General features: G+C 73.4%; 52 protein-coding genes and 1 riboswitch (1 of these 53 only partly in view). Of the genes, 28 read left to right on the forward strand and 24 right to left on the reverse strand.

Annotation, left to right across the window (positions count from 1 at the left end):
• The 3 genes from ACFVFH_RS00280 to ACFVFH_RS00290 form a co-directional block, all read right to left on the reverse strand.
• Window positions 1–1109, reverse strand: partial view of a hypothetical protein gene (locus ACFVFH_RS00280; RefSeq protein ID WP_383763463.1) — the 5' portion only. It extends 187 nt beyond the left edge of the window; only the first 1109 of its 1296 coding nucleotides appear in the window; the start codon lies at window positions 1107–1109; its stop codon lies beyond the left edge, outside the window.
• A gap of 184 nt (window positions 1110–1293) precedes the next feature.
• Window positions 1294–2421 carry an alpha/beta hydrolase gene (locus ACFVFH_RS00285; protein ID WP_383761248.1) on the reverse strand — a complete coding sequence of 376 codons (1128 nt, stop codon included), beginning with the start codon at window positions 2419–2421 and terminating at the stop codon, window positions 1294–1296.
• A gap of 4 nt (window positions 2422–2425) precedes the next feature.
• The gene (locus ACFVFH_RS00290; RefSeq protein ID WP_383761251.1) at window positions 2426–3127 is read right to left on the reverse strand and encodes a class II aldolase/adducin family protein; all 702 of its coding nucleotides are present in this window, start codon (window positions 3125–3127) and stop codon (window positions 2426–2428) included.
• A gap of 208 nt (window positions 3128–3335) precedes the next feature.
• Here ACFVFH_RS00290 and ACFVFH_RS00295 point away from each other — a divergent pair, with 208 nt between their 5' ends.
• The 7 genes from ACFVFH_RS00295 (at window position 3336) to ACFVFH_RS00325 (ending at window position 11914) form a co-directional block, all read left to right on the forward strand.
• Window positions 3336–4601, forward strand: a complete 1266-nt coding sequence (locus tag ACFVFH_RS00295) for an anion permease (RefSeq protein WP_383761253.1) — start codon at window positions 3336–3338, stop codon at window positions 4599–4601.
• A gap of 22 nt (window positions 4602–4623) precedes the next feature.
• Complete coding sequence (locus ACFVFH_RS00300) at window positions 4624–4854, forward strand: hypothetical protein (RefSeq protein ID WP_383761256.1); 231 nt, start codon at window positions 4624–4626, stop codon at window positions 4852–4854.
• A gap of 151 nt (window positions 4855–5005) precedes the next feature.
• Window positions 5006–5137, forward strand: a riboswitch (cobalamin riboswitch).
• Window positions 5138–5281: 144 nt separating this feature from the next.
• Window positions 5282–6280 (forward strand): cobalamin biosynthesis protein, encoded by a 999-nt coding sequence (locus ACFVFH_RS00305; protein ID WP_383761259.1) that lies wholly within the window; start codon window positions 5282–5284, stop codon window positions 6278–6280.
• On the forward strand, window positions 6277–7845 hold the full coding sequence (locus ACFVFH_RS00310) for a cobyric acid synthase (protein WP_383761261.1): 1569 nt from the start codon (window positions 6277–6279) through the stop codon (window positions 7843–7845). The genes ACFVFH_RS00305 and ACFVFH_RS00310 overlap by 4 nt, the downstream gene beginning before the upstream one ends.
• 61 nt (window positions 7846–7906) lie before the next feature.
• Window positions 7907–9925, forward strand: a complete 2019-nt coding sequence (locus ACFVFH_RS00315) for a putative cobaltochelatase (protein ID WP_383761263.1) — start codon at window positions 7907–7909, stop codon at window positions 9923–9925.
• Window positions 9925–10524, forward strand: coding sequence for a cob(I)yrinic acid a,c-diamide adenosyltransferase (cobO, locus tag ACFVFH_RS00320; RefSeq protein WP_383761266.1), 600 nt, complete (start codon window positions 9925–9927; stop codon window positions 10522–10524). The genes ACFVFH_RS00315 and cobO overlap by 1 nt, the downstream gene beginning before the upstream one ends.
• A 10-nt stretch (window positions 10525–10534) precedes the next feature.
• A complete protein-coding gene (locus ACFVFH_RS00325) occupies window positions 10535–11914 on the forward strand; it encodes a cobyrinate a,c-diamide synthase (protein WP_383761270.1) in 1380 nt (459 codons plus the stop codon).
• Window positions 11915–11958: 44 nt separating this feature from the next.
• Here ACFVFH_RS00325 and ACFVFH_RS00330 read toward each other — a convergent pair whose 3' ends face one another.
• A complete protein-coding gene (locus ACFVFH_RS00330) occupies window positions 11959–12681 on the reverse strand; it encodes a ZIP family metal transporter (RefSeq protein WP_383761272.1) in 723 nt (240 codons plus the stop codon).
• Between the two features lie 133 nt (window positions 12682–12814).
• Between ACFVFH_RS00330 and cobC the strand changes: the two genes are divergently transcribed.
• On the forward strand, window positions 12815–14512 hold the full coding sequence (gene cobC / locus ACFVFH_RS00335) for an Rv2231c family pyridoxal phosphate-dependent protein CobC (protein ID WP_383761275.1): 1698 nt from the start codon (window positions 12815–12817) through the stop codon (window positions 14510–14512).
• A gap of 49 nt (window positions 14513–14561) precedes the next feature.
• Here the strand turns inward: cobC and ACFVFH_RS00340 are convergent, their stop codons facing one another.
• On the reverse strand, window positions 14562–15695 hold the full coding sequence (locus ACFVFH_RS00340) for an SCO1860 family LAETG-anchored protein (RefSeq protein ID WP_383761278.1): 1134 nt from the start codon (window positions 15693–15695) through the stop codon (window positions 14562–14564).
• 324 nt (window positions 15696–16019) lie between these two features.
• On the reverse strand, window positions 16020–17096 hold the full coding sequence (locus ACFVFH_RS00345) for an amidohydrolase family protein (protein WP_383763465.1): 1077 nt from the start codon (window positions 17094–17096) through the stop codon (window positions 16020–16022).
• Between the two features lie 149 nt (window positions 17097–17245).
• Here ACFVFH_RS00345 and ACFVFH_RS00350 point away from each other — a divergent pair, with 149 nt between their 5' ends.
• The 6 genes from ACFVFH_RS00350 (at window position 17246) to ACFVFH_RS00375 (ending at window position 23040) form a co-directional block, all read left to right on the forward strand.
• Window positions 17246–18352 (forward strand): pyridoxal-phosphate-dependent aminotransferase family protein, encoded by a 1107-nt coding sequence (locus tag ACFVFH_RS00350; protein WP_383761280.1) that lies wholly within the window; start codon window positions 17246–17248, stop codon window positions 18350–18352.
• Between the two features lie 328 nt (window positions 18353–18680).
• A complete protein-coding gene (gene ectA, locus ACFVFH_RS00355) occupies window positions 18681–19211 on the forward strand; it encodes a diaminobutyrate acetyltransferase (RefSeq protein WP_383761283.1) in 531 nt (176 codons plus the stop codon).
• A 63-nt stretch (window positions 19212–19274) separates the two neighbouring features.
• Window positions 19275–20543: a diaminobutyrate--2-oxoglutarate transaminase gene (gene ectB / locus ACFVFH_RS00360; RefSeq protein WP_383761286.1), complete on the forward strand. Its 1269-nt coding sequence runs from the start codon at window positions 19275–19277 to the stop codon at window positions 20541–20543.
• A gap of 67 nt (window positions 20544–20610) precedes the next feature.
• Window positions 20611–21009 (forward strand): ectoine synthase, encoded by a 399-nt coding sequence (locus tag ACFVFH_RS00365; protein ID WP_093539722.1) that lies wholly within the window; start codon window positions 20611–20613, stop codon window positions 21007–21009.
• Window positions 21010–21012: 3 nt separating this feature from the next.
• Entirely contained in the window at window positions 21013–21906 is an 894-nt protein-coding gene (thpD, locus tag ACFVFH_RS00370) for an ectoine hydroxylase (protein ID WP_383761289.1), read from the forward strand.
• 108 nt (window positions 21907–22014) lie between these two features.
• Window positions 22015–23040, forward strand: coding sequence for a VOC family protein (locus ACFVFH_RS00375; protein ID WP_383761292.1), 1026 nt, complete (start codon window positions 22015–22017; stop codon window positions 23038–23040).
• 13 nt (window positions 23041–23053) lie between these two features.
• On the opposite strand, the gene ACFVFH_RS00380 is transcribed toward ACFVFH_RS00375, so the two are convergent.
• Window positions 23054–24124 carry an alkene reductase gene (locus ACFVFH_RS00380; protein ID WP_383761295.1) on the reverse strand — a complete coding sequence of 357 codons (1071 nt, stop codon included), beginning with the start codon at window positions 24122–24124 and terminating at the stop codon, window positions 23054–23056.
• Between the two features lie 145 nt (window positions 24125–24269).
• Between ACFVFH_RS00380 and ACFVFH_RS00385 the strand changes: the two genes are divergently transcribed.
• A complete protein-coding gene (locus tag ACFVFH_RS00385; protein ID WP_383761298.1) occupies window positions 24270–24779 on the forward strand; it encodes a MarR family winged helix-turn-helix transcriptional regulator in 510 nt (169 codons plus the stop codon).
• Between the two features lie 17 nt (window positions 24780–24796).
• Here ACFVFH_RS00385 and ACFVFH_RS00390 read toward each other — a convergent pair whose 3' ends face one another.
• The 6 genes from ACFVFH_RS00390 to ACFVFH_RS00415 all read right to left on the reverse strand — a co-directional run bounded on the left by ACFVFH_RS00390 (window position 24797) and on the right by ACFVFH_RS00415 (window position 30040).
• A complete protein-coding gene (locus tag ACFVFH_RS00390; protein ID WP_383761301.1) occupies window positions 24797–25858 on the reverse strand; it encodes an aminotransferase class V-fold PLP-dependent enzyme in 1062 nt (353 codons plus the stop codon).
• Window positions 25859–25992: 134 nt separating this feature from the next.
• A complete protein-coding gene (locus tag ACFVFH_RS00395) occupies window positions 25993–26700 on the reverse strand; it encodes a DsbA family oxidoreductase (protein WP_383761304.1) in 708 nt (235 codons plus the stop codon).
• A gap of 91 nt (window positions 26701–26791) precedes the next feature.
• Window positions 26792–27307 (reverse strand): hypothetical protein, encoded by a 516-nt coding sequence (locus tag ACFVFH_RS00400; RefSeq protein ID WP_383761307.1) that lies wholly within the window; start codon window positions 27305–27307, stop codon window positions 26792–26794.
• 159 nt (window positions 27308–27466) lie between these two features.
• Window positions 27467–27802 carry a hypothetical protein gene (locus ACFVFH_RS00405; RefSeq protein ID WP_383761310.1) on the reverse strand — a complete coding sequence of 112 codons (336 nt, stop codon included), beginning with the start codon at window positions 27800–27802 and terminating at the stop codon, window positions 27467–27469.
• 109 nt (window positions 27803–27911) lie between these two features.
• On the reverse strand, window positions 27912–28523 hold the full coding sequence (locus ACFVFH_RS00410; protein ID WP_383761313.1) for a DUF1349 domain-containing protein: 612 nt from the start codon (window positions 28521–28523) through the stop codon (window positions 27912–27914).
• Window positions 28520–30040, reverse strand: a complete 1521-nt coding sequence (locus tag ACFVFH_RS00415; RefSeq protein WP_383761316.1) for an aldehyde dehydrogenase (NADP(+)) — start codon at window positions 30038–30040, stop codon at window positions 28520–28522. Before ACFVFH_RS00415 ends, ACFVFH_RS00410 begins: the two co-directional genes overlap by 4 nt.
• Window positions 30041–30210: 170 nt before the next feature.
• Between ACFVFH_RS00415 and ACFVFH_RS00420 the strand changes: the two genes are divergently transcribed.
• The 4 genes from ACFVFH_RS00420 to ACFVFH_RS00435 all read left to right on the forward strand — a co-directional run bounded on the left by ACFVFH_RS00420 (window position 30211) and on the right by ACFVFH_RS00435 (window position 34463).
• The gene (locus ACFVFH_RS00420; protein ID WP_093539710.1) at window positions 30211–30981 is read left to right on the forward strand and encodes an IclR family transcriptional regulator; all 771 of its coding nucleotides are present in this window, start codon (window positions 30211–30213) and stop codon (window positions 30979–30981) included.
• 3 nt (window positions 30982–30984) lie between these two features.
• Window positions 30985–31458, forward strand: coding sequence for a GNAT family N-acetyltransferase (locus ACFVFH_RS00425; protein WP_383761319.1), 474 nt, complete (start codon window positions 30985–30987; stop codon window positions 31456–31458).
• Between the two features lie 94 nt (window positions 31459–31552).
• Entirely contained in the window at window positions 31553–33004 is a 1452-nt protein-coding gene (locus tag ACFVFH_RS00430; RefSeq protein ID WP_383761322.1) for a peptidoglycan D,D-transpeptidase FtsI family protein, read from the forward strand.
• A gap of 178 nt (window positions 33005–33182) precedes the next feature.
• Window positions 33183–34463, forward strand: a complete 1281-nt coding sequence (locus tag ACFVFH_RS00435; protein ID WP_383761324.1) for an MFS transporter — start codon at window positions 33183–33185, stop codon at window positions 34461–34463.
• On the opposite strand, the gene ACFVFH_RS00440 is transcribed toward ACFVFH_RS00435, so the two are convergent.
• Entirely contained in the window at window positions 34446–35624 is a 1179-nt protein-coding gene (locus ACFVFH_RS00440) for a hypothetical protein (RefSeq protein ID WP_383761327.1), read from the reverse strand. The genes ACFVFH_RS00435 and ACFVFH_RS00440 overlap by 18 nt on opposite strands.
• On the reverse strand, window positions 35621–36628 hold the full coding sequence (locus tag ACFVFH_RS00445; RefSeq protein ID WP_383761329.1) for a 5-dehydro-4-deoxyglucarate dehydratase: 1008 nt from the start codon (window positions 36626–36628) through the stop codon (window positions 35621–35623). The genes ACFVFH_RS00440 and ACFVFH_RS00445 overlap by 4 nt, the downstream gene beginning before the upstream one ends.
• A 350-nt stretch (window positions 36629–36978) precedes the next feature.
• On the opposite strand from ACFVFH_RS00445, the gene ACFVFH_RS00450 reads away from it, so the two are divergent.
• The 3 genes from ACFVFH_RS00450 (at window position 36979) to ACFVFH_RS00460 (ending at window position 39437) form a co-directional block, all read left to right on the forward strand.
• Window positions 36979–37788, forward strand: coding sequence for an NAD-dependent epimerase/dehydratase family protein (locus ACFVFH_RS00450; protein ID WP_383761332.1), 810 nt, complete (start codon window positions 36979–36981; stop codon window positions 37786–37788).
• 65 nt (window positions 37789–37853) lie between these two features.
• Window positions 37854–38072 (forward strand): hypothetical protein, encoded by a 219-nt coding sequence (locus ACFVFH_RS00455; RefSeq protein WP_383761335.1) that lies wholly within the window; start codon window positions 37854–37856, stop codon window positions 38070–38072.
• 153 nt (window positions 38073–38225) lie between these two features.
• Window positions 38226–39437, forward strand: coding sequence for a TerD family protein (locus tag ACFVFH_RS00460; protein ID WP_383761338.1), 1212 nt, complete (start codon window positions 38226–38228; stop codon window positions 39435–39437).
• 106 nt (window positions 39438–39543) lie between these two features.
• Here the strand turns inward: ACFVFH_RS00460 and ACFVFH_RS00465 are convergent, their stop codons facing one another.
• The 3 genes from ACFVFH_RS00465 to ACFVFH_RS00475 form a co-directional block, all read right to left on the reverse strand.
• Window positions 39544–39774, reverse strand: coding sequence for a hypothetical protein (locus ACFVFH_RS00465; RefSeq protein ID WP_037711258.1), 231 nt, complete (start codon window positions 39772–39774; stop codon window positions 39544–39546).
• Window positions 39775–40030: 256 nt separating this feature from the next.
• Window positions 40031–41530 (reverse strand): alkaline phosphatase PhoX, encoded by a 1500-nt coding sequence (locus ACFVFH_RS00470; protein WP_383761341.1) that lies wholly within the window; start codon window positions 41528–41530, stop codon window positions 40031–40033.
• Window positions 41531–41764: 234 nt separating this feature from the next.
• Window positions 41765–43228 (reverse strand): hypothetical protein, encoded by a 1464-nt coding sequence (locus tag ACFVFH_RS00475; protein ID WP_383761343.1) that lies wholly within the window; start codon window positions 43226–43228, stop codon window positions 41765–41767.
• Window positions 43229–43465: 237 nt separating this feature from the next.
• Here ACFVFH_RS00475 and ACFVFH_RS00480 point away from each other — a divergent pair, with 237 nt between their 5' ends.
• Window positions 43466–45322, forward strand: a complete 1857-nt coding sequence (locus ACFVFH_RS00480; protein WP_383761345.1) for an endonuclease/exonuclease/phosphatase family protein — start codon at window positions 43466–43468, stop codon at window positions 45320–45322.
• 5 nt (window positions 45323–45327) lie between these two features.
• Here ACFVFH_RS00480 and ACFVFH_RS00485 read toward each other — a convergent pair whose 3' ends face one another.
• Window positions 45328–46041, reverse strand: a complete 714-nt coding sequence (locus tag ACFVFH_RS00485) for an antibiotic biosynthesis monooxygenase (RefSeq protein ID WP_383761348.1) — start codon at window positions 46039–46041, stop codon at window positions 45328–45330.
• 126 nt (window positions 46042–46167) lie between these two features.
• On the opposite strand from ACFVFH_RS00485, the gene ACFVFH_RS00490 reads away from it, so the two are divergent.
• Together ACFVFH_RS00490 and ACFVFH_RS00495 are read left to right on the forward strand one after the other, a co-directional pair.
• Window positions 46168–47301 carry a lipid II:glycine glycyltransferase FemX gene (locus ACFVFH_RS00490; protein WP_383761351.1) on the forward strand — a complete coding sequence of 378 codons (1134 nt, stop codon included), beginning with the start codon at window positions 46168–46170 and terminating at the stop codon, window positions 47299–47301.
• 31 nt (window positions 47302–47332) lie between these two features.
• The gene (locus ACFVFH_RS00495; RefSeq protein WP_383761353.1) at window positions 47333–47776 is read left to right on the forward strand and encodes a GNAT family N-acetyltransferase; all 444 of its coding nucleotides are present in this window, start codon (window positions 47333–47335) and stop codon (window positions 47774–47776) included.
• Between the two features lie 170 nt (window positions 47777–47946).
• Here ACFVFH_RS00495 and ACFVFH_RS00500 read toward each other — a convergent pair whose 3' ends face one another.
• The gene (locus ACFVFH_RS00500; RefSeq protein WP_383761356.1) at window positions 47947–48642 is read right to left on the reverse strand and encodes a DUF4232 domain-containing protein; all 696 of its coding nucleotides are present in this window, start codon (window positions 48640–48642) and stop codon (window positions 47947–47949) included.
• 148 nt (window positions 48643–48790) lie between these two features.
• On the opposite strand from ACFVFH_RS00500, the gene dapA reads away from it, so the two are divergent.
• Entirely contained in the window at window positions 48791–49675 is an 885-nt protein-coding gene (gene dapA / locus ACFVFH_RS00505) for a 4-hydroxy-tetrahydrodipicolinate synthase (RefSeq protein ID WP_383761357.1), read from the forward strand.
• Window positions 49676–49706: 31 nt separating this feature from the next.
• On the opposite strand, the gene dapD is transcribed toward dapA, so the two are convergent.
• Window positions 49707–50696, reverse strand: a complete 990-nt coding sequence (gene dapD / locus ACFVFH_RS00510) for a 2,3,4,5-tetrahydropyridine-2,6-dicarboxylate N-succinyltransferase (protein WP_383761359.1) — start codon at window positions 50694–50696, stop codon at window positions 49707–49709.
• Window positions 50697–50894: 198 nt separating this feature from the next.
• The gene (locus tag ACFVFH_RS00515; protein WP_383761362.1) at window positions 50895–52151 is read right to left on the reverse strand and encodes an MFS transporter; all 1257 of its coding nucleotides are present in this window, start codon (window positions 52149–52151) and stop codon (window positions 50895–50897) included.
• 106 nt (window positions 52152–52257) lie between these two features.
• Here ACFVFH_RS00515 and ACFVFH_RS00520 point away from each other — a divergent pair, with 106 nt between their 5' ends.
• The gene (locus ACFVFH_RS00520) at window positions 52258–53145 is read left to right on the forward strand and encodes a winged helix-turn-helix transcriptional regulator (protein ID WP_383761365.1); all 888 of its coding nucleotides are present in this window, start codon (window positions 52258–52260) and stop codon (window positions 53143–53145) included.
• Between the two features lie 414 nt (window positions 53146–53559).
• Here the strand turns inward: ACFVFH_RS00520 and ACFVFH_RS00525 are convergent, their stop codons facing one another.
• Both ACFVFH_RS00525 and ACFVFH_RS00530 read right to left on the reverse strand, forming a co-directional pair.
• Window positions 53560–54096 carry a TetR/AcrR family transcriptional regulator gene (locus ACFVFH_RS00525; RefSeq protein WP_383761367.1) on the reverse strand — a complete coding sequence of 179 codons (537 nt, stop codon included), beginning with the start codon at window positions 54094–54096 and terminating at the stop codon, window positions 53560–53562.
• Window positions 54096–54416: a multidrug efflux SMR transporter gene (locus ACFVFH_RS00530; RefSeq protein ID WP_342282776.1), complete on the reverse strand. Its 321-nt coding sequence runs from the start codon at window positions 54414–54416 to the stop codon at window positions 54096–54098. Before ACFVFH_RS00530 ends, ACFVFH_RS00525 begins: the two co-directional genes overlap by 1 nt.
• Before the next feature lie 200 nt (window positions 54417–54616).
• On the opposite strand from ACFVFH_RS00530, the gene ACFVFH_RS00535 reads away from it, so the two are divergent.
• Window positions 54617–55630: a hypothetical protein gene (locus ACFVFH_RS00535; RefSeq protein WP_383761372.1), complete on the forward strand. Its 1014-nt coding sequence runs from the start codon at window positions 54617–54619 to the stop codon at window positions 55628–55630.
• The last annotated feature ends 214 nt before the right edge of the window (window positions 55631–55844 follow it).

Here is a 55844-nt window from a genome sequence, read left to right on the forward strand (position 1 = left end):
CCGGTCTCGCCGTGGTCGGCGACGGCCGCGGCGGTGTCGACCCAGAGCCAGGTGGCCTCTTCCCGGCTGAGGACGTCCTGGGCGTCCTCGGGGTCGGTCCCGTCGTACTCGGCGAGCCAGAGCAGCGCGTAGGGGCGCAGCGAGGGGTCGGTGACGACGGCGCGGACCTCGGGTTCGGCGGGGGCGCCGACGACCCGGAGCGCCTCGAAGGCGAGCCCCCGCAGGAGCGCGTCCTCGCCGCGGGCGACGGCGAGGAGTTCGGCGACGGCGCTGCCGACCGGGCGGGCGGCCAGCCAGGCCCGGTATTCGTCGCGGGCCGGGCCGGGGGTGAGCCGGGCGCAGCCGAGCAGCATGTCGGCGGCGGACTGCTCGATGTTCCCGGCCGGGCTCTGGGCGGCCACGCAGATCTGTTCCAGCTTGACCCAGACCGCCCAGTTGCCGAGCGGGGTGAGGGTGGCGTGTCCGGCGCCGAGGGTGAGCGCGCCGACCGCGGCCAGGCCCTCCAGGGCCCAGTCCAGCAGGAGCGCCACCAGGGCGGCGGAGTGCGCGGCGGGCGCGGGCACCGGCTCGGGTCCGTAGGGGACTTCGCAGCGCTCCTCGCGGAGTTCCGCGACGCGCTGGCCGAGCAGGTCCAGCAGGGCGGGCACGGTGACCGGGCCCGCCGAGAGCTGGAGGAGGGAGAGGACCTGCGGCACGGCCTCGACGGCCTCGGCGACCGCGGTGGACTCGATGTCCGCGGGCGCCGGGTGGACGAGCGACCAGGCGTCGAAGAGCGCCACCCAGCCGCGGAGCACGGCGGAGTCGTCCCGGTCCCAGGCGCGCAGCCGCCAGCCAGGGCGCGCGGTGTCGCCGTGCAGTTCGACGAGGCCGGCGAGCCTGGCCCGGTCCCAGCCGGAGCGCACCTGGGCCGGGGACAGTTCCAGAACGGTCGCGGCCCGTTGGAGCGCCTGGGCGGCGAGCGGTGGTGCGCCGGGGATCGCGCCGTCGGCCGCCCAGCGGGCGATCCGTACGGCATCGGCGAGGGCCGACCTGGCCTGCCGGGCCAGTTCCGACCGGGGCGGGGTGCCCTCCGGGGGGCGGGGGGCCGGCCTGGTGCGCCGGGTGGTCACGGCCTTGCGAGCGGTGGCAAGGGGTCGCGGGCGGACAATTCGCAGCCTGGAGTCGCGCGGGTTACGGGACGTCACGGGGAGCAGTCTTGCTCCTGACGGCCCGAAAGCCCAAACGGAACCCGAATTCCCGGTGGAGGGGCCGGTGGGAGGGGCCCGTACCAATCGGCCGAACCCTCGCATCAGGTCACATCAGAGGCGTCAGGAAGCGGCGCAGGGTCTCTTCGTAGTGGGCCGGGTCGGCATTCCACATCGCCGCATGCGGAGCCTGGGGAACGGGGTGCAGGGCGATCAGGTCCGGACGGCGGGCGGCGAGGTCGCGGCTCGGCTGCCAGGGGGCGAGCCGGTCGTCGGGGCCGTGGAAGATCAGGGTCGGGACGTGCAGGGCCGACGCGAGGGAGCCGTCCAGCAGCCGGGCGCCGTGCAGTCCGGTCTGGCCCTCGGCGGCGCGGACGGCGAGCGGCAGCAGGGCGGCCGGGACACCCCGGGCCAGGGCCAGGGCGCGCAGCGTGGCGGCCCAGTCCAGCACCGGGGAGTCGAGGACGAGGCCGCTGATCCGGTCGCGGAGCGCGGAGTTGACGGCGGCGTGCAGCGCCATCGAGGCGCCGGTGGACCAGCCGTGCAGGACGACGTCCGTGGCGCCGTGGCGCACGGCGAAGCGGATCGCGGCGTCCAGGTCGCGCCATTCGGATTCGCCGAGATGGGCGAGGCCGTCGGGGGAGCGCGGGGCTCCGGCGTCGCCGCGGTAGGCCAGGTCGAGCACGGGCAGGCGCAGGTCGTGCAGGAACCTCATGACGTTCATGGGGTGTTCCCGGGTGGTGCCGAGGCCGTGCACGGTGATGACCCAGGTGTCGCGGGGGCCGGGCAGGAACCAGGCGGGCAGGGCGCCGAGCTCGCCGGGGATCTCGACGTCCCGGTAGTCGAGGCCCAGGGCGGTGGAGGGGTCGCCGCTGTGCAGCTGCGGGGTGACGCGGACCTTGGTGCCGGTCCCCAGGGTGCCCCGGTCGACGCGGACCAGTCTGCGGACGACGGTGTCGGGGGCGTGGTGGGCGTTCTCGATCACCGGGCCGACGACGGCGTGGACGTCCTTGCCCACCAGTCCGTACATCCCGGGCCGCAGGGCGGTGAAGGAGCGGGTCAGGGTGACCTGCCCGGCCGCCGTGGCGTGCACGGTGAGTCTGCGGTCGGCGGGGAGCGGTCGTCCGGACGGCGCCCGGAGGGCGGCGTCGCTGGCGTACCGGCCGGCCGCGACCGCTGCCGCTCCGACGCCGAGGATCGTGGTGACGGCTGCTGCCGTGACTGTTGCCGGGCGCACCGCTTCAGTGTCGTGGCGGATGCGTGACGCTGCCAGCGGACGGGGGCCGGCCGGGCTGTCCGTACCCCTTGAGCGCCTCCCCCGCCTCGTGCAGCTGCCGCGGCGAGAGCAGGTTCGGGGTACGGCCGGGTACGGAGCCGGCGGTGAGCCAGAGGTGGCAGAGCCATTCCAGCTGGGCGGTCCGGTCGTACGCCTGGTCGAGGGTGGCTCCGTGGGTGACGGTTCCGTGGTTCTGGAGCAGGCAGCCCGTGCGGTCCCGCAGGGCGGTGAGCATGTTCTCGGCCAGTTCGACGGTGCCGTAGCGCGCGTAGGGCGCGACGCGTACGGGCCCGCCGAGCATGGCGGCGGCGTAGTGGATCGGCGGGACCTCGTCGACCAGGGTGGAGACGGCCGTGGCGTGGACCGCGTGGGTGTGGACGACGGCGGCCGCGTCGGTGTTCCGGTAGACGGCGAGGTGGAGCGGGAGTTCGCTGGTGGGGGCCAGTTCGCCGAGGACGCGGTTGCCCTCCGGATCGACGCCGACGGCGTCCTCGGGGCCCAGCCGGTCGTACGGCACTCCGCTCGGTGTGACCAGGATCGTGTCGCCGACCCGTGCCGACACGTTTCCCGAGGTCCCGACGACGAGGCCCTCGGCCGCCGTGCGCCGGGCGGTGGCGACGACGCCGTCCCAGGCGCGTCCGATCGCGTCCCGCTGCTGCTCGCTCATGCGCCGATCCTGTCAGCCGCGGAGGCGGACGGGTATGGGGTCGGCCACAGCCGCTCACCCGGGAAAGCCGGGCCACGACCGCCCCGAGGACAAGCGGAATGCCCGGACCCCGCTTGGCAACACCCCAGCGCCCCGCTCAGTTCATCTTCCGTTCACCCAGGTTGCCTACGGTCCACATGCCAATGACGTCGAACGATTGCCTGGGTAAATGGAACACATCACGCTGCTCCTCGCGATTGTGATCGTGACAGCTCTAGTGTTCGATTTCACGAACGGTTTCCATGACACCGCGAACGCGATGGCGACGACCATCTCGACCGGTGCGCTCAGACCGAAGACAGCGGTGGCCATGTCCGCCGTTCTCAATCTCGTCGGCGCGTTCCTGTCGGTGGAGGTCGCCAGGACGATCTCCGGCGGGATCATCAACGAGGACGGGCTGCGGACGGAAGTCATCTTCGCGGCGCTCGTCGGCGCCATTCTGTGGAATCTGCTGACCTGGCTGGTCGGGCTGCCGTCCAGTTCCTCCCACGCCCTGTTCGGCGGACTGATCGGCGCGGCCGTGATGTCGGCGGGCTGGTCGTCCGTCAACGGCGGCACCGTCATCACCAAGGTGCTGCTCCCCGCGGTCGCCGCCCCGATCGTCGCCGGTCTGGCCGCGCTGCTGGCCACCAGGCTGACGTACCGGATCGGCGGGAAGATCCGCAACGACGCCCAGGAGAAGGCCACCGCCAAGGGGTACCGGGCGGGCCAGATCGCCTCGGCCGGGCTCGTCTCCCTCGCCCACGGCACCAACGACGCGCAGAAGACCATGGGCATCATCACCCTGGCCCTGGTCACCGGCGGCGTCCTGCACCCGGGCGCCAACCCGCCGGTCTGGGTCATCGTCGCCGCCGGTACGGCCATCGCGCTCGGCACCTACCTGGGCGGCTGGCGCATCATCCGCACCATGGGCAGCGGCCTCACCGACCTCCGGCCGCCGCAGGGCTTCGCCGCCCAGACCAGCGCGGCCACCGTCATCCTGGCCTCCTCGCACCTCGGCTTCTCCCTCTCCACCACCCAGTCCTGCTCCGGCGCCGTGATGGGCGCGGGCCTCGGCCGCCGGGGCGGTGTGGTCCGCTGGTCCACCGCCACCCGGATGTTCGTCGCCTGGGGCCTGACCCTGCCGGCCGCCGGTCTGGTCGGCGCGGGGGCGGAGCTCCTCACCCAGCAGGGCACCTGGGGGGTCGTCGTCGTCGCGGTGCTGCTGGTCGCGGGCTCCGGCGCGATCTGGCTGGTGTCGCGGCGCAAGCCGGTCGGCCACGACGACGTCGCCCCGGCGGCTGCCGACGCCGAGCCCGCGGGCGTCGTCACCACGGCCATCGCCGCCGTCAGCCCGCCGCCCACCGCGGCCCAGGCACCGGCCCAGAACCTCATGACCACCATTCCGGCCCCGGCCGGAACCACCCAGGACCCGGCGCGACCCGCCACCGTCTGAACCGGCCGTCTAAGGATTCAGCATGAACATCGACTGGGCAGCCCTCGGCTCCGTATTCGGCGTCTCCCTCGTCGTCACCGTCGCACTGGTGGGCCTCTTCACCCTGGGCATCGTCGGCCTCTCCAAGCAGCCGGAACCGGCGGCGCAGGGCGGCTCCGGCTCCTCGCTGCTGCTGGCCCGCGCCGGCGCGTACGTCTGCTTCGCGCTGTGCGCGGCGGCCGTCACGTACGGCATCTACCTGATCGTCGCCTGAACCGCTTCCGCACGCCTTTCCCGTCGGGCCGGACACCCCCGTGTGTCCGGCCCGATGTGGGTATCAGCACACTGCGCCGTCGCAGGTCAACGGCAGGTTGACGGGCGTTCGCGGGGCGTGGTGGACTGCCGGAGCCAATTACGGCGACAGCAGAGGAAGCCGGTGCGAATCCGGCGCGGTCCCGCCACTGTCACCGGGGAGCGGTCCCCCACACCGGACGTCACGGCGCGCGCGAGCGGGCTGGAAGGCCGGGGGAGCCGCGGATCCGGGAGCCAGGAGACTCTCGTCGCCGGTCACGTCGAACCAGGGCGCGGACCCTGAGTGAGGACATATCGCCATGCCTGGCCGCCCTGCGTCCGCTCTTTCGGCGCTCTCGACGAGAGCCGCCCGCACGAAGGTCCGCCGAGGCGCGACGGCCGGCTGAACCGTGCGAGCCGACCGCATCTTCGCGTACGGCGCCACGGCCGGACTGATCGGCGATCTGCTGCTCGGTGACCCCCGCAGGGGGCACCCGGTCGCGGCCTTCGGACAGGCCGCGGCGGAGGTCGAGCGCCGTCTGTGGCGTGACCACCGCGGCTGGGGCGCACTGCACACCCTCGTCTGCGCCGGAGGCGCCGCGGGTGGCGCCGCCCTGCTCACCCATGCCGTACGCCGCAGCCCCGCCGCCTCCGTGGCACTGACCGCGGCCGCCACCTGGTCCGTCGTCGGCGGCACCTCCCTGGGCCGCGAGGCACGGGCCGTCGGCGCCGCCCTGGCCGCCGGTGACCTCGGCCTGGCCCGCGAGCGGCTGCCGCACCTGTGCGGGCGCGACCCGCAGTCCCTGGACGGGCCGCAGATCGCCCGCGCCGTGGTGGAGTCCGTGGCGGAGAACACCTCGGACGCCGTGGTCGGCGCGCTGGTGTGGGGCGCGCTGGCCGGGGTCCCCGGGCTGGCCGGCTTCCGGGCCGCCAACACCCTCGACGCCATGGTCGGCCACAAGTCCCCCCGCCACCTGCGCTACGGCTGGGCCTCGGCCCGCCTGGACGACCTCGCGGGCTGGCCGGGCGCCCGGCTCACGGCCCTGCTCGCGGTGGCCGCGGGGGGACGGCCGGCCGACGCGGTCCGCGCCTGGCGGGCCGACGCCGCCAAGCACCCGAGCCCCAACGCGGGCCCGGTGGAGGCCTCGTTCGCGGGTGCGCTCGGCGTGCGCCTCGGCGGCACCCTCGCGTACGGCGGCCGGATCGAGCACCGTCCGGTGCTCAACGGGGAGACGGGCCGGGCGGTGGAGACCGCCGACATCGAACGCGCGGTACGGCTGTCGCGCCGGGTGGGCGCGCTGGCCCTCGGTGTCTGCGTGGCGGGACGGCTCGGCGCGGCCCTCGCCGCACGACGGATCGCGGGGCGCCGCACGGCGGCGCCCCGTGTCGCAGGACGGAGAAGCACATGAGCGGCGGACTGCTGGTCGCCGGAACCACTTCCGACGCGGGCAAGAGCGTCGTCACCGCGGGCATCTGCCGCTGGCTCGTACGCCGGGGCGTGAAGGTGGCGCCCTTCAAGGCGCAGAACATGTCGCTGAACTCGTTCGTCACCCGCGAGGGCGCCGAGATCGGGCGCGCCCAGGCCATGCAGGCCCAGGCCGCCCGCGTCGAGCCGACCGCGCTGATGAACCCGGTGCTGCTCAAGCCCGGCGGCGACCGCTCCAGCCAGGTCGTCCTGATGGGGAAGCCGGTCGGCGAGATGAGCGCGCGCGGCTACCACGGAGGCAGGCAGGAGGCGCTGTTCTCCACGGTCGTGGACTGCCTGGAGCAGCTGCGGAGCACGTACGACGCGGTGATCTGCGAAGGGGCGGGCAGCCCGGCGGAGATCAATCTGCGGCGCACGGACATCGTGAACATGGGTGTCGCCCGCGCGGCGCGCTTCCCGGTGGTGGTGGTCGGCGACATCGACCGCGGTGGCGTCTTCGCCTCGTTCTTCGGTACGACGGCCCTGCTCGCGGCGGAGGACCAGTCGCTGATCGCCGGCTACCTGGTCAACAAGTTCCGCGGTGACGTCTCGCTGCTGGAGCCGGGGCTGGACATGCTGCGGGACCTCACCGGGCGGCCGACGTACGGAGTGCTGCCCTTCGCGCACGGCCTCGGCATCGACGAGGAGGACGGTCTGCGGGTCTCGCTGCGCGGAACCGTGCGCGAATCGACGGTGGCGCCGCCGCACGGCGAGGACGTGCTGCGGGTCGCGGTGTGCGCGGTGCCGCTGATGTCGAACTTCACCGATGTGGACGCGCTGGCCGCCGAGCCCGGCGTCGTGGTCAGGTTCGTGGACCGCGCCGAGGAGCTGGCCGACGCCGACCTCGTCGTCGTGCCCGGCACCCGGGGCACCGTCAAGGCGCTGGCCTGGCTGCGCGAACGGGGCCTCGCCGACGCGCTGGTCCGGCGAGCGGCCGAGGGCCGGCCGGTCCTCGGCATCTGCGGCGGCTACCAGGTCCTCGGCGAGCACATCGAGGACGAGGTCGAGTCGCGGGCCGGGCGGGTCGAGGGCCTCGGGCTGCTCCCCGTACGCATCCGCTTCGACCGCGAGAAGACCCTGGCCCGCCCCGTCGGGCAGGCGCTCGGCGCGCCGGTCGAGGGGTACGAGATCCACCACGGCGTGGCGGACGTGCTCGGCGGGGAGACCTTCTTCCGCGACGACCGGGGACACGGACTCGACGGCTGCCGGGTCGGCTCCGTCTGGGGCACCCACTGGCACGGTTCGCTGGAGAGCGACACGTTCCGCCGCCGTTTCCTGGCCGAGGTCGCACGGGCCGCCGGCCGGCGCTTCGTCCCCGCCCCCGACACCGCGTTCGCGGCGCTGCGCGAGGAACAGCTCGACCGCCTCGGCGATCTCGTCGAAGAGCACGCGGACACCGACGCGTTGCTGCGGCTCATCGAGTCGGGCGCGCCGCCGGGGCTGCCGTTCATCGCACCCGGAGCACCCGGCGCGCCCGGAGCCCGCGCGGTCCCGGGAGGCCGCCGATGACCCCGGGGACCGGCCCGGCCCGCCTCGTTCACGCCCATTCACCCGCAGGAAGGATCGCCCAGTGAGCACGCATTTCCCGTTCACCGCCGTCGTCGGGCAGCAGGACCTGCAACTCGCCCTGTTGCTCAACTCCGTCGCACCGAACATCGGTGGTGTGCTCGTACGGGGGGAGAAGGGCACCGCCAAGAGCACCGCCGTGCGCGCGCTCTCGGCGCTGCTGCCGGAGGTGGCCGTCGTCCCCGGGTGCCGTTTCTCCTGCGACCCCGCGTCGCCGGACCCGGCGTGTCCGGACGGCCCCCACGAGACCGGGGCCGGTGTGTCGCGGGACGCCCGGATGGTGGAGCTGCCCGTGGGCGCGTCCGAGGACCGGCTCGTCGGGGCGCTGGACATCGAGCGGGCGCTCGCGGACGGCGTGAAGGCGTTCGAACCGGGCCTGCTGGCCGACGCGCACCGCGGGATCCTCTACGTCGACGAGGTCAACCTGCTCCACGACCACCTCGTGGACCTGCTGCTGGACGCGGCCGCGATGGGCGCCTCGTACGTCGAGCGCGAGGGGGTCTCGGTGCGGCACGCGGCGCGCTTCCTGCTCGTCGGGACGATGAACCCCGAAGAGGGCGAACTGCGGCCCCAGTTGCTCGACCGGTTCGGGCTGACCGTCGAGGTCGCCGCGTCCCGGGAGACCGATCAGCGGGTCGAGGTCGTGCGCCGGCGTCTCGCGTTCGACGACGACCCCGCGGCCTTCGCCGCCGGGTGGGCCGGCGAGGAGGACGCGCTGCGGGCGAGGATCGTCGCCGCGCGGGCGCTGCTGCCCGAAGTGCGGCTCGGGGACGCGGCGTTGCGGCAGATCGCGGCGACCTGCGCGGCCTTCGAGGTCGACGGCATGCGCGCGGACATCGTGATGGCGCGGACCGCCACCGCGCTGGCCGCCTGGGCGGGGCGTACGGACGTGCTCGCCGAGGACGTGCGGCAGGCGGCCCTGCTCGCGCTCCCCCACCGGCGCCGGCGCAATCCGTTCGACGCGCCGGGTCTCGACGAGGACAAGCTCGACGACACGCTGGAGCAGAACGGCGGCGAGGACGAGGATCCGGACCCGGACGGCCCCGGTGGCGGCGGCCGCCCCCCGCGCGGCGACGGCCCCGACACGCCGCAGGGGCCCGAGGGCGAGTCCGGCGACGCGCCCGCGCCGTCCGTGCCCGAACAGGGCCGGGAGCAGGGCCAGGGGCAGCCCTCCGGCGGCGGCGAGCAGCAGCCGGTACGCGCCACCGAGCCCTTTCGCACGAAGATGCTGAGCGTTCCCGGCCTGGGCGAGGGCGCGGCGGGGCGGCGGTCCCGGGCACGTACCGAGCACGGGCGCACGACCGGCGCGCGGCGTCCGCAGGGCGCCCTGACCAAGCTGCACCTCGCGGCGACGGTGCAGGCCGCCGCGCCGCACCAGCGGGCGCGTGGCCGTTCGGGGCGCGGGCTGGTGGTCCGGCGGGACGATCTGCGCCAGGCGACGCGGGAGGGGCGCGAGGGGAATCTGGTGCTCTTCGTGGTGGACGCCTCCGGGTCGATGGCGGCCCGGCAGCGGATGGCCGCCGTGAAGGGCGCGGTCCTGTCGCTGCTGCTGGACGCGTACCAGCGGCGCGACAAGGTCGGGCTGGTCACCTTCCGGGGCAGGGACGCCGAGGTGGCGCTGCCGCCGACGTCGTCGGTGGACGCCGCGGCGGCGCGGATGGAGCAGTTGCCGACCGGTGGGCGCACCCCCGTCGCGGCCGGGCTGCTGAAGGCCCATGAGGTGCTGCGGGTGGAGCGGCTGCGTGATCCGTCGCGGCGGCCGCTGCTGGTCGTGGTGACCGACGGGCGGGCGACCGGGGGCCCCGACCCGGTGGCGCTGGCGGCCCGAGCGGCGCGGCTGCACGAGGCGGAGGGCGTCGCGTCCGTCGTCGTGGACTGCGAGTCGGGGCCGGTACGGCTCGGTCTCGCGGGCAGCCTCGCACGCGATCTCGGGGGCAGCGCCGTCACGCTCGACGAACTGCGGGCCGACTCGATCGCCGGGCTCGTCAAGGACGTTCAGGGAACCAACAGGAGGGCCGCGTAATGCCGCAGGGACAGCCGACCACCGTGCCCGACGACGGGCTCACCACCCGCCAGCGCCGCAACCGCCCGCTGCTGATGGTGCACACCGGCACCGGCAAGGGGAAGTCGACGGCGGCCTTCGGGCTGGCGCTGCGTGCCTGGAATCAGGGGTGGCCCATCGGCGTCTTCCAGTTCGTCAAGTCGGCGAAGTGGAAGGTCGGCGAGGAGAACGCGCTGAAGGTGCTCGGTGCGAGCGGCGAGGGCGGGTCCGTCGTCTGGAACAAGATGGGCGAGGGCTGGTCGTGGGTGCAGCGCGACGGCCAGATGGACAACGAGGAGGCGGCCCGCGAGGGCTGGGAGCAGGTGAAGCGCGACCTGGCCGCCGAGACGTACCGGCTGTACGTCCTCGACGAGTTCGCGTACCCGATGCACTGGGGGTGGGTCGACACCGACGAGGTGATCGAGGTGCTGCGCGACCGCCCCGGTACGCAGCATGTGGTGGTCACCGGCCGCAACGCGCCGCAGAAGCTGCTGGACGCCGCCGACCTGGTCACCGAGATGTCGAAGGTCAAGCACCCGATGGACGCCGGTCAGAAGGGCCAGCGGGGCATCGAATGGTGAGGGAATCCCGGTGAACGTCCCACGTCTGGTGATCGCCGCCCCCTCCTCGGGGAGCGGCAAGACCACCGTCGCCACGGGGCTGATGGCGGCCTTCGCGGGGCGCGGTCTCGCGGTGTCCCCGCACAAGGTCGGCCCCGACTACATCGATCCCGGCTACCACACGCTGGCCACGGGCCGGCCGGGGCGCAACCTCGACGCGTACATGTGCGGCCCCGGTCTGGTCGCCCCGCTGTTCGCGCACGGGGCGCGGGGGTGCGACCTGGCGGTGGTCGAGGGCGTGATGGGGCTGTTCGACGGGGCGTCCGGGCAGGGCGAGCTGGCGTCGACCGCGCAGGTCGCGAAGGTGCTGCGGGCGCCCGTGGTGCTGGTCGTCGACGCGTCGTCGCAGTCGCGCTCCGTGGCCGCGCTGGTGCACGGCTTCGCCTCCTGGGACCCGGGGGTGCGGATCGGCGGGGTGATCCTCAACAAGGTCGGCTCGGACCGCCACGAGGCGCTGCTGCGGGACGCGCTGGAGGAGTCCGGTCTGCCGGTGCTGGGGGTGCTGCGGCGGGCCGAGCAGGTGGCGGTGCCGTCGCGGCACCTGGGGCTGGTGCCGGTGGCCGAGCGGCGCGGCGACGCGGTGGGCGCGGTCGGGGCGATGCGGGAGCAGGTGGTGGCGGGGTGCGATCTGGACGCGCTGATGGCGCTGGCCCGGTCCGCGCCCGCGCTGCCGGACGAGGTGTGGGACGCCCGGACGGCGATCGCGGAGTGCGGCGGGCCGGTGCCGCTGCCCTCCTCCGCCGGTGGCCGGGGCCCGGTCGTGGCCGTGGCGTCCGGTCCCGCGTTCACCTTCTCCTACGCCGAGCACACCGAGCTGCTCACCGCCGCCGGGGCCGAGGTCGTGCCGTTCGATCCGCTGCGGGACGAGACGTTGCCGCGGGGCACCCGGGGGCTCGTCATCGGCGGGGGTTTCCCGGAGGTGTACGCCGCCGAGCTCTCCGCCAACGCGGCGCTGCGCGGGGCCGTCGCCGAGCTGGCCGGGTCCGGGGCACCGGTCTCCGCCGAGTGCGCGGGGCTGCTGTATCTGGCGCGTTCGCTCGACGGGCTGCCGATGTGCGGGGTCCTGGACGCGGAAGCGCGGATGTCGAAGCGGCTCACGCTCGGCTACCGGGAGGCCGTGGCGGTCTCCGACAGCGTGCTGGCGGCGCCCGGCACCCGGGTGCGCGGACACGAGTTCCACCGGACCGTGCTGGAGCCGGGTGCCGGGGCCGAACCGGCGTGGGGCATGCACCAGCCGGAGCGGCGGGTCGAGGGATTCGTACGCGATGGCGTGCACGCCAGCTATCTGCACACGCACTGGGCCTCGGCGCCCGGCATGGCCCGCCGGTTCGTCGAGCGGTGCGCGGGATGAACGGCGTACGGGCCGCGAGCGGGGCCGGTGGCCGGGCGCGGTGCTCAGTCCGCGATGCCCACCACCAGCCAGATGAAGCCCACCCCGGCCACGGTGCACAGCAGTGTGGAGCGGGCCGGGTGCGTGTGGTGCGCCTCGGGGAGGATCTCGGCGGCGGCGAGGTAGAGCAGCGCGCCGCCGAAGAAGCCGAGATAGCAGCCGAGGAGTTCCGCCGGAAGGGTGAACAGAAGGGTGGTCGCGGCGCCCACGACCGGCGCCAGGGCGTCCGCGAACAGCATGAACAGGGCCTTGCGGCGGGCGTTCCCGTACAGGCTGGTGATCGTGTAGGTGTTGAAGCCGTCGGCGAAGTCGTGCGTGATGACGGCGAGGGCGACGGTGGCGCCCATGCCCGCGCCCACCTGGAAGGCCGCGCCGAGCGCCACGCCGTCCATCAGGCTGTGGCCGACCATCGCCGCCGCTGCCGTGAGCCCCACCTGGGGCACCCGCTCCTCGCCCGCGCCGTGTGCCGCCTGTCGTACGGCGAGCAGCCGCTCCACGAGGTGGGCGAGGAGGAAGCCGCCCACGAAGAGCAGCAGCGCGGCCGGGACGCCGAGGACGGGTTCGCCCGCGGCCTCGATCGCCTCCGGCAGCAGGTCCAGGCCGACCACTCCGAGCATGAGTCCGCCGGCGAAGCCGAGCACCAGGTGGCGGCGGTCGGTGACGCGCTGGGCGACCCAGCCGCCGGCCAGGGTCATCAGGAACGCGCCGAGCGCGACGAACACCGCCATGCGCTCTTGCTAGCCGATCGACCCCGGTACGCGCATCTCAGCGCGGCCCCGTAGTCCGGCCCCGCGGCACCCCCGGCGCCCCCTCTTCCCTCTTCCTCCGTCTTCTTCCGCGTTCCGAAAGGACCCCTCCCCCATGTCCGAAGCCGTCGACTCCGCCGCGGTGTTGCCGCCCGCGTCGCTCGCCGTGGGGGTCGGCGCGTCCAGGGGCGCACCCGTCGAGGAGGTGCTCGGGCTGGTCCGGGAGACCCTGCGCGCGGCCGGGCTCTCACCGCTGGGCGTCGCGGAGCTGGTGACCGTGGACACCAAGGCGGACGAGCCGGGCCTGGTCGCCGCCGCGGCGGCGCTCGGTGTACCGCTGCGCACGTACCCGGCCGGGGTGCTGGCCCGTATCGAGGTGCCCGGTCCGTCCGGCGCGCCGCTCGCCGCGGTCGGAACGCCGTCGGTCGCGGAGGCCGCCGCGCTCGCGGCGGGGGGCGAGCTCCTCGTGACGAAGCGGAAGTCGGCCCCGCGGGGGCGGGCTCCGATGGTGACCTGCGCGGTGGCGCGCCGCGATCCGCGCGGGCGGGCGGGCGTCGCGCCCGTGGCACCGGACGGACCGGCCGGACCCGACCGTTGCGTGGAAGCGGGTGCCGGGCGCATAGTCGTTCTGCCGGACTTCGGGGACGGGGCGGAGCCGCCGCGGCGGCCGGCCTCCCGCCCCGACGACGACGGCGCCCACCCCCACACCACGGCGGCCATGCACACTCCCACGGAAAGCCCCGACGCGACCGGCGCGGGCACGCACGATCTGCGCCACCACGGTGACGCGGAGGTACGGGGACGGGACCGGGATCTGACCGATCTCGCCGTCAACGTACGGGCCGGCACTCCCCCGGCCTGGCTGAGGGAGCGGATCACGGCGTCGCTGGGCGCGCTGGCGGCCTATCCGGACGGCCGTGCGGCGCGGGCGGCGGTCGCGGCCCGGCACGGCGTCCCGGTGGAACGGGTGCTGCTGACGGCGGGCGCGGCGGAGGCGTTCGTGCTGATCGCGCGGGCGCTGCCGGCCTCCCGTCCGGTCGTGGTCCATCCGCAGTTCACCGAGCCGGAGGCGGCGCTGCGCGCGGCCGGGCACCCGGTGGGGCGGGTGCTGCTGCGGGCCGGGGACGGGTTCCGGCTGGACCCCTCGGCGGTGCCCGAGGACGCGGATCTGGTGGTGGTCGGCAACCCGACCAACCCCACGTCGGTGCTGCATCCGGCGGCGGTGCTGGAGCGGCTGGCCCGTCCCGGCCGGACGCTGGTGGTCGACGAGGCGTTCATGGACGCGGTGCCGGGCGAGCGCGAGACGCTGTGCGGGCGTACGGACGTCCCGGGGCTCGTCGTGCTGCGGAGCCTCACCAAGACCTGGGGGCTCGCGGGGCTGCGGATCGGTTATGTGCTGGCCGCGCCGGAGACCGTCCGGGCGCTGGAGGAGGCGCAGCCGCTGTGGCCGGTGTCGTCCCCGGCGCTGACGGCCGCCGAGGCGTGCATGGAGCCGCGGGCCCTGGCCGAGGCGGCCGACGCCGCGGAGCGGATCGCGGTGGACCGGGCCCATCTGGTGGCGGGGCTCATGGAGTTCACCGAGGTGCGGGTGATGGAGCCGGCCGAGGCGCCGTTCGTCCTGGTGCGTCTGGACCGGGCCGCCGAGGTGCGGGAGCGGCTGCGGCTGCTGGGGTTCGCGGCGCGGCGCGGGGACACGTTTCCCGGGCTCGGCCCCGACTGGCTGCGGCTGGCCGTGCGCGACCGTGCGACGACCAACCGCTTCCTCCAGGCGTTCGACCAGGCGCTCCAGACGCTGGGCGCTGCGGTGCGCTGACGGGGCAGCCGGTGAGGAACCCGCACCGGCTGCCCCGCCCTCGGGAGGGTCAGCTCCGGGCGCGGCGCCTGGCCACGACCACCGCCCCGGCGCCCGCCGCCAGCAGGACGGCCGCACCGCCCGCGAGGTACGGCGTGGTGGAGCTGCTGCCCGTCTCGGCGAGGTTGGAGCCGGCGGCCGGTTCGTGGCCGGTGCCGGTCTGCGGCTTCACCCCGCCGCTGTCACCGCCGCCGCTGTGGCCGCCGCCCGTGGAACCGGTGGTGCTGCCGCCGTTGCCGGAGGCACCTCCGTCGCCGGAACCTCCGCTGGTGGAGCCGCCGTTGCCGGAGCCGCCGTCGCTCGACCCCCCGCTGTGCGAACCGCCGCTGTCCGACCCCCCGCTGCCCGAACCTCCGTTGCTCGTACCGCCGTTGCTCGTACCGCCGTTGCTCGTACCGCCGTTGCTCGTACCGCCGTTGTCCCCGCCGCCCGGCTTCGGCGTCTCGCAGGTCGCCTCGACGAGCGTGACCTCACCCTGCACGTCGGCGACGTTCAGCTTGAGCGGGTTGACGGAGACCTTCAGCCGCAGCGCGGTCGCCGCGGCGGTACGCGAGGTGGTGTGCGTCTTCGAGAGGTCGAGGGTCACGTCGCCGACCGCCGGGACGCTGATCCGCGTGGTGCCGCCCGCGCTGAGGTCGATCCGCTTGCCGAGGACCGACACGTGCCCCAGGACGTTCGACTCGGCGACCGGCTTGTGACCCGCCTCGCAGACGGCCCTGGAGGTGACCTTCTCCACCTCGATCAGTGAGAGCAGCGGCAGTCCGGGGACGTGGACCCGGGCCTTGACCACGTTGCTGTAGCCCTCGGCCCGGTGCTTGTCGACGGTCGCCTTCGAGGTGGCCACGTCGGCGGCGAGCACGCTCACCGGCCGGCCGCCGTCCACTCCGTCGAGCCGCACGCTGAGCGCGGTCTCCTTGGCGTCGGCGGGCGCCTTCACCTCATTGAGCGCGGCCCTGAGCGGTACGTCGATCGTCTTGTTCAGGAGCGAGACGTCGAGTGCGGTACGGAGCACGACCGCGCCGGCCTTCCCGCCGCCGGTGGTCGTGGTGCTCGCGTCGGCGGCCTGCGCCGGGGCGGCGACCAGCAGGGCGACGGGTGCGGCGGCGACCGCCAGGGCGGCCAGGCGGAAGGTGTTGCTGTTCAAGGTGGTGGAACCCCCACAAGAGACATGGAGCCACCGGCGCTGTCCAATGGGGGACATCGAGAGCTCCGGTGGCCTCGACCCCGAAAGCTTTACGCACGGAGGGTGAACTGGCGGACACCTGACGTGAGTTCACCCCAAAGGGGGGTTTCCGCGCCTGTATTCGAATATCTCGGTACGTGCGTTCCTCGGGGTCACCCGATCCGCCGAGCGCGGAGGGCTCCGGGGCCGACTGCGCCGGAGTGCACGGAAAGTGTCTCAACGACGGGGCAGGGCTCCGGTCACTGCCCGTCAACACCGCGCACCCCGGCCACGCGGCCGCCGGGCTCAGCCGATCACCCGCCCGTTCAGCACCACCCGCCGCGGCGCCGCGAGCACCCGTACGTCCGCCCGCGGGTCCTCGTCGTACACCACCAGGTCCGCCGGGGCCCCCTCCTCCAGCACCGGCCGCCCCAGCCACTGCCGGGCGCCCCAGGTGGTCGCGGAGAGCGCGTCCAGGGCCGGGATGCCCGCCTTCACCAGCTCGGCGACCTCGTCCGCCACCAGCCCGTGGGCGAGCACTCCGCCCGCGTCGGTGCCGACGAAGACCGGCACCCCGGCGTCGTACGCGGCGCGCACGGTGTCGTAGCGCCGCTCGTGCAGCCGGCGCATATGGGCCGACCAGCGCGGGAACTTGGCCTCGCCGCCGTCCGCGAGCGAGGGGAAGGTGGCGATGTTGACCAGGGTGGGGACGATCGCGACCCCGCGCTCGGCGAAGAGCGGGATGGTGTCCTCGGTGAGCCCGGTGGCGTGCTCGATGCAGTCGATGCCCGCCTCGACGAGATCGCGCAGCGAGTCCTCGGCGAAGCAGTGCGCGGTGACCCGGGCGCCGAGCCGGTGCGCCTCGGCGATGGCCGCCGCGACCTCCTCGCGCGGCCAGCAGGCGGTCAGATCGCCCACCTCCCGGTCGATCCAGTCGCCGACCAGCTTCACCCAGCCGTCGCCGCGGCGCGCCTCCTGGGCGACGTAGTCCACCAGCTGGTCCGGCTCGATCTCATGGGCGTAGTTCCGGGTGTACCTGCGGGGCCTGGCGATGTGCCGCCCGGCCCTGATGATCTTCGGCAGGTCCTCGCGGTCGTCGATCCACCGGGTGTCGGCCGGTGAACCCGCGTCCCGCAGCAGCAGGGCTCCCGCCTCCCGGTCGGCGAGGGCCTGCCGCTCGCTGGTGGCCGCGTCGACGGCTCCGTGGTGGTCGAGCCCGACATGGCAGTGGGCGTCCACCAGGCCCGGCAGCGCCCAGCCGGTGACGGTCACCGCCCCGTCGGCGCCGGGCGGTCTCCCGTACGAGATCCGCCCGTCGACCACCCAGAGGTCGTCCCGGACGTCCTCGGGACCGACGAGCACCCGCCCCTTCACGTGCAGCACCTGCGATGCCTTGTGATCACTCATGGGCAGCACTGTACGAGGCGGCGCGCGGGGCCCTGGGTACGCTTTCGACGGAAGCACCGTCCGTACGCGCCACCGCGCAGCGAACCGGCCGACCACACCCGACCCGACCCGAAGAGAGCACCACCGTGACGCATCCGTTCCTCGACCTCGCCCCGCTCACCGCCGCGCACTTCGCGGCCATCGAGCAGCGGGTGGCCGGCCTCCTCGCCACCGAGCAGGACGTCGTCATCATGCAGGGCGAGGCGCTGCTCCCCCTCGAAGGCTGCATCCGGGGCGCCGCCCGGCCCGGTTCGACCGCGCTGAACGTCGTCACCGGGCCGTACGGGCAGACCTTCGGGAACTGGCTGCGGGACTGCGGTGCCCGGGTGATCGATCTGGCGGTGCCCTTCCACACGGCGGTCACCGCCGACCAGGTCGCGCGGGCGCTGGACGAGCACCCGGAGATCGACTTCGTCTCCCTGGTCCACGCGGAGGCGGCGACCGGCAACACCAATCCGGTCGCCGCGATCGGCGAGGTGGTCCGCGCGCACGGAGCGCTGTTCATGCTGGACGCCGTCGCCTCGGTGGGCGCCGAACCGCTGCTGCCGGACGCGTGGGGCGTCGATCTCTGCGTGATCGGCGCGCAGAAGGCGATGGGCGGCCCGGCCGGGGTGTCGGCGGTGTCGGTGAGCGGCCGCGCCTGGGAGCGGATCGCCGCCAACCCCGAGGCCCCGCGCCACTCCTACCTCTCGCTGCTGGACTGGAAGGAGCGCTGGATCGACGGCGGCCGCAAGGCCCTGCTGCACGCCCCCGCCCAGCTGGAGATGCTGGCGCTGGAGGCCTGTGTGGAGCGGATCGAGGCCGAGGGGCTGGACGCGCTGATGGCCCGTCACCGCGCGGCCGCCGCGGCGACGCGGGCGGGCGCGGTGGCGCTCGGCGGCGGCCTTTCGCCGTATGTGCACGAGGCCGGGGAGGCGGCGCCGGTCGCGACGACGCTGCGCGCGCCCGAGGGGGTCGACGCCGCCGGGCTGGTCGCGCGGGCGCTCGCGGCCGACCCGTCGCTGCCGCTGATCGCGGGCGGGGGCGCGCTGTCCAAGGAGATGATCCGGGTCAATCACTACGGGGTGGACGCGACGCGGGGCGCGGTGCTGTCCTCGCTCGCGGCTCTGGGGGCGGCGCTGGCCGACACGGGCCGGCAGGTCGACTTCGAAGCTGCCCGCAAGGCCGTCCCGGAAACCTGGCCGAGCGAATAAATACGCGCCGGATCGCGCTTATTCCATAAATGCGGGGAGCTGCCTCATTCAGAGCAGCTCCCCGCATTCTTCTGCCCGCTTTCCTGGACCCTAAACACCCCGGTTCCCCGAGGTCCCTGCCACACAATTCCGTTGCGTCACCCGAGAGTTACACCTATGTGACCGACTCCACACCGGAGCCGTTATGCCGGATAAATGGCCCCCAAAACAGGGTAAATCGCCACCGGGTCGCGCTGGCGCACGCGCCCGCCTGATAACACAGCGGGCCGCCTCGCCCAACCCCTCGCATCGATGCAATTTCGGAATTTGCTGGGTAAATTCAATTCGCATGACCGCCGCACCAGCAGATTTTGCCCGTGCCCGCACCGAATTCATCGGCATCGACGCCCCACGAGTGGAGGACGGAGCCGCGATCTGGCGCATAGCCCGCGACTCCGAGGTCCTGGACCTCAACTCCTCGTACAGCTACCTGCTGTGGTGCCGTGACTTCTCGGCGACCTCCGTGGTCGCCCGCGACGAGGCCGGCGAGCCCGTCGCCTTCGTGACGGGATACCTCCGGCCGGACCGCCCCGGGACGCTCGTCGTCTGGCAGGTGGCCGTCGACCACGGCCACCGCGGGACCGGCCTGGCGGGCAGGCTGCTGGACGCGCTGACCTCGCGGGTCGCCGCCGAACACGGCCTGGCCTCGGTCGAGACGACCATCACCCCGGACAACACCGCTTCGGACCGGCTGTTCACCTCCTACGCGCAGCGCCACGACGTGGCCCTGGAGCGCACGGTCCTCTTCGACGGCGAGCTGTTCCCCGAGGGCACGCACCTGCCCGAAGTCCTGTACCGCATCGGCCCGTTCCACGCCTGAGCGCCACCGAGCCCGCCCGCGTCCGAGCCCGACGCACACCCCCCTTCGAGCAGGAGAATCCCTGTGACCATCACCCCGCCCGCCCTGAGCGTCTTCGAGACCCTGGAGTCGGAGGTACGGAGCTACTGCCGCGGCTGGCCCGCGGTGTTCGACCGCGCGCAGGGCGCCCGGCTGACCGACGAGGACGGCCACACCTATCTGGACTTCTTCGCCGGCGCGGGTTCCCTCAACTACGGCCACAACAACCCGGTCATGAAGCGCGCGCTGATCGACTACATCGAACGGGACGGCATCACCCACGGCCTCGACATGGCCACCACCGCGAAACGCGCCTTCCTGGAGTCCTTCCAGAACAACGTGCTGCGCCCGCGCGACCTCCCGTACAAGGTGATGTTCCCCGGCCCGACCGGGACCAACGCGGTCGAGGCCGCCCTGAAGCTGGCCCGCAAGGTGAAGGGGCGCGAGTCGATCGTCTCGTTCACCAACGCCTTCCACGGCATGTCGCTGGGGTCGCTCGCCGTCACCGGCAACGCCTTCAAGCGCGCCGGGGCCGGAATCCCGCTGGTGCACGGCACCCCGATGCCGTTCGACAACTACCTGGACGGCCGGGTGCCCGACTTCCTCTGGTTCGAGCGGCTGCTGGAGGACCAGGGTTCCGGGCTCAACAAGCCCGCCGCGGTGATCGTCGAGACGGTGCAGGGCGAGGGCGGCATCAATGTGGCGCGCCCCGAGTGGCTGCGCGCGCTGTCCGAGCTGTGCCGACGCCGCGACATGCTCCTGATCGTCGACGACATCCAGATGGGCTGCGGACGCACCGGGGCGTTCTTCTCCTTCGAGGAGTCCGGCATCACCCCCGACATCGTCACCCTGTCGAAGTCGATCAGCGGCTACGGCCTGCCGATGTCGCTCTGCCTGTTCAACCCGGAGCTGGACATCTGGGGACCGGGCGAGCACAACGGCACCTTCCGCGGCAACAACCCGGCCTTCGTCACGGCCACCGCCGCGCTGGACGCCTACTGGGCCGACGGCCAGATGGAGAAGCAGACCCTGGCCCGGGGCGAGCAGATCGAGCAGACGCTCCTCGCGATCTGCGACGAACACGCCCGGCTCGGTGCGCGGTTCCGCGGCCGCGGCCTGGTGTGGGGCGTGGAGTTCACCGACGCCTCGCGCGCCGCCGCGATCTGCGCCCGCGCCTTCGAACTGGGGCTCCTGGTCGAGACCTCCGGCCCGCAGAGCGAGGTCGTGAAGCTGCTGCCGCCGCTGACCATCACCCCCGACGAGCTGGACGAGGGGCTGCGCACACTGGCCCGCGCGGTCCGCGAGACCGCCTGATCCCGGACCCGCCACGGCGCGGGTCCGACGAGAAGCACCACCGCAGAGAGAAAGGCACCGAACCACCGTGATCGTCCGATCGTTCAGTGACATCGAGAACACCGACCGGCATGTGAAGGCCGCTTCCGGCACCTGGGAGAGCAAGCGCATCGTGCTCGCCCAGGAGAAGGTGGGCTTCTCCCTCCACGAGACCACGATGTACGCGGGCACCGAGACGTCGATGTGGTACGCGAACCACATCGAGGCCGTGCTGTGCGTCGAGGGCGAGGCCGAGCTCACCAACGACGAGACCGGCGAGAAGCACTGGATCACCCCCGGCACGATGTATCTGCTGAACGGCCATGAACACCACACCATGCGGCCGAAGACCGACTTCCGCTGCGTCTGCGTCTTCAACCCACCGGTCACCGGGCGGGAGGAGCACGACGAGAACGGTGTCTACCCGCTGCTCACCGAGGAGGGCTGAGCCATGACCACCGATGCGCGCACCGATCTGTATCCGAGCCGCGGCGCCGCCGAGATCATCACCCCCCGCCAGGACCCGGTGATCTGGTCCGCGCCGGGCGCCCCGGGCCCGGTGGCCGCGAAGGACCTCCAGTCCTTCGAGCGCGACGGCTTCCTCACCGTGGACCAGCTGGTCACGCCCGACGAGGTGGCCGTCCTCCACACCGAGCTGGACCGGCTGATCGCCGATCCGGCGGTGCGGGCCGACGAGCGTTCGATCATCGAGCCGAAGTCGCAGAAGGTACGGTCGGTCTTCGAGGTCCACCGGATCAGCGAGGTCTTCGCCCGGCTGGTGAGCGACGAGCGGGTGGTGGGCCGGGCGCGTCAGATCCTCGGCTCGGACGTGTACGTCCACCAGTCCCGGATCAACGTCAAGCCGGGCTTCGGCGCCTCGGGGTTCTACTGGCACTCGGACTTCGAGACCTGGCACGCCGAGGACGGTCTGCCGAACATGCGGGCGGTGTCCGTGTCGATCGCGCTGACCGAGAACCACGACACCAACGGCGGGCTGATGATCATGCCCGGTTCGCACAAGTCGTTCCTCGGCTGCGCGGGCGAGACGCCGAAGGACAACTACAAGCAGTCGCTGAAGATGCAGGACGCGGGCACCCCGTCCGACGAGGCGCTGACGAAGATGGCCGACCGGCACGGCATCAAGCTCTTCACGGGCAAGGCCGGTTCGGCGACCTGGTTCGACTGCAACTGCATGCACGGTTCGGGCGACAACATCACGCCGTACCCCCGCAGCAATGTCTTCATCGTCTTCAACAGCGTGGAGAACGCCGCCGGGGAGCCGTTCGCGGCACCGGCGCGGCGGCCGGAGTTCATCGGGGCGCGGGACTTCACACCGGTGCGGTGAGACCCCGCCGGTCCGGGACGGGGAGGGCGGTGCGGCGGTCGTCGCACCGCCCTCCCCGCGCCGTAAGTCGGTGGACCGCCGCGATCCCGCCCGGAGAGAGTGAGTCCCATGACCTCACTCGTGCGTCACATCACGATCGACTGCGCCGACGCCTACGGGCTCGCCGGCTTCTGGGCCGAGGTGCTCGGCACGCGGCTCTCGGACCAGGACGCCCCCGGCGATCCCGAGGCGCTCGTCGAAGCGCCCGGTGCCGCGCTGCTGTTCATCCAGGTGCCGGAGCCCAAGAGCACCAAGAACCGCGTCCACCTGGACATCCAGCCACAGGACCGGACCAGGGACGAGGAGGTCGAGCGGCTGCTCGGCCTCGGCGCCACCCTCGTCGCCGACCACCGCAGGCCCGACGGGCGGGGCTGGGCGACGCTCGCCGATCCCGAGGGCAACGAGCTGTGCGTCGAGTGCGGTGCGGCGGAACGGGCGGCCCTGACCGGGGCCCGGCCGCCGGTCACGGCGGACGACGTGACCACCGCGGTGCGCCTCGCGGTCGACGCGCTCCTGGAGTCCCCGGTGACCGACTGGGACATTCCGGCCGGATCGCTGGAGTGGACCTGCTGGGAGACCGCGGAGCACCTGAGCGACGACCTCTTCTCGTACGCGGCCCAACTGGGCCCGCGACGGCCGTCGCTGGACGCGTACGTCCCCTACCGCTGGGGCCCCGACCGCGAGGGCGGTCCGTGGAACGCGGTCTTCGCGGACCGGACGGCCGGGCCCGCCGGGCTGCTCCGGACACTGGAGGCGAGCGGCGCGCTGCTCGCCTCCATGGTGCGGACGGCCTCGCCCGAGCTCCGCTCGTACCACTCCTACGGGGTGTCCGACCCGGAGGGCTTCGCCGCGATGGGCATCGTGGAGACCCTGGTGCACATGCACGACCTCGCCGCGGGCCTGGGGATCGGCTGGAACCCTCCCGCCGCCCTCTGCGACCGGGTGCTGGCCCGGCTCTTCCCGGACGCGCCGAAGGACGACGACCGGTGGGCGGTGCTGCGCTGGGCGACCGGCCGCGGCGAGCTGCCCGGCCACCCGCGCCTCACCTCGTGGAAGTGGCACGGCGCACCGCTGGACGGGACCGGCCCCGCGTAACACGGGACGGGCCTCAGGACGCGTCGAGCGCCGGGTAGTCGACGTACCCCTTCGCGTCGCCGCCGAAGAAGGTCGAGGTGTCCGGGGTGTTGAACGGGCCGCCGGCCTTCAGCCGGGCCGGCAGGTCCGGGTTGGCGATGAACAGCGCGCCGTACGAGACGAGGTCGGCGATCCCGTCGTCGACGACCGTGTGGTCGTCCGGGCCCGTCGGCCCGTCCGTCAGGGCGTTGAGGATGAAGGCGCCGGAGAACTGCTTGCGCAGCGCGAGGGTCAGCTCACGGATCTCCACCGCCTCCATCACATGCAGATAGGCGAGGCCGAGCGGCTCGATCTCCCGCACCAGCGCGGTGTAGATGGCCTCCGGGGCGGGCTCGTCGATGTCGTTGTACGGGTTCCTGGGCGAGATCCGCAGCCCGGTGCGCGCCGCGCCGATCTCGGCGGCGACGGCCTTGACCACCTCGACGGCGAACCGGATGCGGGCCTCGTCCGAGCCGCCCCACTCGTCCTCGCGCAGGTTGGTGTTGGGGGCGAGGAACTGGTGGATGAGGTAGCCGTTGGCGCCGTGCAGCTCGACCCCGTCGAAACCGGCGTCGACCGCGTTGCGGGCGGCCGTCGCGAAGTCGGCTATGGTCTGCCGGACCTCGTCGCCGGTCAGTTCGCGCGGGGTGGTGAAGTCCTCCAGGCCCGTGCCGGTGAAGAGCTGGCCGGCGGGCCGGACCGGGGAGGCGCTGACCGGGGTCAGTCCGTCCGGCAGCAGGTCCGGGTGGCCGATCCGGCCCGCGTGCATGAGCTGGGCGAAGATCCGGCCGCCCGCGGCGTGCACTGCGTCGGTGACCCGGCGCCAGGACGCGACCTGCTCCGCGCTGTGCAGCCCCGGGGTGGCGGGGTAGCCCTGGCCCACGACGGACGGCTGGACGCCCTCCGTGATGATGAGGCCGGCCGAGGCGCGCTGGGCGTAGTACTCGGCGACGAGATCCGTGGCGGTGCCGCCCTCACCGGCCCGGCTGCGGGTCATCGGGGCCATCGCGATGCGGTTGGCGAGCTGGATTCCGGCGAGGTCGATGGGATCGAACGCGGTGGTCATGGGGGCTCCTCAAATATTTACATGGTCGGCCAACTATCTCCGCTCGCGTCACTGTAGCCCATTGATTGGCCGACCAATGTAAAGTTCGCAGAAAGCCGCCGGACCCGGCAACGGCCCGGCCGGAGCACCGCCCCGAGGAGTCCCCATGCAGGCCGAGCCCACCGGATCCGCCGACCCCGCCTGTACCCGCCTGCCGAGCGCGGCCCTGGGCGGGCCGGTCGGTCACGCGCTCTCCCGGGTCGCCCGGCTGCACCGGATCGCCGCGGGCAGGCTGCTCAGGGGACTTGGGCTCTACCCGGGTCAGGAGTTCGTGATGATGTGCCTGTGGGACGCCGGTCCGGTGCGCCAGGCCGAGCTGATCAAGGCCGTCGACCTCGACCCCTCCACCGTCACCAAGATGCTCCAGCGCCTCGAACAGGCCGGGCACGTACGCCGCCGCCCCGACCCGGACGACCGCCGGGCCGTCCTGGTCGAGGCGACCGACGAGAGCTGCGCGCTCCACTCCGACGTACGGCGGGCCTGGACGGACCTGGAGGGCCGCACCCTCGCAGGTCTCGAACCCGCCGAACGCGAGGAGCTGGCCCGGCTGCTCGCCAAGGTCGAGGCGAACCTCTGCCGGGAGGCCGGGGACGGGGACTGCCCCGGCCCCCGCTGACCCCCCGGCGGCCGGGCTCAGCGGGAGAGCACGTCCAGGGCCCGGTCCACATCCGCCTCCGTGTTGTACAGGTGGAAGGACGCGCGCAGGCTTCCCGCCCGGTTCGAGACCACCACTCCGGCCCGTGCGAGCTCCGGCTCCCGCTCGCCCAGTCCGGGCACGGCCACGATCGCCGACTCCTCCGGCACCGCCTCGTGCCCCAGCCCGGCCAGCCCCGCCCGCATACGGGCCGCGAGCCCGGTGACATGGGAGTGGATGGTGTCCACCCCGACCTCGCCCAGCAGCGCGAGGGACCGTTCGGCGCCGTGGTACGAGAGGTAGGCGGGCGGTTCGTCGTAGCGCCGGGCGGTCCGGGAGAGCTGCTCGACCGGGCCGTAGGTGTTGCCCCAGGGGTCGTCGGTGGCGGACATCCCGGCGAAGACCGGCGGCAGGGTCCGCTGCGCCTCCTCGGTGACGGTGAGGAAGGATGCGCCGCGCGGGCAGAGCAGGTACTTGAAGCCGCCGGTGACGGTGTAGTCGTACTCCCCGGCGTCCAGCGGCAGCCAGCCGGCCGACTGGGTCGCGTCGAGCAGGGTCCGGGCGCCGTGGGCGGCGGCCGCCGCGCGCACCGCCTTCCGGTCGGCGATCCGGCCGTTGGACGACTGCACGGCGGAGAACGCCACCAGCGCGGTGTCCGGCCCCACCGCGTCGGCCAGCCGGTCCAGCGGCACATAGCGCACCCTGAGGTCGCCACGGACCGCGAAGGGACTGACGACCGAGCTGAACTCGCCCTCGGGCGCCACGACTTCGGCCCCCGGCGGCAGCGAGGCGGCGATCAGCCCGACATGGACGGAGACCGAGCTGCCGACGGCGACCCGGGCGGCGTCGACCCCGGCGAGGCGGGCGAAGCCGCCCCGGGCCGCCTCCACCACTCCGGAGTCGCCGGAACCGTCCGTGATGCCCGAGGCGATCCCCTCGGCGAGCGCCCGCACGGCCGCCACGGTCCGCCGGGGCAGCAGCCCGCAGGTGGAGGTGTTGAGATAGGTCGTCCTCGGTGCGAACTCGCCGTCCACCGCACTGCTGAGCGAAGTAGTCTCCATGCGCCCAGCCTGGGGCCCCCTCAACCTCTGGTCAATTGCGAAAAGTTGAAGGGAACACCCAAGCACTGCTCATCCGTGCCGCTGTCCGTGCCGCTCGTCCGTACCGGCGGAAACGGCCCCGGGGGCGCCGCGCCTCAGGTCTGCGGGACCTCGCAGGCGCCGTCGGCGTCGCAGGCCGCGGCGTCCCCGCCGATGGCGGTGAGCGGGCGGTCCTTCCACGCCTGCTCCAGCGCCTGGGCGAAGACCTCGGCGGGCTGGCCGCCCGAGATGCCGTAGCGCCGGTCGAGCACGAAGAACGGCACCGCGTTGGCCCCCAGCTCGGACGCCTCCCGCTCGTCGGCCCGCACCTCGGCGGCGTACGCCTCCGGGTCGGCGAGCACGGCGCGCGCCTCGTCGGCGTCCAGACCGGCCTCGACGGCCAGCTCGACCAGGACGTCGCCGTCGTAGACGGACCGCTCCTCGGCGAAGTTCGCCCGGTAGGCGAGGCTCAGCAGCTCGTCCTGGCGGCCGCGGGCCTTGGCCAGGTGGAGCAGCCGGTGGATGTCGAAGGTGTTGCCGTGGTCCCGGCCCTCGGTGAGGTAGCCGAGCCCCTCGGCCTGCGCGTTGGCCGCGACGTTCGCCTCCATGGCCCGCGCCTCGTCACGGGTGCGCCCGTACTTCTGCGCCAGCATGTCGATCACCTGCGCGGTCTCCCCCTTGGCGTGCCCGGGGTCGAGCTCGAAGGACCGGTGCACGACCTCGACCTCGTCGCGGTGGGCGAACCCCGCCAGGCCCTTCTCGAAGCGGGCCTTCCCTATGTAGCACCAGGGGCAGGCGATGTCGCTCCAGATCTCGACGCGCATGTCTCTTCTTCTCTCCGTGTCCTCGTACGTACCGCTCGCGTGGGGCGGAGCCGCCCTCCGCTCCCCGTGCACAACGCGGGAGCGGGGGCTCTCATTCCCCGTCGTCGAGCTCGGCGATCGGCCGGTCGCTGACGACGGCCACCAGGATCATCGGCGCGTCGCCGTCGCACTGGTTCAGGGAGACGGCGAGCCACCGGCCGTCCACCGGACCCCACACCGCCAGGTCCCCGAGGCAGTCCGTGTCGCACAGCGCCCGGTACAGCGGCGGCAGGGGCTCGCCCGCCCGGTCGCGGAAGACCGGCACCCGCATGCCCACGGTCCGGTGGGCGCCCCAGCGCCGGTCCGACTCGGCCACCAGCGCGGCGAGATGACCCGAGGCGGCCTCCTCGGCCTCCTCCCACTCCCGCGCGTACACGCCCACCAGGTCGTCGCTCTCCCAGAGCGGCACGATCCGGAAGCCCTCGCCCGCCGTCGCGCTCCACTCCCCGGTGTCCGGATCGCCCTCCCCCACCGTCGGCCCCTCGGCCGGTACGGGCCCGGCGAGCAGCGCCTCGATGTCGCGGACCGCGCGGCCGGTCCCGAACGTCTCCCCGGCCCTGACGGTCACCGCGCCACCGCCCGCCGGCCGAACCCTGACATCCTGGGCATCGCTCGCCCCTCCCCCGGTCGCACGGCGCGGCAGAAGCCCTGCCGCGTGCCGGAGCAGCGAATCACGCCCACCACAGCGCCATCAACCGCATGCGCCCGCGTCTCCGGTTCCCGGGCGTCAGTCGAGGCCGAGAATCAGTGCCGCCGTCGTGAGCTGCGCCGCACCGTGCAGGCCCAGCAGCCAGCCGCGCGCGGAGGCGAACGGCAGCAGCTTCCTCGGCCAGGCCACCGCCAGGACGCCGAGCAGGAGTGCGGCCAGGAAGGAGGCGGGGATCGAGCCGTCGGGCACATCGGCGCACTCCACGCCATGGGTCGCACAGCCGCTCCCCCGGGCCGTGCCCAGCGCGAGGAGGCCGGCGCCGACGACCACCGGCACCAGCAGGGTGAGGGCGGTCCAGGAGGCTCTGCGGATGGTTTCGTCCCGGTGCTCCGCGGGGGCGTCGGTGATGTCCATGCGGATCATCCAACCCTCCGGCACAGGCCGGAGGGCTGGGTACCGCTACTCGGTTCCCCTGTGCACGCGTGCTCATTCGTTCGATGGCACGAGGGAGGTACGAGAGGCCTCAGCTGCCGTCCCGCAGCTCCCCCACCCCCGTCGCGCGGAACGCGATCCGGTCGAAGGACGCCTCGCATCCCTCGCCCGTCGGGGACTGGACGAGGAAGCCGATCGACGCGTCGGCCGTGCGCTCCGGGTCGCCGAGGGCGAAGACGCGGACGAAGGTCCACCGCTCGCCGTCGGCCGAGGCGTGGAAGGCGAAGGCGTTGCCGGTGCGGCTGAGGCGCAGCCAGCAGCTGTCGCCGTCCACGACGAAGGAGTTGGCGTCGTCGGAGTGGCCGCGGGTGACGACCGTGCAGACGGTGGGGCGGTCCGGGGAGAGTTCCAGGCAGATCTTGGCCCACTCCCGTTCCCCGACGTGGAGGTAGAGCACCCCGGCGTCGAAGGCCGCCGCGAAGCCCACCTTCACCCGGGCGAGCAGCTGGAAGTCGCCCCGAGGCGCGGGGCCGAGCAGACGGGGGGCGTCGCTCGTGGAGTCGAGGGACGCGCCACCGGGCGGTACGAACCGGTCCTGGCGGGCGCCCGCCCGGCCGGTCAGCACACCGTCCTCGTACGTCCAGTCGGCGTCGGGGCCGAACGGGCTGAGCGCGAAGGGGAGTTCGGGCAGGCAAGGGGTCATGCCGGGCGTCCGTCCACCCGGCGGGGAAGGCCCAGGGGGTTGTCCTCGCGGAGCTCCGGCGGGAGCAGGGCCTCGGGGGTGGTCTGGTAGGTGACCGGGCGCAGCCAGCGTTCGATCGCGGTGGCGCCGACCGAGGTGGAGGTGGAGGTGGTGGCCGGGTAGGGGCCGCCGTGGTGCTGGGCGGGGGCGACGGCGACGCCGGTCGGCCAGCCGTTGACGAGGACCCGGCCGGCCAGCGGGGTGAGGGCCGCGAGCAGTCCGGGGGCGTCCGGGTCGGCGCCGTCCGTGGCCGCCTGGAGGGTGGCGGTGAGGTTGCCGGGGAGGCGGGAGAGCACGGCGGTGATCTCGTCGTGGGAGGTGTAGCGGGCGACGACGGCGACGGGGCCGAAGCACTCCTCCAGCAGGGCGTCGTGCGGGCCCTCGGTGGCGAGGAGCGCGGCGGGGACGGTGAGGAAGCCGGCCGAGACGGTGTGGTCGCCGCCCGCGCCGGGGGTGACCGGGGCCACCACGCCGGGGAGTCCGGCCCGGGTCCGTACGCCCTCGACGAAGGCGTCGCGCATCCGGTGGTCGAGCAGGACGGCGGCCTCGGTGTCGCTGACCGCGTCGGTGAGGGACTTCAGCAGCCGGTCGCCGCTCTCGCCCGCCGGGGCCAGGACGAATCCGGGCTTGGTGCAGAACTGGCCCGCGCCCATGGTCATCGAGCCCGCGAGCCCGGCGCCGATCTCCTCGGCGCGCTCGGCGGCGGCCGCCTCGGTGACGACGACGGGGTTGAGGGAGCCCAGTTCGCCGTGGAAGGGGATCGGGCGGGGCCGGGCCGCCGCCGCGTCGAACAGGGCGCGGCCGCCGCGTACCGATCCGGTGAAGCCCGCGGCGGCGACGAGCGGGTGCCGGATCAGCTCGATGCCGGCGTCGAAGCCGTGCACCAGGACCAGCACGTCCTCGGGGAGGCCGACCTCCGCCGCCGCCCTGCGCAGCACGGAGGCGCACAGCTCGGAGGTGGCGGGGTGGTCGGGGTGCGCCTTGACGACGACGGGGCAGCCGGCCGCCAGCGCGCTCGCGGTGTCGCCGCCGGGGACGGAGAAGGCGAGCGGGAAGTTGCTGGCCGCGTAGACGGCGACGACGCCGAGCGGGAGCTTGTAGCGGCGCAGGTCGGGCCAGGGCGGGGTGCGGGTGGCGTCCGCGTGGTCGATGTGGATGTCGAGGAAGGCGCCCTCGTCGACGACCTCCGCGAAGGCCCTCAACTGGGCTGCGGTGCGGGCGAGTTCGCCGGTCAGCCGGGCCGGTCCGAGCGCGGTCTCCGCGTCGGCGGCCTCGATGACGTGCTCCCCGGTCTCGACGAGCAGATCGGCCGCGGTGCGCAGGAAGGCGGCGCGCACGGTGCGGTCGGCGAGCGATTCCCGTACCGCGTGGGCGGCCCGGACCGCGCGGTCGACCTCCTCCGCTGTAGCCTCCACCGCAACCTGCTCACGCGGGTTCCCGGTGCGGGGGTCGACGCTCCAGACTGGTGCTGCTGCCACCGTGATTCCTTCCGCTCACTGCCACACATCAGAAGTTGTTCGGTATTCTGAACAGAGTTCCTGATCGTGAATATGAAGCGACTCTATTTCCGGGCGTTCAGTGTTGGCAAGGAGTCGCCGGATCAAGAAGTCTCAGGGTTTCGCACGTGGGTTGGAAGGGGCGTAGGGCGATGTCGGTTGCCGAATCCGGTGGGGCACAGGTCAAGTCCGCCGTACGGACGGTGGAGCTGCTCGAATACTTCGCGGGGCGGCCCGGCATGCACTCGCTCGCCTCGGTGCAGGAGGCGGTCGGCTATCCCAAGTCCAGCCTCTACATGCTGCTGCGCACCCTGGTGGAGCTCGGCTGGGTGGAGACCGACGCGACGGGCACGCGGTACGGGATCGGCGTACGGGCCCTGCTGGTCGGCACCTCGTACATCGACGGCGACGAGGTCGTCGCGGCCTCCCGGCCGACCCTGGACCGGCTCTCCGACGACACCACGGAGACCATCCACCTGGCCCGTCTCGACGGGACGAACGTGGTGTACCTCGCCACCCGGCAGTCCCAGCACTATCTGCGCCCCTTCACCCGCGTCGGCCGCCGGCTGCCCGCCCACTCCACCTCGCTCGGCAAGGCGCTGCTGGCCACCCACAGCGACGAGCAGGTCCGCAAGCTGCTCCCCGAGACGCTGCCCGCGCTGACCGAGCACACCATCACCGACCGCGAGAAGCTCATCGAGGAGCTGCACCTCATCCGCGAGCAGGGATACGCGGTGGACCGCGAGGAGAACACCCTCGGCCTGCGCTGCTTCGGCGTCGCCGTGCCGTACCGCACCCCCGCCCGCGACGCCATCAGCTGCTCGGTGCCGGTCGCCCGGCTCACGCCCGCGCACGAACAGATGGTGAAGGACGCGCTGTTCGACGCCCGGGACCGGCTGACGCTCGCCACCCGTAGGCTCTGAGCCATGGAGATCACCCTGCGCGAGGTCCGGGACGGCGATCTGCCGCTGTTCTTCGCCTTCATGTCCGATCCGGAAGCGGTCAGGATGGCCGCCTTCACCAGCGAGGACCCCACCGACCGGCGGAGGTTCGACGCCCACTGGCGGTACATCATGGCGGATGACTCCGTCGTGACCCGCACGGTGGTCGCGGACGGCGCGGTGGTCGGCAGCGCGGGGGTGTACGGGTCCCCGGGCGACCGCCAGGTCACCTACTGGATCGACCGGGCGCGGTGGGGCCGCGGGCTCGCCACGGCCGCGCTGTCGGCGCTGCTCGACGCCGTACCGGACCGCCCGCTGCACGCACGGGCCGCGGCCGACAACACCGGCTCGCGCCGGGTGCTGGAGAAGTGCGGATTCGTCGTCACCGGCACGGACCACGGGTACGCGAACGCCCGTGGCGAGGACACCGCCGAGCTGCTGTTCACCCTGCCGGGCTGACCGGGAGCCGGGCGCCGGGGCCGGTCATGAGAAACCGGTGAGAACCACCGCATTCGGGAACGGCCCGCGACGCCCCGTTCGTCCCCTGAGCGGGATGAACAGAACGATCAGGCGCGCCTCGGTCTTCTGCCTGCTGCTGGTCCTCGCCCTGCTGGGGCGGGCGACCTGGGTGCAGGCGTACCAGGCACGGGCGCTCGCAGACGACGACCACAACCGGCGGAACACCATCGCGCAGTACGCGCAGCCGCTCGGCGACATCATCGTGGCCGGATCCCCGGTCACCGGATCGAAGAGGACGGTGGGCAGCGATCTCGCGTACAAGCGCACCTACACACAGGGCGAGCTCTACGCGGCCGTCACCGGCTACAGCTCGCAGGCGTACGGCGCCACACAGCTCGAAGGGATCTACAGCCATGTGCTGGACGGCACCGACGACCGGCTGAAGAACCCGCTGGGCGCGGTGACCCGCGACCAGGGCGCCCCGGGGAACGTCCTGACCACGATCGACCCGGACGTGCAGAAGGCCGCGTACGAGGCGCTCGGCGACGACAAGGGCGCGGCGGTCGCGATCGACCCGAAGACCGGCCGGATCCTGGGCATGGTCTCCACTCCCTCGTACGACCCGTCCTCGATCAGCGGGACGACGGACGGCGAGGCCTGGCTCAAGCTCCTCGACGACGAGGACAAGCCGATGGTCAACCGCGCGCTGCGGCAGCCGCTGGCGCCCGGTTCGACGTTCAAGCTGGTGGTGGCGGCCGCGGCGCTGGAGGACGGGCTGTACGGCTCGGTCGACGAGCGCACGGACAGCCCCAACCCGTACACGCTGCCCGGCACCAGCACCGTCCTGCGGAACGAGAGCGCCTCGGCGCCCTGCGAGAACGCCACGCTGCGCACCGCGCTCCAGTACTCCTGCAACAACGTCTTCGCGAAGGCCGCCGTCGACCTCGGCCAGGACAAGGTCAGGGCGATGGCGGAGAAGTTCGGCTTCAACACCGAGAAGCTCGACGTGCCGGTACGGGCGTCCAAGAGCGTCTACCCGACCGGCATGGACCGGCCGCAGACGGCGCTCACCGGCATCGGCCAGTTCGAGGTCACCGCGACGCCGTTGCAGATGGCCATGGTCTCGGCCGCCCTCGCCAACGGCGGCGAACTCGCCGCGCCGCACATGGTCTCCGAGGTGACCGACGCCAAGGGCGACCCGCTCCAGAAGTTCGCGGACGGGGACACCCGGCGGGTGGTCTCGCCGTCCACCGCCGAGGAGCTGCGCAGCGCCATGGTGACCGTCGTCGAGCAGGGCACCGGCACCAACGCCCGGATCGCCGGGGCCGAGGTCGGCGGGAAGACGGGCACCGCGCAGAACGGCGTGGGCAACAGCAGGACCCCGTACGCCTGGTTCACCTCGTACGCGAAGGACCGCTCCAACGGCAAGGAGGTCGCGGTCGCCGTGGTCGTCGAGGACTCGGGCGCGGCGCGCTCGGAGGTCAGCGGCAACGGGCTGGCGGCGCCGGTCGCCCAGAAGATGATGAAGGCGGCGCTGGCCCGCTGACCTGCGGCGGGAGCCGTACGCCGGGCCCGGCGCGGGCGCGTGGCACGGTCGCGCGCCCGCGCCGGATGGGTGCGCGGATCTGCGGCAGGTGCCCTACGGGCCGCGCGGGAGCGGCTCCTCGCGGCGCGGCGCGCTAGGGCATCTGCCCGATGCCGCCGGCCCTCCTCGGTCCGCAGCCTTGACCCATGGCGAAGGCGCGGGCCGGGAGGTCGTGGTGAGTGCGGTGGCGGGGTCGGCAGCGGTGCGGGTGGTGCGGGACCGTACGGCGGGGCTGTTTCTGGTGGTGGTCGTGGTCTCGGGTTTCGGGACCTCCGCGATGTGGCTCGCGGCCGGGGTCTGGGTGAAGTCCCTGACCGGGTCGGACAGTCTGGCGGCGCTCGCCGTGTTCGCCATGTGGCTGCCGGTGCTGGTCGGGCCCGCGCTCGGGGCGGTCGCCGATCGGATTCCGGCGAAGCCGCTGCTCCTCTGGTCGAACCTCGTCATGGCGGGGCTGCTCGCCACGCTGCTTATGGTCGATTCGGCGGGCCGGATCTGGATGCTCTTCGTGGTGCTCGTCCTGTACGGCGCGAGCTTCGTGCTGATGGGCGCGGCCGAGTCGGCGCTGATCGCCGGGGCCGTCGACGCCCGGCTGCTGGGCGATTTCAACGGGCTGCGGATGACGGCGAGCGAGGGGATGAAGCTGCTGGCGCCGCTGGCCGGTGCCGGGCTGTACACGCGGTTCGGTGGCGGGGCCGTGGCGCTGCTGGACTCGGCGTCGTTCCTGCTGGCGGCCGGGGTCTGCGTGCTGCTGCCGGGCCGGGGCCCCGCCGGGGCCGCGCCGCCCGCCGGCCGGAGCGGCGAACTCGCCGCGGGCGTCCGGCAGGTGTGGGATTCGCCGGTGCTGCGGCCACTGGTGCTGGCGGGTGCGGCGACGATGCTGTGCGCGGGGCTCAACGGGGCCGCGGTCTACGCCGTCATCGACGGTGTGCTGGGGCACTCCCCGGCGTACGCGGGCGTGCTGTACGCGGTGCAGGGCGCCGGGTCCGTCGCGATCGGGCTGCTGGCCGGTCCGCTGCTGCGGCGGCTTCCGGAGCGGGTGTTCACGGCGGCCGGGATCGCGTTGTTCGCGGTGGCGGTGGGGGCGCGGGCGCTGCCGTACGACGGGGTGGCGCTGGTGGCGAGCGCGGCGGTCGGGGCCGGGCTGCCGTGCGTCCTGATCACCGCGATGACGGCGGTGCAGCGGGAGAGCCCGGAAGCGGTGCTTGGCCGCACCTCCGCGACCGCGAACACGCTGATGACGGTGCCGAACGCGGTGGCGCTGGCGCTCGGCGCGGGGCTGGTCGCGCTGGTGGACGTCCGGGTGCTGCTGCTCCTGGTCGGTGCGGCGGGGCTGTTGACCGCGGTCCTGCTGGTACCGGGCCGGCGGGGGCGGCTGACGGGCGCCCCCACCGGCCCGGCTTCTTCATCGCCGGAGGCGTGAGAGCGCTCCGGCGACGGCTTCGAGGTCCGGGTCGGAGGCCAGCCCGGCGTGGTAGAGCCGCAGTTGGTTCGCACCGAGCGACATGGCGTGCGCGGCGTCCCGCTCCAGTGCGGCGGGGCTGCCGCCCATCCCCGTGACCACGGAGAAGTTGGCCGCGAGCACCCCGTCGCGGCCGTCGAACGGGCCGAGCACCGCCTCGCGCGCCGGGTCGTCGCCGGTGCAGGGCAGCACCACGCCGTCCGCCACGGAGAGGATGTGCGCCGGGTCGACGCCGACGTTGGCGCCGGTGCGGTGGGGTGCGGGGTCGGCGTGCAGCAGCACCTGGAACCCGGGACCGGCGGCCGCCCGCACGGCGGCGACGGCGGACTCCTGGAGCGTACGGACGACCGTGCCGCGCCACTGGAGGGTGGCGGCGGCGAGGTCGGCGCCGAGGAGTTCCTCGATGCCCGCCCGGCCGCTCTCCGTGGAGCCGGAGCCGCCCCAGACGGGCTCCAGCGCGCCACGCACGGCCGCGGCCAGCGCGTCCGGGTCCAGCCCCTGTCCGGCGTAACCGGTTTGGCAGTCGGGGCAGAAGCAGAGCGACATCAGGTACTGGGCGGCGTCCCCGAGCCCGACGCCCGCGATCTTGTCGTGGGCGTGCAGATGCGCGAAGCCGTACCAGCCGCAGGACTCCAGCTCGGTACCGCGCGCGCCGGGGCGCGCCGCCGCCTCCGCCGCCAGGGCGAGCAGATACGCGCGGACCGCGGGCCGGGCGATGCACGGCGCCCAGGGGTAGCGGTCGCCGTACGCGTTGACCACGGAGGTCTCCGGGTGTTCGGCGCCCAGCCGGGAGTTGTGGGCCAGGACCACCCAGGTGTGGACCTCAAGACCGGCGCCGGTGAGGGCCTCGGCGGCCTCGGCGAAGGGGTCGTCCGAGGCCACCCAGGACTGCCCGTGGGGGCGCAGCTCCCGCCCCTCCCACCGGGCGGGGCCCGGCGGGTAGAGCACCGCGGCGTGCTCGGCGGTGACGATGCGGTGGGCGGGGTGACGCGGGGTCAGCGCCCGGGTGGAGTGGTAGGCGGCGGCCAGTGTCACCTGCTGGACGCCCAGGTCCGCGACGCGGGCGGCGGCGGCCGGGTCGCCGATGACGTCCCAGGGGTAGAGGAAGGCCGAGGTCTTCACCCGCGCCGCTCCTGCCCGTGCTTCTCCCCGACGCCCTGTCCGTGCTTCTCCCCGGCGCCCTGTCCGTGCTTCTCCAGCACGGCCCGGCCGCGCGCGATGATCGTGGTGAGCTCCTCGATGTGCGCGGCGGGCGGCTCGGTGAGCGGAGTGCGGACCTCTCCGACGTCCAGGCCGCCCAGCCGGACCCCGGCCTTGACGAGCGAGACGGCGTAGCCGCGTCCCTTGGCACGCAGTTCCACGAGCGGCCGGTAGAAGTGGTCGAGCAGGGCGCCCGCGAGTTCCTCCTCGCCGCCGTCCATCGCCCGGTAGAAGGCGAGCGCGATGTCGGGTGCGAAGGCGAAGACGGCGGAGGAGTAGAGCGTGACGCCGATGCCCCGGTAGGCGGGGCCGGTGAGCTCGGCGGTGGGCAGTCCGTTGAAGTAGAGGAAGTCCCGGCCGGGCAGTTCGGTGCGGACGGCGCTGACGATGCGCTGCATCAGGTCGAGGTCGCCGTAGCCGTCCTTGAGGCCGATGACGCCCGGTGTCCCGGCCAGTGCGACGACGGTGGCGGGGGTGAAGACGGCGTTGTCGCGCTGGTAGACGATCGTCTCCAGGGAGGTGGCCGCGGCGAGCGCGGCGTAGTGGCTCAGCAGCCCTTCCTGGTCGGCGACGACGAGGTAGGGGGGCATGGCGAGGAGCCCGTCCGCGCCCGCCTCCTCGGCGAGCTTCGCGTACTGGATCGCGAGCGCCGTGCCGTATCCGGCCCCCGCGACGACGGGCACCTCCCCGGCCGTCTCCTCGACGGCCGCGGCGACGACGTCGCGGAACTCCTGTGGCGTCAGCGCGTGGAACTCACCGGTGCCGCAGCAGGCGAAGACCGCCGCCGCACCGGCGTCGACGCCGGTGCGCACATGGGCGCGGAAGGCGTCGAGGTCGACGGCGCCGTCCGGTCCGTACGCGGTGACGGGGAAGAAGAGCGGCCCGGCGACATGGCCGAGTCGGGCGGCAAGAGGGGCTGAGGTCACTGGCGCTCCCTGAGCGGGTTCAGGCGTGCACAATTCTGATCGGTGTCCATATTCATGAACGCCTTCACGCTAAGCCAGCCGCCCGGCGCAGGTCAAGGAGGGGGACGGGGCCCGACGCCCCGCCCCGAAAGCGGAGTCCGTCACCTCGACACGGAGCCGTCGGCTCCGGGCGGGCGGCCCGGCCGCCTGCCGCACACTTGACGCGGTGCGCGGGGACTTCTTAGCTTGTCCATGCATATGAATGCGATCCATGGATTTGATGTCTCGCGGGCAGGTGCCGCGGGTATCGCGGAGGCCGTGCCGCGTGCCCGGCCCGCCCGCGGGCACCCCCGCACCGAGGAGAACCGCGTATGCCCGCTCCCCGCACCGTCCTGCTGACCGGCGCCGCCGGCGGCCTCGGCACCCTGATGCGCGGGCTGCTGCCCGCCTACGGCTACGAGCTCCGCCTCTTCGACGCCGTTCCCGTCGAGGGCGAGCCGGACGCGATCACCGCCGACCTCGGCGACCGGGCGGCGGTGCGCGAGGCCGTGCGCGGTGTCGACGCGGTCGTCCACCTCGCGGGCATCTCCCTGGAGTCCACTTTCGACAAGATCCTCCGGGCGAACATCGAGGGCACGTACCACCTCTACGAGGCCGCGCGCGAGGAGGGAGTGGGGCGGGTGGTGTTCGCCTCGTCCAACCACGTGATCGGCTACACCCCCCGGCCGCTGCCCGGCGACCCGCTGATCCCCATCGGCGCGCCGCGCCGCCCCGACACCTTCTACGGCCTCTCCAAGTCCTTCGGCGAGGACCTGGCGCAGCTCTACTGGGACCGGCACGGCATGGAGACCGTCTCGGTCCGCATCGGCTCCTGCTTCCCCGAGCCGACATCCGTACGGATGCTCTCGGTCTGGATGAGCCCCGCGGACGGCGCCCGGCTCTTCCACGCCGCGCTCACCGCCGAGGACGTGGGGCACACCGTCGTCCACGGCTCGTCCGACAACACGCGGCTGTGGTGGGACCTGACGACGGCCCGCGCGCTGGGCTACGAGCCGCAGGACGACTCGGAGCCGTACGCGGCGCGGCTCATCGCCGAACAGGGCGAACTGGACCCGGACAACCCCGACCACGCCCACCTCGGCGGCCACTTCTGCACCCATCCGCCGATCTGGCCGCGCTGACGAGGGCGCCGGTCCACGGAAAACCGGGCGACAGCGCGCCGGGGCGGCGGGCAGGATGCGGAGCCATGCCGAGACCCCATGGATTCCTGTACGAGCAGCACGGTGACGCGAGCGTCACCCTCACCCACCACGGCCGCCCCGCGGGCACGCTCCGCGGCGGCCGGGCGGAGAAGTTCCTGGCCGAGGTGGAGTCGGGGGACGCGCAGCTGGTGATGGCCCGCTGGACGGGGGCGTACAAGCACGGCAACGAGCGCGCGGCCCGCAGTCATCCCCGCAACCGCTGACGGCACGTCCGGACGCCCGCACGCGAGGTCCGCCGGGTCCGCGAATCCCCGCGTGCCCGCCAAGTCCGCGAAGGTCCGCGAAGGTCCGCGAAGGTCCGCGAAGGTCCGCGAAGGTAAGGGAACGGCAAAGCGGGGTCGTTCGTTACCCCGAGCATGACCGCTATGACCCCCGGCTCGAACATCCCTCTCTCCGCGGCCCGCGTGGCCGTGGACGTCTCCGCCCCGGTGCGGCTCGACGTTTCGGGCCTGCTGCTCACCGTCGACGGCAAGGTGCGTTCCGACGACGACTTCATCTTCTACAACCAGCCCAACGGCCCCGGCGTGACCTACCGCTCCGGCGGCGGCACCGCGCCGGACGCGATCGTCGTGGACACCACAGCGGTCCCGTCCGGCATCGAGAAGATCGTCGTCACGGCGAGCCCGGACGCGGCCGGCCAGACCTTCCAGGGCATCGAGCCCACCGCGACGGTCCGCAACGCCGACGACGGCAGCGTGCTCGCCACGTTCACCCCGCCCCGGCTGGGCGCCGAGACGGCGCTCCTGGTCATCGAGGTCTACCTCCGCAACGGCGCCTGGAAGGCCCGCGCGGTCGGCCAGGGCTATGCCGACGGGCTGGCCGGCATCGCCACGGACTTCGGCGTCTCGGTCGAGGAGGAGCCCGCCGCCGCACCGGCCCCGGCGCCCGCCGCGCCCCCGATGCCCACCGCCGCACCGATGGCCCCCCGGATCGCCGCTCCCCCGGCCCCCACGGCCCCGCCCGCGGCCCCCGCGGCGCCGCCCGCCAACGGCAAGATCAACCTCGACAAGGGCCGGGTCAGCCTCCAGAAGAACCAGACGGTCTCCCTGGTCAAGGCCGGGCGGCCGCTGCTCTCCCAGGTCAAGATGGGCCTCGGCTGGGAGCCCGCGTTCCGGGGCAAGGACATCGACCTCGACGCCTCCGTGATCGCCTACGGCCCCGACCGGAAACACCTGGACAGCTGCTACTTCGGCAAGCTCTCCATCCTGAACGGCGCGATCAAGCACTCCGGCGACAACCTCACGGGCGAGGGCGCGGGGGACGACGAGGTGATCGTCGTGGACCTGGGCCGTATCCCGGCGGAGGCGACCGGTCTGGTCTTCACGGTCAACTCGTTCACCGGACAGAAGTTCACCGAGGTCGCCAAGGCCTACTGCCGACTGGTCGACGCGGCCACCGGCGAGGAGCTGGTCCGCTTCGACCTGACCGGCGCCGAGCCGCAGACCGGCGTGATGATGGCCAAGCTGATCAAGCAGTTCTCCGGCGAGTGGGAGATGACGGCCATGGGCGACTTCGTGAAGTCGCGCACCGTCCGCGGCATGGTGAAGCCCGCCGCCCAGGCGCTGTAGCGGCGCGGGGCTCCCGATACGGCTTCAGGGGCACCTGCGGGCGCAGGTGCCCCTGAAGCCGGAGAGTCTGGTCGGGACACGGGATGCCGCGCGTGCTCGCCGCCCCTCAGAGCTTGGTCAGCTTGGAGTACGGGCTCAGGATCCTCCCCTGCCGCCCCGAGAAGTCGATGAGCACCGCGTCGTTGTCGCCCTCGACGGCGAGCACGCGGCCAAGACCGAACTGGTCGTGCGACACCCTGTCGCCCACATCGAACAATTCGACCGGTGGGGCCGCCTGGGCCGGGCGGTTGAAGGGACTGGACGGCAGGTGGCGCCGGGAACCGGCTGACTGTTTCATTACCTTGAGTATGCGCCCTGGGGACGCCCGACGCCATGCCCGTTCGCCGCCGGGGGCGCACTGATGCCGGATTCGTGACCCTCCGGCCCGGGGCCGGTCAGCGCCCGGGACCTCCCCGGACAGCGGCCGAGCGCGCGGACGCCGCTGCCCGAAGGCGGTCCGGAGGCACCCCGGGGACGGGGCGCGTCCGGTCTCCGCCGTCGTCCGGGCTCGGTGCCCCGCGCCCGGATGCCCCGCACCGGGACACCCGTACGGGCTACCGCTGCTTCTCCGGCCGGCGCCTCCACGGACCGGTGATGGCGAGCATGATCCCCGGCGTCTGGATGTTGGCGAACAGCGTCCGGCCGTCGGGCGAGAACGTGACCCCGGTGAACTCGCTGTACTCCGGCTCCTGTGCGCTGCCGATGTTCAGCTCGTTGCGCGCGATGGGGTAGGTGCGGCCGCTCCCGGTCGCCCCGAAGAGGTGCTGGACGCCGTCGCCGTCCTCGGCGATGACCAGGCCGCCGTAGGGCGAGACGGTGATGTTGTCCGGGCCGTCGAAGGCGCCGTCCTTCGAAGGGTCCGCGTTCACCCCGAGGAGCACCTTCAGCGTCAGCGTGCGGCGCTTGGGGTCGTAGAACCAGACCTGGCCGTCGTGCTGGACGGGGCTCTCGGAGCGGGCGAACGAGGAGACGATGTAGGCGCCGCCGTCGCCCCACCACATGCCTTCGAGCTTGCGGGCGCGGGTGACCTCGCCGTCGGCGAACTGCTTGCGCACCGAGACGGACTTGGCGTCCCGGTCGGGTACGTCGACCCAGTCCACGCCGTACACCGTGCCGATCCTGGTGGCGCGGGACAGGTCGTCGACGAACGCGCCGTTGCGGTCGAAACACCTGGTGGCCTGGAGGACACCGGCGTCGTCGGCGAGGGTGCGCAGCTTGCCGCGGCCGTGCCGGAAGCCGTGCGGCGGAACCCAGCGGTAGAGCAGTCCGTTGGGGCCGGAGGCGTCCTCGGTCAGATAGGCGTGGCCGAGCCCGGGGTCGATGACGACGGCCTCGTGGGCGTACCGGCCGAACGCCTTGACCGGGCGCGGGTCGCGGTTGGCGCGCCTGTCGTACGGGTCGACCTCGAAGACATAGCCGTGGTCCTTGAGCAGGCCCTTCTTGCCCGCCTTGTCCTCGGTCTCCTCGCAGGTGAGCCAGGTGCCCCACGGGGTGGCGCCCCCGGCGCAGTTGGTGGACGTACCGGCGATGCCGACCCATTCGGCGGTACGGCCGTCGCGACGGGTCTCCACGACGGTGCAGCCGCCCGCCGCGACCGGGTCGTAGACGAGGCCCTCGGTGAGCGGCACCGGGTGTTCCCAGTCCGCGCGGACACCGCTGAGCTCGTGGTTGTTGACGAGCAGGGTGACGCCGCGCGGGCCCTCGAAGGCGGCCGTGCCGTCGTGGTTGGAGGGGGTGTACTCACCGGACTCCAGCCTGGTGACACCGCTGTGGGTGATGACCCGGTACGAGAAGCCCGCGGGGAGCGCGAGCAGGCCCTCGGGGTCGGCGATCAGCGGGCCGTAGCCGGGCTCGCGGCCGTGGCCGTGCCCGTGATCGTGGTCGTGCCCGTGCCCGTCGTGCCCGTGGTCGTGTCCGTCGTGCCCGTGGGCCGGGCCCCCGGCCGCCAGCGCGCCGGGGGCGGTGGCCAGCGCCGCGACGGTGCCGGTCAGCGCGATACCGGCGCCCGTGAGGGCGGACTGTCTGGTGAATTCCCTGCGCGTGAAGGGCGGCATCACGTACTCCTGGGGCGACTGGGCGGGTTGTTGGCGCGCCCACCGTCGCGCCCCCGTGCCAACGCCGGTTGAACGGCAGGCGACGCCCGGGGGCATCCTTCCTGTGCACTGGGGCCGTCCGCCGCGAGCCCGGCCGTGATCCGGCGGACGGGCTCCTGGCCGAACCCCCGCCCCGAAGCCGCCGTCCGCCGCCCGTCCCCCTCCGCGCCGCCCGTACCGCGAACGGCCGGGGCGTCAGGCCCCCTTGCGCGAGCGGGCCTTGAACGCCGCCTTGCGGGCCTCCTTGGCCTTCTTCTTGTCGCCGTGCAGCCGCCCCATCGCTTCGAGGACGTCCGCGGTCGCCGGGTGCTCCACCCGCCACGCCTCGTCGAAGAAGCCGCTGTGCTGGCCCGCCAGACCCTCGACCAGGCCCTGGAGCTCGTCCAGATCGCCGTCGGCCTCCAACTGGGCCGCGATCGTGTCGATGGCGAGCCAGAAGATCATCGACTCCGGCGGCGCGGGCACCCCGGCCGCGCCCAGCTCCGCGAGCCAGACCCGCGCGAGGCCGCCCAGCTCGGGGTCGTCCAGCACCGCGCGGACCGCGGGTTCCGCCTCCGCGCCGACCAGGGCGAGCGCCTGCTGGCAGTGGAGCCTGCGCAGCGGCGCCTCCGGGTCCGTGCCGCGCGCCGCGGCGAGGAGTTCGGCCGCCGAGTCCTCCGCACCGCCGCGCCGGGCGAGCCACAGCTCGACCTCGCTGCCGGCCGCCGCCTCCGGGTAGTGCGCGATGCCGCCGAGCAGCGCGTCGGCTCCCTTGTCCGCGAAGTCACCGATCGCCGGGGCGTCCACCCCGGCCTCCAGCATCCGGGACCGCAGGCCGTACAGGCCGAGAGGGGTGAGCTGCACCATGCCGTACCGGGTGACGTCCTCGTCGTCGGCCGGCGGGGTGGCGTGCTCGCCCTCCTCGACCAGCAACGCCTCGTCCACCGGGCGGTATTCGACGATCCCGACGGGTTCCAGGACCCGGAACTGGTCGTCCAGACGCATCATCGCCTCGGACACCTGCTCCAGGATGTCGTCGGTCGGTTCCCCCATGTCGTCGGGGACGATGACCGACGCGGCGAGGGCGGGCAGCGGGACGGGGACCGGTTCGGTGCCGCCGTGGCCGTCGCCGACGGTGAGCAGGTACAGATTGCCGAGCACCCCGTCGAGGAACTCCGCCTCCGCCTCCGGGTCCCAGTCCAGGGACTCGAAGTCGATCGAGCCGTCCTCGCCCACGAGTTCGGCGAGGTCGTCGAAGACCGGCGCGGTGGCGTCGGCGTGGACGGCCTCCAGGCCGTCGAGCCAGATCGACAGGACGTCCTGCGGTGAACCGCCGGTGACGAGCGCCAGGTTGGCCCCGGCGGCCGCGGTGCCCTCCGCGTCCGGACCGGCGTCCTCGCCGGGTTCCACCACGTCGACGAGCCCCGTGTCGACCGCGAGCCGCCACGCCTCGCTCGCCTCCGCCGCACCGTCCTCGTCGGCCGTCAGGCCGAGGTGCTCGGCCGCCGCGGGCAGTTGCGCGTCGACGAGCTCGCCACCGGCACCGACCCTCGTCCCGGGGCCGGCCCAGCGGGCGAGCCGGACGGCGCGGGCGAGCAGCGGCGCGGCCAGCGCGTCCCGTGCCAGCTCGGCCTCGGTGCGCAGCCGTACGGGCGGCAGGGTGGGGGGCTCTGCGGACATCTGCTGGTTCTCCTCGGGGCGTACCGGGCGTACGGGCCGGGCGTGCCTGGACACGGGGACCAGGCGCACCGGGTGTACCGATCGGGCGGCCCCAGCGTAGACGCATTTCGCCCCATGCCGCCCGGTTCATGCAACGGACAGCGGCAGTCCACCCGGGAGCCCTTGACAACGGCCTTGCGCACACAAGAGATTGACGCGCGTAGACCTACTCCGCCCCTCGATACCTCCGGAGCCCCGATGCCTGCCGCATCCTCCAGAACCACCGCCGTCTCCGCCGTGGTCACCGCCGCGCTCGCCGCCGGCCTGCTCACCGGCGCCGCCACCACCTCCGCGTCCGCCTCCTCCTCCGCCCCGGCCGTGGACGGCCAGGTCCGGATCCACGACATCCAGGGCTCCACCCGGATCTCCCCGCTCGTCGGCCGGCAGGTCGGCGGGGTGACGGGCGTCGTCACCGGCGTGCGGACGTACGGCTCGAAGGGCTTCTGGTTCCAGGACCCGCACCCGGACGCCGATCCCGCCACCAGCGAGGGCATCTTCGTCTACACCGGCTCCGCGCCGACCGTGGCGGTCGGTGACGCGGTCACCGTCTCCGGCACGGTCACCGAGTACGTGCCGGGCGGCCTCGACTCCGGCAACCAGTCGCTCACCCAGATCAGCAAGCCGACCGTCGCCGTGGTGTCCTCCGGCAACGCGCTGCCCGCACCGGTGCGGATCACGGAGCGCTCGGTCCCGTCCCGGTACTCCCCGGCGGGCGACCCGGCGGCGGGCGGCTCCGTCAACGCGCTGCCCCTGCGGCCGTCGCGCTACGCCCTCGACTACTACGAGTCGATCGAAGGGATGAACGTCAGCGTCGGCACCTCGCGGGTGGTCGGCGCCACCGACACGCACGCCGAGCTGTGGGTGACGGTGAAGCCGCGCGAGAACGACGCCCGTCGGGGCGGCACGGTCTACGGCTCGTACGACGCGCAGAACACCGGCCGGATCCAGATCCAGTCGCTGGTGCCGCTCGCCGAGCAGCCCTTCCCCAAGGCCGACGTGGGCGATGTGCTGACCGGTACGACCGAGGGCCCGCTCGACTTCAACCAGTACGGCGGCTACACGCTGACCGCCCGCACCATGGGCGAGGTCGCCGCCAAGGGGCTGCGGCGGGAGGTCACCCGCAAGCAGCGCGGCGACGAGCTGGCCGTGGCGACGTACAACGTCGAGAACCTGGACCCGACCGACCCGCAGGAGAAGTTCGACGCGCTCGCCGCCGCGGTCGTCGACAACCTCGCCTCGCCCGACATCGTGGCGCTGGAGGAGATCCAGGACGACAACGGCGCGAAGGACGACGGCACGGTCGCCGCCGATCTGACGGTGAAGAAGTTCACCGACGCGATCGTGGCGGCGGGCGGCCCGGCGTACGAGTGGCGCTCCATCGACCCGGAGGACAAGAAGGACGGCGGCGAGCCCGGCGGCAACATCCGTCAGGTGTTCCTCTTCAACCCGGAGCGGGTCTCGTTCACCGACCGGGCCGGTGGCGACGCGACGACGGCGACCGGTGTCGTGCGGGAGCGGGGCCGTGCCGCCCTGACGCACTCCCCCGGCCGGATCGACCCGACGAACACGGCGTGGGAGAACAGCCGCAAGCCGCTCGTCGGCGAGTTCGCCTTCCGCGGCCGTCCGGTCTTCGTGGTCGCCAACCACTTCGCGTCCAAGGGCGGCGACGAGTCCATCTTCTCGGAGCACCAGCCGCCGACCCGTTCCTCGGAGGTCCAGCGGCACGCGCAGGGCCGGGCGGTCAACACCTTCGTCAAGAAGCTGCTGAGCGTCCAGAAGAACGCGGACGTCCTGGTCGTCGGCGACATCAACGACTTCGAGTTCTCCGGCACCGCCAAGGCCCTGACCGCCGGGGGCGCGCTGTACCCGGCGATCAAGTCCCTGCCGCGCTCGGAGCGTTACACCTACGTGTACCAGGGCAACAGCCAGGTGCTCGACCAGATCCTGACCAGCCCGTCGATACGCCGTTTCCAGTACGACAGCGTCCACATCAACGCCGAGTTCGCCGACCAGAACAGCGACCACGACCCGCAGGTGCTGCGCTTCCGCCCGTAGCGGTGCTACGCGCCCGCCCCCGGCCGCATGCTGAGGGCGGGCGCGTACCGGTGCACGCCCCCGCCGGTCACCCCCGGGTACGTCTGCACCCGTTCCCACTGCGGGGTCCGCGATCCGACCCCGTCGCCGGGCGCGGCCAGTGCGCCGGCGTGGGCGGCGGCGCTCTCCCATTCGGCGTAGTTCAGTACCCGCGTCCCGTCGGTGCTCACGTGGAAATGCGCGGCGATGCCGCCGGGGGCGGGCGCCGGGTCGGTCCCCAGCGCCTCGAACACGGCGTCCACCCAGTCCCGTTGCCGCGCCTTGTCCGCGCCCTCGAACTCGACGTCGACGATCACGACGCACCCCGGTTCCCGCCCGTCGTCCTCGCGCGGCGGCGTGGACCGGTAGAGCTCCAGGGTGTGCAGCCCGAGCCGCCCGAGGCCGGGCACGGCGGCGTCGATGTCGGCGTTCCGCTCGTCCCTGCCGTGCCGGAAGAAGTCCTGGTACGCCTGCTCGTCACTCCACTGGCTGTAGTGGAAGAGGGTCCTGCCGTCCTCACCGGCGTGGACGGTGTACGAAAGAAGTCCCGGATGCGGCCAGTCCCGGCTCTCCCACGCCTCGCGAATGGCCTCGACCGTCCGCCGCATGCGCTCCGGGGTGCCGGCGTCCCAGGTGCTCGCCTTGACCAGTCCGGCGTCGTTACGGGCAAGATCGGGACCGGATTCGAATCGCACGCTCATGACAGGGCCTCCCTGGCGGGCGCACCGGGGTGGCGCGCCGTCACGGACCACCCTGATACCTCAAGTTCGCCTGAGGTCAACAGCACGCCCTGTCGACACCGTCGGCACAACGAAACGGAGCACCGCATGGCACCGCATCTGAGGACGATCAGCCGCGAGGAGCACCTGGCGTTCGTCGCGAGCCGTCCCGCCGCGAGCCATATGCAGGTCCCGTCGTGGGGCGACGCGAAGCCCGACTGGCGCGCGGAGAGCATCGGCTGGTTCGACCGGGACGGCGGGGGCGGGGAGCGGATCGTCGGCGCCGGGCTGGTCCTGTACCGGCCGATCCCCCGGGTGAAGCGCTATCTGGCCTATCTGCCGGAGGGCCCGGTCATCGACTGGCACACCGCGGACCTGGGGCAGTGGCTGGAGCCGATGCTGGCGCATCTGAAGGGGCGGGGCGCGTTCTCGGTGCGCATGGGCCCGCCGGTGGTCGCGCGCCACTGGGAGGCCCGGACCGTCAAGGACGCCATCGCCGACCCGGCCGCCGGACGGCTGCGCGACGTGCCGCCGGACGACGAGGAGCCGCGGGCCGCCGAGGTCGTGGAGCGGCTGCGCGCGCTGGGCTGGCGGCGGGGCGAGGAGGAGAGCGAGGACGGTTTCGGCGCGGGCCAGCCCCGGTACGTCTTCCAGGTGCCGTTCGCCGGGCTGTCGCTGGAGGAGGTCCGGGGCAATCTGAACCAGCAGTGGCGGCGCAACATCAAGAAGGCGGAGAAGGCGGGCGTCAAGGTCGTCGAGGGCGACTACGAGGACCTCCCGGCCTTCTACGAGCTGTACCGCGAGACGGCCGAGCGGGACCGCTTCATCCCCCGTCCGCTCGCCTACTTCCAGCGCATGTGGACCGCGCTGCGGGCCGAGGACCCCGACCGGATGCGGCTCTATCTCGCGCAGCACGACGGGGAGACGCTCTCCGCGGCGACGATGCTGACGGTGGGGAATCACGTCTGGTACTCCTACGGCGCCTCGACCGGCCGCAAGCGCGAGGTGCAGCCCAGCAACGCCATCCAGTGGCGCATGATGAGCGACGCGCACGAGCGGGGCGCGGCGGTGTACGACCTGCGCGGCATCACCGACACCCTGGACGAGGGCAACCATCTGGTGGGCCTGCTGCGCTTCAAGGTCGGCACGGGCGGCCGGGCCGCGGAGTACATCGGCGAGTGGGACTATCCCCTCAGCAAGCTGCTCCACAGGGCCTTCACCCTCTACATGGCCCGCCGCTGAGCGCCGTGGCGCCCGTGACAGACTCGCGGGCATGATCCTGCGCACCGCCACCCGGGCCGACCTGCCGGCCGTTCTCGCCCTGCTCGCCGACGAGGATCGGGTCGTCGATCCGGCCACGGTCGTGGTCGACGCCCCGTACGAGCGGGCCTTCGCCGCCATCGAGAGCGACCCGCGCAACGAGATGCTGGTGCTGGTGGACGGCGACACGGTGCTGGGCTGTGCGCAGGCGACGTACATACCCGGTCTCGGCCGGCACGGCCAGGAGCGGGCGCTGATCGAGGCGGTACGGATCAGGGCCGACCGGCGGGGCGGCGGGCTGGGGCGGGAGCTGATGAAGCAGGCCGTGGACCGGGCCCGGCTGCGCGGGTGCGGGCTGATGCAGCTGACCAGCGGCAAGCCGCGCACCGCCGCGCACCGGTTCTACGAGTCGCTGGGCTTCGCCCGCAGCCACGAGGGCTTCAGGCTCGCCCTCTGATCCCGTTGCTCCCGTCCCGGTGCCGCTCGGACCCGTCCTCGAAGCGGCGTCGCCGCCCGGAAGACGGGCCCGGCGGGCGGACCCGGCGGTGTCCGGTGCGTGCGATCGCGACCACGCGGCGAGCGTGCGTGCCGGACGCCGCACGGCAGACGGCAGTTCGAGGACAGGACCTAGGCGGGGCCGGTGCGCCAGGCGGTCATGTTGAGCTCGTCGAGCAGCCGTACGTCGCTGCCCTCCAGCGGGAAGGTCCGCGCCTCCATGCCGGGGGCCGGCGCGATCTCCAGGGCGTCGCCCTCGACGAGGTCGCCGCCGGTCGGGGTGGAGACCCAGGCCAGCAGCGAGCGCACCGTCTTCCCCGGCTTCAGCTCGATCTCCTGCGGGCCCCGGTCGGTGCCCATGTAGGACGAGCCCGGGTTCACCGGGACCGGCAGCGGGTCACCGGCCCGGTCCAGGGCCCGGACGGACGGGTAGCCGTGGACCCGGTACGGCTTGCTGCCGCAGTTGGTGAGGGTGAGCCCGACGGCCCGGTGGCCGAGCGCCGCCTCCACCTCGCCCATCCCGACCACGACGCCGGAGGACGGGCAGCCGCCCGGGACGGTGGGCGTGGGGGCGGGCCCCTGCGCGGCCGGCGGCCGGTCCGGGACCACGACGGAGACGCTCGGGAAGGGCGTCGGCAGCTTGTCGGCGTGCACCAGGTACGAACCGCTCGGCGTGGGCGCCGGCTCGCCCTCGCCCGCCGGTACGAGGAACCCCGCGCACCCGGAGAGCGAGAGGCCCAGCCCCCCGGCAAGGAGCGCGGCCGTCAGCGGCCTCCGTCTCCCGGTCCTCGTTCCGGTCCCCGCCCCCGCCAGTCCCCGCACGCTCACGCATCCACCCCGGTCTCGGCCTGCCGCATAGGTGTTCGATCATGCCAGAGCGCGGAGCCCCGGCCGGCGACTGTTGAATTCTTCTTGCCCCGCACCTCAAGCAGATCTAAGTGGACCCTCACGGTCCGGCCGACCGAGACTCTGGGACATGACCACATCGGCACCTCTCTTCGGCCGCACGCTCTGCGCCATGATCACTCCGTTCACCGCCTCCGGCGAGCTGGACCCGGACGCCGCCGGAAGGCATGCCGCCGCGCTGGTCGCGGACGGCTGCGACGGCCTGGTGCTGAGCGGCACCACCGGCGAGTCCCCGACCACCAGCGACGCCGAGAAGACCGCGCTGCTGCGGGCCGTCCGGGCTGCGGTCGGGGACGGCGTGCCGATCGTCGCCGGGGTCGGCAGCGCGGACACCCGGCACACCGTGGAGCTCGCCCGGCAGGCCGAACGGGCGGGCGCGGACGGCCTGCTGGTGGTGACGCCCTACTACAGCCGCCCGCCGCAGGCCGCCGTCGAGGCGCACTTCAGGCGGGTCGCCGACGCGTCCGGCCTTCCGCTGATGCTGTACGACATCCCCGGCCGCACCGGCACCCGCATCGAGCCGGAGACCCTGCTGCGGCTGGCGGAGCACCCCCGCGTCGTGGCCGTGAAGGACTGCGCGTACGACCTGCTCGGCTCCACGAGGGTGATCGGCGCGACCTCGCTGGCGTATTACTCGGGCTGCGAGGAACTGAATCTGCCGCTGTACGCGGTGGGCGCGGCCGGTTATGTCAGCACGGTCGCCAATGTGGCGCCCCGTCAGCTGCGGGCGGTCCTGGACGCGTTCGACGCCGGGGACACGGCCGGGGCCGCCCGGCTCAATCTGCTGAACGCCCCTCTGACCGAGGCGATGATGGCGTCCGGGCTGCCCGGTACGGTCACGGCCAAGGCGCTGCTCGGCGCCGGGCCGGTCCGTGAACCGCTGCAGCCCGCCGGGCGCGGGGCGACCGACGGGCTGCGCAGGATCCACCGGGAACTGCTGGCCGCCACGGGCTGAGGGGTGCCCGGTCCGGTCCGTGCGGAAGGCCCTAGTTGTGGCTGTGCAGGACGTCGTTGAGGCCGTCCCAGACCGCGTTGTTCGGGCGGGCCTCGACGGCGCCGGAGACCGAGTTGCGGCGGAAGAGGATGTTCGAGGCGCCGGAGAGCTCACGGGCCTTGACGATCTGGCCGTCCGGCAGCGTGACGCGGGTGCCGGCCGTGACGTAGAGCCCGGCCTCCACGACGCACTCGTCGCCGAGCGCGATGCCGACGCCCGCCTCGGCGCCGACCAGGCAGCGCTCGCCGATGACGATGCGCTCCTTGCCGCCACCGGAGAGGGTGCCCATGGTGGAGGCGCCGCCGCCGATGTCGGAGCCGTTGCCGACGACGACGCCCGCGGAGATGCGTCCCTCGACCATCGACGTGCCGAGGGTGCCCGCGTTGAAGTTGACGAAGCCCTCGTGCATGACGGTCGTGCCGGCGGCGAGGTGGGCGCCCAGCCTGACCCGGTCGGCGTCGGCGATCCGGACGCCCTTCGGAGCGACGTAGTCCGTCATCCGGGGGAACTTGTCGACCGAGGTGACCTGGAGGTGCAGGCCCTCGGCGCGGGCGTTCAGCCGCACCCTCTCCACGTCGTCGACGGCGACCGGGCCGAGCGAGGTCCAGGCCACGTTGGCGAGGAGGCCGAAGACTCCGTCCAGGTTCTGGCCGTGCGGCCGGACGAGGCGGTGCGAGAGCAGGTGCAGGCGCAGATACGCGTCGTGTGCGTCGAGCGGCTTGTCGTCGAGCGAGGCGATGACCGTACGGACGGCGACGATCTCGACACCCCGGCGGGCGTCCACGCCGATGGCCTTGGCGGCTCCCTCGCCGAGGAGGTCGACGGCCCCGTCGGGGGTGAGCCGCTCGGTTCCGGCGGGGCCGGGCTCGGCGGTGAGCTCGGGGGCGGGGAACCAGGTGTCGAGAACGGAACCGTCGCCGGCGATGGTGGCGAGGCCGGCGGCGACGGCGCCGGTGGTGCGAGCAGGAGTCGTGTCGGTCATGACACGCAACCTAACCGGCGAGGCACCGCGGGAGCCAACCGGTCTCGCCGGATGGTCGCGGCGCACGCCCCGGAGCCCGCCGAATGGTCGCTGCGCGGACCCGGGAGCCCCGGCGGACGGCCGCCGACCGGGCCCGGTCAGCCGCTCACCGTTCGGCCGGGCCGCGTCCTCTCCCCGGAAACCGACTCCACAGCCCGCTCACCCACCAGCCCCGGCCCCGGCTCCGGCCCCCGCAGCCCGCTCACCCACCGACCCCCGCCCCCTTCCCGGTCCCGCCCCGGGTTCCCGGAGCCGCCGCGCGGCCAGCACCGCCGCCCCCGCGCCGCAGGCCAGGAGCGCGCACGCGGGCCAGAGCAGTCCGGGCGCGTGGGCGTAGAGCGCACCGCCGAGCGGCGGCGCCAGTACCTGGCCGCTGATGGAGGCGCCCGCGTACAGGCTCTGGAAGCGGCCCTGCGCGTGGGCGGGGGCCTGGTCGGCGACGTACGCCGTCGCGGTGGTCTTGTAGAGGATCTCGCCCGCGGTCAGCGAAGCCATCATGGTGACGGCGAACAGCGTCCCGGCCCCCGGGATCAGCACCGCGTAGCCCAGCCCCACCAGCAGCAGCCCGGCGCCCACGATGCCCAGGGGCGCCCGTCGGCGCAGCACATGCGCAGCGGGGAGTTCCAGCAGCAGGATGACGCCGCCGTTGACCGAGAGCAGCCAGCCGTAGAACTGCGGTCCGTGGCCGTGTTCGGAGAGGAAGACGGGCAGGGTCGCGTACTGCTGCCGGTAGACGAGGTCGACGCAGAGGATCGCGGCGAGCAGCACCGGCACGGCCGGCCTGGCCCGCAGCTCCCGCCAGAGGCCGGGCGCGCCGGGATCGTGGGCGGGCCGGGTGTGCGCGGTGCCGTGCGCCGGGAGCACCGCCGCCGCGTACCCGGCGAAGAGCAGGGTCCCGAGGCCGTCCGCGACGAACAGCCAGTCGTACGAGAAACGGGCCGCGATCAGCGCGCCCAGCGGCGGGCCCACGGCGAACGCGGCGTTGCCCCCGGCCCGTACGAGGGCGAAGCTCTGGCGCCGTCCGCCCTCGGGTACGGAGACCGCTACGAGCGCGGAGTTGGCCGCGCGCACGACGCCCGCCGCGTACTGCGCGAGCGGCAGCACCCCGTACATCGCCGCGACCGGGAGGAGCGGCAGGGCCGCGAGTGCGGTGCCGCTGACCAGCGCGCCGGTCAGGAGCATCCGGCGGTGACCGTAGTGGTCGCCGAACCAGCCGCCGGTGAAATTCCCCGCGACCAGGCCGACGCCGCCGATGCCCGCGACGACTCCGGCCTGCGGGACGCACAGCCCGCGTGGACCGGTCAGATACAGGAAGAGGTAGACGAACGTGAAGCTGACGACCCCGTTGAGGAAGGAGCCGAAGGCCAGCAGCCGCACCGTGCGCGGCACGCCCCGCACCACCCCGAAGAAGTCCATCCCCGACACCCCCCAGTGAGTTTCCTTTGGGAACGGACTATGACATCATGCTTTCCTGCTGGTCAATCCGGTAAGCGGCGGATACGGGAGACCGACGGAGGAGACCATGCCCCAGCGCACCAGCCTGGCCGACGCCGACTGCGCGATCGCCCAGGCGCTCGATGTCGTCGGCGACTGGTGGACCCTGCTGATCGTGCGGGACACCGCGCGCGGGGTGCATCGCTTCGACGCGCTCCAGGAGGAGCTGGGCGTCTCCCGCAAGGTGCTGACCGAGCGGCTGCGGCTGCTGGTCGACGCGGGGGTGCTCTCCCGGGAGCCCTACCAGGACCGGCCGCCCCGGTACGAGTACCGGCTGACCCGGCGGGGCCGGGCCCTGCTGCCCGTGCTGATCGCGCTCCAGGACTGGGGCGACACCTGGGTGCTGGGGGACGGGGAGACGATGGCGACGGCCGCGGAGAGCTCGAAGGAGGCGGCCCGGGTGCACGCCCTGGTGGGCACGCGCCTGCCCGAGCTGCGGCTGACCGACCACGAGGGCGCGCCGCGCGACCCGGTCGCCGGCACCCCGTACACCGTTCTGTACTTCTTCCCCGGCGCCTACACCCGCCGTGACGCCTATCCCCCGGGCTGGTCCGAGATCCCGGGCACGAGCGGCTGCACCCTCGAATCCTGCACGTACCGCGACCGCGCCGCCGAGTTCACGGCGGCGGGCGCGAGCGTGCGCGGGATCTCCACCCAGCGCCCGGACGAGCAGCGGGCCTTCGCGGAGGCGGAGCGGCTGCGGTTCCCGCTGCTGTCCGACGCGGAGCTCGAACTGACGGCGGCCCTGCGCCTGCCGACCTTCCGTACGGGGGGAACCAGCAGGCTGAAGCGGCTGACCCTGGTGGTGGACCGCGACCGGACGGTGCGCGCGGCGTTCTACCCGATCACGGACATCGAGGAGAGCGTCGGGGCGGCCCTGGCGGCGGTACGGAACGCGGGTCCGTCCGGCGCCTGACGAACGGTGCTGAGGAACGGGGGCACGGGGAGAGGCGGCACGGGGAGGGTTAGCGCGCGCCTCACGGGCGTTCGCGGACGTTTACGGGTTTTCGTGGGCGTTCACGGACGTTCATGAGCGTTCGCGGACATTCACTGGCGTTCAGGGGCGTTCATGGGCGACGCGGGGTCCGCAGGTGTTCGCGGGGGGGCGGACGGGCCGTCGCGGTGGGCCGCCGCAGGGCGACCGCGCGCCCGCAAGACGAGGCGGGCGTTCGCGGAAGCGGACCGGCCGCCACGGAAGCGGACGGACCACCGCGGAAGCGGACCGGCCACCGCAGGGGCCGCGCGTCCGCCCGGCGCCCGCGCCGCGTCCGCCGCGCCCGCCGCGTCCGCCGCCGGGCAGCACCCCCGCGCCGCGCCCGCCGGTGGGCCGTCAGCCCGTGATCCGTCCCAGCATCTCGCGGGCGTACGCCTCGTCGTACACGCCGTCGGTGAGCAGCACCTGGAGACAGATCCCGTCCATGAGCGCGATCAGCGCGCGGGCCGTGGCCGGGTCGGTGCGCCGGGACAGCAGGGCGGCGGTGCTGTCGGTCCACTCGGCGGCGACCGGCCGCAGCGCGGGCCTGCGCAGGGCGGCGAGATAGAGCTCGTACTCCAGCTCGGCCCGGCCGCGCCCGCCGGAGAAGTACTGCCCCAGCAGCGCGGCCAGCTCCCCGGCGAGGTCCGCCGCCGGATCGGCCAGTGCCTCGGCCTCCCGCATGACCTGGGCGAAGTTCTCGTTCGACCGGCGCAGCGCCGCGATCAACAGCTCGTCCAGCGAGGCGAAGTGATACGTCGTCGAGCCGAGCGGCACATCCGCCTCGGCCGCGACCGACCGATGACTCAGCCCCGCGATGCCCCGGGCGCCGACCACCCTGATCGCGGCGTCGATGATGCGGTCGCGCCGCTCGGGGTCGTAGCGGCGCGCCATCAGTGGGCCCCGCCCAGATTCAGCACCACCACTCCGGCGATCACCAGCGCTATGCCCGCCAGCTTGACCGGACTGCCGGACTCGCCCATGAAGAGGATGCCGATGGCGGCGACCGCGGCGGTGCCGATCCCGGCCCAGATGGCGTAGGCGGTGCCCACCGACAGCGTCTTCAGCGTCTGGGCGAGCAGCCCGAAGGCCACGAGGTAGCCCACGACGGTGATCAGCGAGGGCCAGAGCCGGGTGAAGCCCTCGCTGTACTTCATGGCCGTGGTGCCGGCCACCTCCGCCGCGATGGCCGCGGCCAGCAGTCCGTATCCCATGTGTACGAGTGTACGCATCGCCGGACGCACGGAAAGCACGGCGGCTTCCGGCGGCCGGGACGTTACGGTGTCCCGACCGGCAGCACACCAGTACGACGAGAGACGACGGAGCGACAGTGGCGCAGGACGCAGGGTGGGGCGGAGCACCGTACGGAGGAACTCCGGGGTGGGGGGCCTGGGCTCCGCCGCCGAAGCCCGGAGTGATACCGCTGGCGCCCCTGAAGCTCGGCGACATACTCGGCGGCGCCTTCAGCACGCTGGGGCGCTACTGGAAACAGCTGTTCGGCATGGGCGCCGTCGTGTTCGGCGGGGCGCTGGCGATCATGGTCCTCACGGTCGTGATCGCGTACTCGGCGGTCAGCGACCATCTGCACACGATCATCTCGCTCAGCGCCGACGAGACGCCGCGCTCCTCCGACGTGGTTCCACTGGTGGTCGGTCTCGGCATCGTCTGCCTGCTCACGGTGATCGTCTTCTCGGTCGCGACGGCCATGATGTACGCGACCGTCCCCGTCGTGCTCCAGGAGGCGGTGCTGGGCAGGCCGACCACCTTCTCCGCCGTCTGGCGGCGGGCCCGGTCCCGTGTTCCGACGGTGATCGGGACCGTGATCCTGACCTGTCTGATAGCGATGATCCCGATGGTGCTGGTGGTGGCCGGGTTCTTCGCGCTCGTGATCGGCTCGATCACCCTGGCGCACGACACCGGCGCCACCCCCTGGGTGGTGCTCGGCTCCCTGGGCACCTTCGCCACGGCCCCGCTCGCGATCTGGCTCTATGTGAAGTTCTGCCTGGCGCCCTCGGCCGCCGTGTTCGAGGGACAGTCCACGGTGGCCTCCCTGCGCCGCTCGGCCCAACTGGTCCGCGGCGACTGGTGGCGGATCTTCGGGACGGGTCTGCTGGCCATCGCCATGGCCTCCGTGGCGAGCTACGTCGTCCAGATCCCGTTCTCGTTCCTCGGAATGTTCTCCGGCATCATCGGCGGGGCGACGCTGGACGAGGACCCCAACCCCACCGCGATCATCTTCGCCATGAGCGGCTACATGGTGATCATGGCCCTGGGCCAGCTGGTCAGCCAGTTCATCACGACGGTCTTCCCGCCGCTGGTGACCGGCCTGCTCTACGTCGACCGCCGCATGCGCACGGAGAACCTGGGCCCGGCCCTCGCCGAGGCCGCGGGGGTGCCCTCGCAGCCCGGTCCTCCGTACGGCTGCTAGGCCCCGTCTTCAGACTGCCGTCTGCCGTGCGGTCCCGCCGCGTCCGCCCCGGAAGGAAACGGCCGTGGGCGCCCCGGGTCCGGCGGGGCGGCCCGCGGGGAAAACACGGGGGGGCCGCGGGGGGCCCGGCCCGGTGGGTGCGCCCCCCCGCCCGGCGGCGGGCCCGGGGGGGGGGCCGCCCCCCCCACGACGAGCGGCGCGCGGGGGCGCGTAC

The organism is Streptomyces sp. NPDC057697 (assembly GCF_042799335.1).
Classification (GTDB): Bacteria; Actinomycetota; Actinomycetes; order Streptomycetales; family Streptomycetaceae; genus Streptomyces.

Bases quoted from the DNA above. Each gene is read 5' to 3' on its own strand.
- ACFVFH_RS00515 (WP_383761362.1), bottom strand. From the start codon at position 52,151: ATGGACTTCTTCGGGGTGGTGCGGGGCGTGCCGCGCACGGTGCGGCTG.
- ACFVFH_RS00470 (WP_383761341.1), bottom strand. From the start codon at position 41,530: ATGCCGCCCTTCACGCGCAGGGAATTCACCAGACAGTCCGCCCTCACG.
- ACFVFH_RS00420 (WP_093539710.1), top strand. From the start codon at position 30,211: ATGTCGGTTGCCGAATCCGGTGGGGCACAGGTCAAGTCCGCCGTACGG.
- ACFVFH_RS00375 (WP_383761292.1), top strand. From the start codon at position 22,015: ATGACCTCACTCGTGCGTCACATCACGATCGACTGCGCCGACGCCTAC.
- ACFVFH_RS00410 (WP_383761313.1), bottom strand. From the start codon at position 28,523: ATGACCCCTTGCCTGCCCGAACTCCCCTTCGCGCTCAGCCCGTTCGGC.
- ACFVFH_RS00295 (WP_383761253.1), top strand. From the start codon at position 3,336: ATGGAACACATCACGCTGCTCCTCGCGATTGTGATCGTGACAGCTCTA.
- ACFVFH_RS00460 (WP_383761338.1), top strand. From the start codon at position 38,226: ATGACCGCTATGACCCCCGGCTCGAACATCCCTCTCTCCGCGGCCCGC.
- ACFVFH_RS00475 (WP_383761343.1), bottom strand. From the start codon at position 43,228: ATGTCCGCAGAGCCCCCCACCCTGCCGCCCGTACGGCTGCGCACCGAG.
- ACFVFH_RS00385 (WP_383761298.1), top strand. From the start codon at position 24,270: ATGCAGGCCGAGCCCACCGGATCCGCCGACCCCGCCTGTACCCGCCTG.
- ACFVFH_RS00290 (WP_383761251.1), bottom strand. From the start codon at position 3,127: ATGAGCGAGCAGCAGCGGGACGCGATCGGACGCGCCTGGGACGGCGTC.
- thpD (WP_383761289.1), top strand. From the start codon at position 21,013: ATGACCACCGATGCGCGCACCGATCTGTATCCGAGCCGCGGCGCCGCC.
- ACFVFH_RS00310 (WP_383761261.1), top strand. From the start codon at position 6,277: ATGAGCGGCGGACTGCTGGTCGCCGGAACCACTTCCGACGCGGGCAAG.
- ACFVFH_RS00490 (WP_383761351.1), top strand. From the start codon at position 46,168: ATGGCACCGCATCTGAGGACGATCAGCCGCGAGGAGCACCTGGCGTTC.
- ACFVFH_RS00380 (WP_383761295.1), bottom strand. From the start codon at position 24,124: ATGACCACCGCGTTCGATCCCATCGACCTCGCCGGAATCCAGCTCGCC.
- ACFVFH_RS00465 (WP_037711258.1), bottom strand. From the start codon at position 39,774: ATGAAACAGTCAGCCGGTTCCCGGCGCCACCTGCCGTCCAGTCCCTTC.
- ACFVFH_RS00405 (WP_383761310.1), bottom strand. From the start codon at position 27,802: ATGGACATCACCGACGCCCCCGCGGAGCACCGGGACGAAACCATCCGC.
- cobO (WP_383761266.1), top strand. From the start codon at position 9,925: ATGCCGCAGGGACAGCCGACCACCGTGCCCGACGACGGGCTCACCACC.
- ACFVFH_RS00330 (WP_383761272.1), bottom strand. From the start codon at position 12,681: ATGGCGGTGTTCGTCGCGCTCGGCGCGTTCCTGATGACCCTGGCCGGC.
- ACFVFH_RS00450 (WP_383761332.1), top strand. From the start codon at position 36,979: ATGCCCGCTCCCCGCACCGTCCTGCTGACCGGCGCCGCCGGCGGCCTC.
- ACFVFH_RS00425 (WP_383761319.1), top strand. From the start codon at position 30,985: ATGGAGATCACCCTGCGCGAGGTCCGGGACGGCGATCTGCCGCTGTTC.
- ACFVFH_RS00530 (WP_342282776.1), bottom strand. From the start codon at position 54,416: ATGGGATACGGACTGCTGGCCGCGGCCATCGCGGCGGAGGTGGCCGGC.
- ACFVFH_RS00430 (WP_383761322.1), top strand. From the start codon at position 31,553: ATGAACAGAACGATCAGGCGCGCCTCGGTCTTCTGCCTGCTGCTGGTC.
- cobC (WP_383761275.1), top strand. From the start codon at position 12,815: ATGTCCGAAGCCGTCGACTCCGCCGCGGTGTTGCCGCCCGCGTCGCTC.
- ACFVFH_RS00455 (WP_383761335.1), top strand. From the start codon at position 37,854: ATGCCGAGACCCCATGGATTCCTGTACGAGCAGCACGGTGACGCGAGC.
- ACFVFH_RS00390 (WP_383761301.1), bottom strand. From the start codon at position 25,858: ATGGAGACTACTTCGCTCAGCAGTGCGGTGGACGGCGAGTTCGCACCG.
- ACFVFH_RS00525 (WP_383761367.1), bottom strand. From the start codon at position 54,096: ATGGCGCGCCGCTACGACCCCGAGCGGCGCGACCGCATCATCGACGCC.
- ACFVFH_RS00300 (WP_383761256.1), top strand. From the start codon at position 4,624: ATGAACATCGACTGGGCAGCCCTCGGCTCCGTATTCGGCGTCTCCCTC.
- ACFVFH_RS00485 (WP_383761348.1), bottom strand. From the start codon at position 46,041: ATGAGCGTGCGATTCGAATCCGGTCCCGATCTTGCCCGTAACGACGCC.
- ACFVFH_RS00395 (WP_383761304.1), bottom strand. From the start codon at position 26,700: ATGCGCGTCGAGATCTGGAGCGACATCGCCTGCCCCTGGTGCTACATA.
- ACFVFH_RS00520 (WP_383761365.1), top strand. From the start codon at position 52,258: ATGCCCCAGCGCACCAGCCTGGCCGACGCCGACTGCGCGATCGCCCAG.
- ACFVFH_RS00495 (WP_383761353.1), top strand. From the start codon at position 47,333: ATGATCCTGCGCACCGCCACCCGGGCCGACCTGCCGGCCGTTCTCGCC.
- ACFVFH_RS00480 (WP_383761345.1), top strand. From the start codon at position 43,466: ATGCCTGCCGCATCCTCCAGAACCACCGCCGTCTCCGCCGTGGTCACC.
- ectA (WP_383761283.1), top strand. From the start codon at position 18,681: ATGACCGCCGCACCAGCAGATTTTGCCCGTGCCCGCACCGAATTCATC.
- dapD (WP_383761359.1), bottom strand. From the start codon at position 50,696: ATGACCGACACGACTCCTGCTCGCACCACCGGCGCCGTCGCCGCCGGC.
- dapA (WP_383761357.1), top strand. From the start codon at position 48,791: ATGACCACATCGGCACCTCTCTTCGGCCGCACGCTCTGCGCCATGATC.